Source organism: Emticicia aquatica, assembly GCF_923079645.1.
In the GTDB taxonomy this organism is placed as follows: domain Bacteria; phylum Bacteroidota; class Bacteroidia; order Cytophagales; family Spirosomataceae; genus Emticicia; species Emticicia aquatica.
Genome location: NZ_CAKLPY010000007.1, coordinates 1 through 57,671, shown reverse-complemented (window position 1 = coordinate 57,671; position 57,671 = coordinate 1). Strand labels below are relative to the sequence as shown.

Annotated in this window: 45 protein-coding genes and 1 riboswitch (1 of these 46 running past the window's edge); of the genes, 25 read left to right on the top strand and 20 right to left on the bottom strand. The window is 35.8% G+C overall.

Features of this window, described 5'->3' with window-relative positions; genetic code table 11:
- Positions 1-269 carry the final stretch of a glycoside hydrolase family 9 protein gene (locus MJQ71_RS19840; protein WP_238808685.1) on the top strand. 2,854 nt of this gene lie to the left of the window's left edge, so only the last 269 of its 3,123 coding nucleotides appear in the window; its start codon lies off the left edge, out of view; it ends in the stop codon at positions 267-269.
- A gap of 67 nt (positions 270-336) precedes the next feature.
- Here the strand turns inward: MJQ71_RS19840 and MJQ71_RS19835 are convergent, their stop codons facing one another.
- The 8 genes from MJQ71_RS19835 to MJQ71_RS19800 form a co-directional block, all read right to left on the bottom strand.
- Positions 337-1,377 carry a glycoside hydrolase family 43 protein gene (locus tag MJQ71_RS19835; protein WP_238808684.1) on the bottom strand — a complete coding sequence of 347 codons (1,041 nt, stop codon included), beginning with the start codon at positions 1,375-1,377 and terminating at the stop codon, positions 337-339.
- 118 nt (positions 1,378-1,495) lie between these two features.
- Positions 1,496-4,501, bottom strand: coding sequence for a PVC-type heme-binding CxxCH protein (locus MJQ71_RS19830; RefSeq protein WP_238808683.1), 3,006 nt, complete (start codon positions 4,499-4,501; stop codon positions 1,496-1,498).
- A gap of 123 nt (positions 4,502-4,624) precedes the next feature.
- Positions 4,625-5,800 carry a C40 family peptidase gene (locus MJQ71_RS19825; RefSeq protein WP_238808682.1) on the bottom strand — a complete coding sequence of 392 codons (1,176 nt, stop codon included), beginning with the start codon at positions 5,798-5,800 and terminating at the stop codon, positions 4,625-4,627.
- Between the two features lie 229 nt (positions 5,801-6,029).
- Positions 6,030-7,034, bottom strand: coding sequence for an NADP-dependent oxidoreductase (locus MJQ71_RS19820; protein ID WP_238808681.1), 1,005 nt, complete (start codon positions 7,032-7,034; stop codon positions 6,030-6,032).
- A gap of 54 nt (positions 7,035-7,088) precedes the next feature.
- Positions 7,089-8,597, bottom strand: a complete 1,509-nt coding sequence (locus MJQ71_RS19815) for a hypothetical protein (RefSeq protein ID WP_238808680.1) — start codon at positions 8,595-8,597, stop codon at positions 7,089-7,091.
- A gap of 40 nt (positions 8,598-8,637) precedes the next feature.
- Complete coding sequence (locus MJQ71_RS19810) at positions 8,638-8,826, bottom strand: hypothetical protein (RefSeq protein WP_238808679.1); 189 nt, start codon at positions 8,824-8,826, stop codon at positions 8,638-8,640.
- Positions 8,827-8,905: 79 nt separating this feature from the next.
- Positions 8,906-9,769 carry an alpha/beta fold hydrolase gene (locus tag MJQ71_RS19805; RefSeq protein ID WP_238808678.1) on the bottom strand — a complete coding sequence of 288 codons (864 nt, stop codon included), beginning with the start codon at positions 9,767-9,769 and terminating at the stop codon, positions 8,906-8,908.
- A gap of 43 nt (positions 9,770-9,812) precedes the next feature.
- Complete coding sequence (locus tag MJQ71_RS19800; RefSeq protein WP_238808677.1) at positions 9,813-10,613, bottom strand: SDR family NAD(P)-dependent oxidoreductase; 801 nt, start codon at positions 10,611-10,613, stop codon at positions 9,813-9,815.
- A gap of 290 nt (positions 10,614-10,903) precedes the next feature.
- On the opposite strand from MJQ71_RS19800, the gene MJQ71_RS19795 reads away from it, so the two are divergent.
- Positions 10,904-11,332: a winged helix-turn-helix transcriptional regulator gene (locus tag MJQ71_RS19795; RefSeq protein WP_238808676.1), complete on the top strand. Its 429-nt coding sequence runs from the start codon at positions 10,904-10,906 to the stop codon at positions 11,330-11,332.
- Positions 11,333-11,425: 93 nt separating this feature from the next.
- Here the strand turns inward: MJQ71_RS19795 and metK are convergent, their stop codons facing one another.
- Both metK and MJQ71_RS19785 read right to left on the bottom strand, forming a co-directional pair.
- Entirely contained in the window at positions 11,426-12,703 is a 1,278-nt protein-coding gene (gene metK / locus MJQ71_RS19790; protein WP_238808675.1) for a methionine adenosyltransferase, read from the bottom strand.
- Between the two features lie 75 nt (positions 12,704-12,778).
- Positions 12,779-12,883: riboswitch (SAM-I-IV-variant riboswitch) on the bottom strand.
- A gap of 203 nt (positions 12,884-13,086) precedes the next feature.
- Complete coding sequence (locus tag MJQ71_RS19785) at positions 13,087-14,031, bottom strand: ABC transporter ATP-binding protein (protein WP_238808674.1); 945 nt, start codon at positions 14,029-14,031, stop codon at positions 13,087-13,089.
- A 132-nt stretch (positions 14,032-14,163) separates the two neighbouring features.
- On the opposite strand from MJQ71_RS19785, the gene MJQ71_RS19780 reads away from it, so the two are divergent.
- Both MJQ71_RS19780 and MJQ71_RS19775 read left to right on the top strand, forming a co-directional pair.
- Positions 14,164-14,871, top strand: coding sequence for an NUDIX hydrolase (locus MJQ71_RS19780; RefSeq protein ID WP_238808673.1), 708 nt, complete (start codon positions 14,164-14,166; stop codon positions 14,869-14,871).
- A gap of 65 nt (positions 14,872-14,936) precedes the next feature.
- Positions 14,937-17,222: a GH92 family glycosyl hydrolase gene (locus MJQ71_RS19775; protein ID WP_238808672.1), complete on the top strand. Its 2,286-nt coding sequence runs from the start codon at positions 14,937-14,939 to the stop codon at positions 17,220-17,222.
- Positions 17,223-17,277: 55 nt separating this feature from the next.
- Here the strand turns inward: MJQ71_RS19775 and MJQ71_RS19770 are convergent, their stop codons facing one another.
- Complete coding sequence (locus tag MJQ71_RS19770) at positions 17,278-18,681, bottom strand: AAA family ATPase (protein ID WP_238808671.1); 1,404 nt, start codon at positions 18,679-18,681, stop codon at positions 17,278-17,280.
- 185 nt (positions 18,682-18,866) lie between these two features.
- Here MJQ71_RS19770 and hemN point away from each other — a divergent pair, with 185 nt between their 5' ends.
- The 4 genes from hemN to MJQ71_RS19750 all read left to right on the top strand — a co-directional run bounded on the left by hemN (position 18,867) and on the right by MJQ71_RS19750 (position 23,742).
- Positions 18,867-20,234 (top strand): oxygen-independent coproporphyrinogen III oxidase, encoded by a 1,368-nt coding sequence (hemN, locus tag MJQ71_RS19765; protein WP_238808670.1) that lies wholly within the window; start codon positions 18,867-18,869, stop codon positions 20,232-20,234.
- A 140-nt stretch (positions 20,235-20,374) separates the two neighbouring features.
- Positions 20,375-21,682: an NCS2 family permease gene (locus MJQ71_RS19760; RefSeq protein ID WP_238808669.1), complete on the top strand. Its 1,308-nt coding sequence runs from the start codon at positions 20,375-20,377 to the stop codon at positions 21,680-21,682.
- Positions 21,683-21,795: 113 nt separating this feature from the next.
- Complete coding sequence (locus MJQ71_RS19755; RefSeq protein ID WP_238808668.1) at positions 21,796-22,590, top strand: 5'-methylthioadenosine/adenosylhomocysteine nucleosidase; 795 nt, start codon at positions 21,796-21,798, stop codon at positions 22,588-22,590.
- Positions 22,591-22,602: 12 nt separating this feature from the next.
- Entirely contained in the window at positions 22,603-23,742 is a 1,140-nt protein-coding gene (locus MJQ71_RS19750) for a MalY/PatB family protein (protein ID WP_238808667.1), read from the top strand.
- Between the two features lie 52 nt (positions 23,743-23,794).
- On the opposite strand, the gene MJQ71_RS19745 is transcribed toward MJQ71_RS19750, so the two are convergent.
- From MJQ71_RS19745 to dnaG, 3 genes are read right to left on the bottom strand one after another with little or no spacing between them, the layout of a single operon-like run.
- Positions 23,795-24,697: a PE-PGRS family protein gene (locus tag MJQ71_RS19745; protein WP_238808666.1), complete on the bottom strand. Its 903-nt coding sequence runs from the start codon at positions 24,695-24,697 to the stop codon at positions 23,795-23,797.
- Positions 24,698-24,749: 52 nt separating this feature from the next.
- The gene (gene arfB, locus MJQ71_RS19740; protein ID WP_238808665.1) at positions 24,750-25,175 is read right to left on the bottom strand and encodes an alternative ribosome rescue aminoacyl-tRNA hydrolase ArfB; all 426 of its coding nucleotides are present in this window, start codon (positions 25,173-25,175) and stop codon (positions 24,750-24,752) included.
- A 28-nt stretch (positions 25,176-25,203) separates the two neighbouring features.
- Positions 25,204-27,192 carry a DNA primase gene (dnaG, locus tag MJQ71_RS19735; protein ID WP_238808664.1) on the bottom strand — a complete coding sequence of 663 codons (1,989 nt, stop codon included), beginning with the start codon at positions 27,190-27,192 and terminating at the stop codon, positions 25,204-25,206.
- Between the two features lie 28 nt (positions 27,193-27,220).
- Here dnaG and MJQ71_RS19730 point away from each other — a divergent pair, with 28 nt between their 5' ends.
- The gene (locus MJQ71_RS19730) at positions 27,221-27,868 is read left to right on the top strand and encodes a trimeric intracellular cation channel family protein (RefSeq protein ID WP_238808663.1); all 648 of its coding nucleotides are present in this window, start codon (positions 27,221-27,223) and stop codon (positions 27,866-27,868) included.
- On the opposite strand, the gene MJQ71_RS19725 is transcribed toward MJQ71_RS19730, so the two are convergent.
- Positions 27,861-28,856 (bottom strand): sulfite exporter TauE/SafE family protein, encoded by a 996-nt coding sequence (locus tag MJQ71_RS19725; RefSeq protein WP_238808662.1) that lies wholly within the window; start codon positions 28,854-28,856, stop codon positions 27,861-27,863. The two genes, MJQ71_RS19730 and MJQ71_RS19725, sit on opposite strands and share 8 nt — an antisense overlap.
- Positions 28,857-28,932: 76 nt before the next feature.
- On the opposite strand from MJQ71_RS19725, the gene MJQ71_RS19720 reads away from it, so the two are divergent.
- Complete coding sequence (locus tag MJQ71_RS19720; RefSeq protein ID WP_238808661.1) at positions 28,933-29,397, top strand: hypothetical protein; 465 nt, start codon at positions 28,933-28,935, stop codon at positions 29,395-29,397.
- Positions 29,398-29,459: 62 nt separating this feature from the next.
- Here the strand turns inward: MJQ71_RS19720 and MJQ71_RS19715 are convergent, their stop codons facing one another.
- A complete protein-coding gene (locus MJQ71_RS19715) occupies positions 29,460-29,915 on the bottom strand; it encodes a helix-turn-helix domain-containing protein (protein WP_238808660.1) in 456 nt (151 codons plus the stop codon).
- 144 nt (positions 29,916-30,059) lie between these two features.
- On the opposite strand from MJQ71_RS19715, the gene MJQ71_RS19710 reads away from it, so the two are divergent.
- The 11 genes from MJQ71_RS19710 to MJQ71_RS19660 all read left to right on the top strand — a co-directional run bounded on the left by MJQ71_RS19710 (position 30,060) and on the right by MJQ71_RS19660 (position 43,290).
- Positions 30,060-31,208: a DUF3179 domain-containing (seleno)protein gene (locus tag MJQ71_RS19710; RefSeq protein ID WP_238808659.1), complete on the top strand. Its 1,149-nt coding sequence runs from the start codon at positions 30,060-30,062 to the stop codon at positions 31,206-31,208.
- Between the two features lie 540 nt (positions 31,209-31,748).
- The gene (locus MJQ71_RS19705; protein WP_238808658.1) at positions 31,749-32,660 is read left to right on the top strand and encodes a hypothetical protein; all 912 of its coding nucleotides are present in this window, start codon (positions 31,749-31,751) and stop codon (positions 32,658-32,660) included.
- A 38-nt stretch (positions 32,661-32,698) separates the two neighbouring features.
- The gene (locus tag MJQ71_RS19700) at positions 32,699-34,246 is read left to right on the top strand and encodes a vanadium-dependent haloperoxidase (RefSeq protein ID WP_238808657.1); all 1,548 of its coding nucleotides are present in this window, start codon (positions 32,699-32,701) and stop codon (positions 34,244-34,246) included.
- A gap of 73 nt (positions 34,247-34,319) precedes the next feature.
- Positions 34,320-35,366 carry a hypothetical protein gene (locus MJQ71_RS19695; protein ID WP_238808656.1) on the top strand — a complete coding sequence of 349 codons (1,047 nt, stop codon included), beginning with the start codon at positions 34,320-34,322 and terminating at the stop codon, positions 35,364-35,366.
- A 188-nt stretch (positions 35,367-35,554) separates the two neighbouring features.
- The gene (locus tag MJQ71_RS19690) at positions 35,555-36,055 is read left to right on the top strand and encodes a hypothetical protein (RefSeq protein WP_238808655.1); all 501 of its coding nucleotides are present in this window, start codon (positions 35,555-35,557) and stop codon (positions 36,053-36,055) included.
- An 86-nt stretch (positions 36,056-36,141) separates the two neighbouring features.
- Complete coding sequence (locus MJQ71_RS19685) at positions 36,142-36,588, top strand: hypothetical protein (RefSeq protein ID WP_238808654.1); 447 nt, start codon at positions 36,142-36,144, stop codon at positions 36,586-36,588.
- Positions 36,578-38,758: a TonB-dependent receptor family protein gene (locus MJQ71_RS19680; protein WP_238808653.1), complete on the top strand. Its 2,181-nt coding sequence runs from the start codon at positions 36,578-36,580 to the stop codon at positions 38,756-38,758. The genes MJQ71_RS19685 and MJQ71_RS19680 overlap by 11 nt, the downstream gene beginning before the upstream one ends.
- Positions 38,759-38,917: 159 nt before the next feature.
- Positions 38,918-39,403 carry a gamma carbonic anhydrase family protein gene (locus MJQ71_RS19675; protein ID WP_238808652.1) on the top strand — a complete coding sequence of 162 codons (486 nt, stop codon included), beginning with the start codon at positions 38,918-38,920 and terminating at the stop codon, positions 39,401-39,403.
- Positions 39,404-39,590: 187 nt separating this feature from the next.
- Positions 39,591-40,961, top strand: a complete 1,371-nt coding sequence (locus MJQ71_RS19670) for a vanadium-dependent haloperoxidase (protein ID WP_238808651.1) — start codon at positions 39,591-39,593, stop codon at positions 40,959-40,961.
- A 199-nt stretch (positions 40,962-41,160) separates the two neighbouring features.
- On the top strand, positions 41,161-42,456 hold the full coding sequence (locus MJQ71_RS19665; protein ID WP_238808650.1) for a vanadium-dependent haloperoxidase: 1,296 nt from the start codon (positions 41,161-41,163) through the stop codon (positions 42,454-42,456).
- Positions 42,457-42,528: 72 nt separating this feature from the next.
- Complete coding sequence (locus tag MJQ71_RS19660; RefSeq protein WP_238808649.1) at positions 42,529-43,290, top strand: alpha/beta fold hydrolase; 762 nt, start codon at positions 42,529-42,531, stop codon at positions 43,288-43,290.
- Between the two features lie 54 nt (positions 43,291-43,344).
- Here MJQ71_RS19660 and crtD read toward each other — a convergent pair whose 3' ends face one another.
- On the bottom strand, positions 43,345-44,820 hold the full coding sequence (crtD, locus tag MJQ71_RS19655) for a 1-hydroxycarotenoid 3,4-desaturase CrtD (RefSeq protein ID WP_238808648.1): 1,476 nt from the start codon (positions 44,818-44,820) through the stop codon (positions 43,345-43,347).
- Positions 44,821-45,057: 237 nt separating this feature from the next.
- Between crtD and MJQ71_RS19650 the strand changes: the two genes are divergently transcribed.
- Positions 45,058-46,221 (top strand): sigma-54-dependent transcriptional regulator, encoded by a 1,164-nt coding sequence (locus MJQ71_RS19650; RefSeq protein ID WP_238808647.1) that lies wholly within the window; start codon positions 45,058-45,060, stop codon positions 46,219-46,221.
- Positions 46,222-46,309: 88 nt separating this feature from the next.
- On the opposite strand, the gene MJQ71_RS19645 is transcribed toward MJQ71_RS19650, so the two are convergent.
- Both MJQ71_RS19645 and MJQ71_RS19640 read right to left on the bottom strand, forming a co-directional pair.
- Positions 46,310-47,467 carry an AIR synthase-related protein gene (locus tag MJQ71_RS19645; RefSeq protein ID WP_238808708.1) on the bottom strand — a complete coding sequence of 386 codons (1,158 nt, stop codon included), beginning with the start codon at positions 47,465-47,467 and terminating at the stop codon, positions 46,310-46,312.
- 142 nt (positions 47,468-47,609) lie between these two features.
- Complete coding sequence (locus MJQ71_RS19640) at positions 47,610-48,395, bottom strand: cyanophycinase (RefSeq protein WP_238808646.1); 786 nt, start codon at positions 48,393-48,395, stop codon at positions 47,610-47,612.
- A gap of 103 nt (positions 48,396-48,498) precedes the next feature.
- Between MJQ71_RS19640 and MJQ71_RS19635 the strand changes: the two genes are divergently transcribed.
- Positions 48,499-49,572, top strand: a complete 1,074-nt coding sequence (locus MJQ71_RS19635) for a glycoside hydrolase family 130 protein (protein ID WP_238808645.1) — start codon at positions 48,499-48,501, stop codon at positions 49,570-49,572.
- 52 nt (positions 49,573-49,624) lie between these two features.
- Here the strand turns inward: MJQ71_RS19635 and argH are convergent, their stop codons facing one another.
- Positions 49,625-51,001 (bottom strand): argininosuccinate lyase, encoded by a 1,377-nt coding sequence (gene argH, locus MJQ71_RS19630; protein ID WP_238808644.1) that lies wholly within the window; start codon positions 50,999-51,001, stop codon positions 49,625-49,627.
- A gap of 749 nt (positions 51,002-51,750) precedes the next feature.
- Between argH and MJQ71_RS19625 the strand changes: the two genes are divergently transcribed.
- Entirely contained in the window at positions 51,751-53,103 is a 1,353-nt protein-coding gene (locus MJQ71_RS19625) for a vanadium-dependent haloperoxidase (protein WP_238808643.1), read from the top strand.
- 83 nt (positions 53,104-53,186) lie between these two features.
- On the top strand, positions 53,187-57,671 hold a 4,485-nt coding region (locus MJQ71_RS19620; RefSeq protein ID WP_238808642.1), incomplete at its 3' end, for an Ig-like domain-containing protein.

Sequence of the window (57,671 nt, the reverse complement as noted above, 5' to 3'; positions counted from 1 at the left end):
AACCTGCCATTTATACGCAAGCAATTTACATAAGACTTGTTTCAAAATTAGTTGATAATGTACCATGCCCAAATAAATTAAAACTCACAATACCGATTACAGCCAATATCAAAAACGAAGTTGGACAAACCATTAAAGGAAGTACTTTGATAAAAACAGGTACTGATGTGAAATTTGATGCAGGAAAAAGCATTTTACTAGAAAATGGCTTTGAAGCAACCGCAGGAAGTGTTTTTAAGGCGTATATCGATGGTTGTGGAAATCAGTAATTTTTGATTTTCTTAAAAACTAAACGAGGCATGCTTTTGAAGTGTGCTTCGTTTAGTTTTCCCGTAACTATTTACCTGAAGGAACTGCCAATTTTTCATTTTCCTTCACAGGTGTGCCAAAATTCGGTGTTCCATCTGCATTCCAAGTGAATTTTTGCATTCTCGGTGAACGGAATTTTCCACAACCTTGATTGGGCTCTGAATTAGCGTGATACAAAATCCAATCTTCTTTTCCATCAGGCGATTTAAAGAAAGAATTATGACCAGGTGCAAAAACTTTATTTTCGAGAGATTGCTTAAATAATGGTTCGGGAGATTTCTTCCAACTCTTCGGATTCATTAAATCAGCATTTAGGTCGGCGGTAAGCATTCCGAGAGCATAAAAGTCTGTCCAGCAGCCACTTGCTGAATAAATGATAAATATTTTCTTGCCGTGTTTCAATATTTGCGGTCCTTCATTCACGTTTACATGAGGTAAATTTGGGTCGTTGAGGTCACCATGTTTTTCCCAATCAAAATCAGACCCCGATATTTTTATCCGTCCACCCATAATCGTCCAAGGATTTTTCATTTTGGCAATATAGATGTTTTGTTGGCCATTTTTATCTCCTTCCCAACCTGACCAAATCATGTATAATTGCCCACGATTCTCAAAAATATCACCATCAATCGCCCATTTATCTGCTGATTCGTCGGCTATTTTTCCTTTAAAAACCCAATCTCCTTTCATGGGGTCGATTGAAGTATTTTCCAAAACATACATTCGGTGATGATTATTATCGCCATCATCGCCCGCAAAATACATATACCATTTACCTTGTATGTAGTGAATTTCGGGAGCCCATAATTCCTTGGAATACATTGTTCCTGTGGGAGGTATCCAAATGGTTTTCGACTCAGCAGTTTTTAAATTTGCTAAGTTTTTGGTTTTCCAAATAACTAATTTATTTTGTAGTGTATGAGTATAATAGTAGAAGCCATCTTTATAAAAACTATATGGGTCAGCTCCCGAAGGTAATAATGGATTGGTAAAAGTCTCAGAATTTTGAGCCAGCAAACTGTTGATAAATATCAGAGCGAAACATACACTCAATATGATTTTTTTCATAGAATATTTAAAAAGTGAGGTTGAACGAGTTTTTTAGCATGGATTTTATAAAAATACTTTAAAATAAAACAGGAGCATAACATAGTCAGGCTCCTGCTTGCAGATAATAAAAATTATTTTATTGTTTTTTCAAAGTCTGTAAATAAGTTACTAAGTCAACAATTTCTTGTTTTTGTAACGGGAATTTTGGCATTAAAGATTCTTCATTTTCTACCATTGAAACAATATCAGCTCGTTTGAAAGCTGTTGGGTTTGTGCTTCCAATTTGCTTAATATTTACATCGTTTTCGGTTTTACTCAAAATCATTCCTTCTACTTCTGTGCCGTCTTTGAGTTTGAGTTTATAACCTTCATAACCAAAGCTAATGCCTTGACTTGGGTTAATAATTGCTGAATAAAGAGCAGTTTTTGATAGTTTACTGCCAATTTCGGTTAAGTTTGGTCCAAAATTTATTCCTTCGCCTTTTACTTGGTGACAAGCAACACAGTATGTTTTAAACACTTTTTGACCACTTGGTGCATTACCAACGCCTTTGGCCAGTTCGTTGATATCTCCTAATTCTTTATCCATTTCAGCACCAAACATTTTCATTGCTTCCGTGCGGATATCACTGTGCCATGTACCAACTAAAATCTTTTTTGCAATTGGCATTACATCTGCCGAAACTTTATTGGCTTTTACCAAATCCCATAAAATTTCTTCACTGTTCCAACCGTACATGCCATACATAGCTTGGTTTCGAACTTCTTTGCTGAGGTTTTTATTGTTAAATAAGCTTATCAAATAATCAGTTACAGGTTTTTCATCGACACTACCAAAAACACCAATGGCTTTACGAACTATTTCTTCGTTTTTATTCTTTGTCAGTTTTTGAAACTCAGCTAAACCATTCAATTTTACCTGAATCTTAGCAGCTTCACTTCCCAAAAGAGAATCGGTCATTGCCATTGCCGTAAGACGGTCAGATTGGTCTTTCATTTCGTAGCGTTTTACCAAATCTAAGTAATCAGTTGGGTTTTTGATTCCGCTCAAAACTTTTGGTAAAAGGGTTTTAAACAAAGCATCTTGTTTCGCACTTGTAACATCTAAATGTTTGAATACCAGTGTCATTATTTCACTTGAAGCATTTCCTCCGTCGAGCATTCCTAACAATACTTTAGTTTTTTCAGGATTATTCTGAAAGTCAAAAGCTCTGAAATAACGCAAATTTTCTTTTTCTGATTTTGCCAATTCTGCCAAACGAAAGATATTGTCGGTTGAGCGGCTACGCCAAACTAAATCTTTTGCAGCGGCATTTGTTTTCCATTTTTCGCCTGCTTGAGTTATATAATTAGCAAAAAAAGCATCCCATTGATTATCTGCCGAAATTCCCAGAGCTTCTAAATACCAGCGGTCAGTTCCATCATAATTATTCGCAAGTATTGTCCAAATTGCTGCTGCTTCGGGCGAAGTTTTATGTCGAATGGCAAATGCAACTTCACGACGAATTTGTGCTGATGCGTCTGTGGCGAGTTTTTTCAAAATTGGCAAATTATCAGCAGGTAATTCTCGAGACAAACGAATGGCCGTAAGACGAATATCTTCATCTGTATCGTCGATGGCTTCTTGGATATATTTTGCTTCTTTTCCTTTGATTTTACCTAATAACCACAATGCTCTGGCACGCATTCTTGAATCATCCGATTTCCAAAGTTTTACTAATGCATCTTCTGCTTTTTCTTGAAGAGAATTCAATTTTGTCCAAGCCAAATAACGCACCGCTAAATTGGCATTTTGCAAAGCTTCAACACACCCTTCGGCAGTTTCAAAGTCAAACTTTGGTACCGAATATGCTTCGCCTTTGGGAGCAATTCTGTAAATACGTCCTCGAACTGAATCGCCCATTGCGTGTCCACCAACACCAGGGTCATACCAATCTGCTATGAAAATCGAACCATCTGGAGCGGTGGTTACATCTGAAGGACGAAACCATTGGTCACGTTTTGAGCCATCCAAAATATTATTAATTGTTGCTTTGAAACCCGCACCATTTTTTTCTACTGGATACGAACGCACTATATTTGGGCCTGCATCACAATGAATAACTTGATTTTGGTATTTTTTTGGTAAAAGTTTTCCTTCATATACAATCATACCTGTTGGCGAACCAGCCCCAGTTTGTAGTAAATTTGGTACAACGCCAGGGTCATTCAAATGCCAGTGACGCAACGGAATTTCAGATTCCCAGTTGGTGCGACGTTCTTGCCAACTTGCCCCTGTCATTTCATCTTTGAAACCATAATTGCCATAATCCATCACGTAATTAATACGCACGCCTTTATTGCCATCATCGTCATTGTCTGATTGCCACATACGGCCATAAGAATCAACGGCTACTTCATAATTGTTACGAAAATTATGGGCTAAAATCTCCACATTTGAACCATCAACGTCACAACGAAAAACTTTCCCTTGTTTATAAGTCGAAAATGGGCGTCCTAAATCATCCGTTAATTCTTTGCCATTTTTATCGCTCAATGTTTGTACTTCATTGCCACCATCGAAATAGAGTTTTCCATCAGGGCCAAACGAAAAAGCATGAATAGCGTGGTCGTGTTGTACTCCCTTTAAGTTAGTAAAAATAATTTCTTTTTTATCTGCTTTGCCGTCGTTGTTTTCATCAGTAAAAAGAAACACATTTGGGCTGCAAGAAACGATTACTTTATTGCCTAAAACCGAAATGCCAAGAGCAGCATTAATATCTTCACCTTGATAAAAAACAGTACTTTTATCAGCTTTTCCATCTTGATTGGTATCTTCCATTATCAAAATTCGATCGCCTTTTTTGTTGTACGGATTTTTCGGGTTAAGTTTATTTCTATAATTATAACCTTCACAAATCCAAACTCTCCCTTTGGCATCAATATCCATATTTGTAGGATTCATCATCATCGGTTCTGATGCGAAGAGAGTCACTTCTAAATCAGGGTCAGCAAGTTGGATTCCGTCGAGGGCGTGTTCAACTTTTCGTTTCTCATCATCAGAAAGTTTTGAATAATTCTCGTCGGAAAGCGTGTTTTGTGTTTGCTTACAGGCAAAAACGATGAGAAGGGTGAGTAGAGAAAAAATGATAGATTTTTTCATTTGTATTTTGGTTGAATATAGATAAGAAAAAGATTGGTGCAATAAACGTATATTTGACAACTAATCTAGGAAGAAATTAGTTATCGGTTTATATTTTCTGATGACAAAATTGTATATCTTATTTTATTTCTTCAAAGAAACAATTCCTTTATCTGCTCCTAACATTCTTTTTGCTCGCAAATATCGCCCAGCATTGTGGGCATCAAAACGAGGCGAAGTTTTATCAAAACTACTGATTCTAACCATTCCAGAAGAATGGATAAATTCATTGTTTCCGAGCCACATTCCTACGTGAACAACTTTTTCTGGTTTTTCGAGTGTTGCTTTTTCGCCAAAAAAAAGCAAGTCGCCTACTTGTAAACTATCGAAAGCAACTTCATTACCAACAAAAACTTGTTGTGAAGCATCACGTGGAAGCAAGATTCCGTTTGCTTGATAAACCATTCTTGTGAAACCACTACAATCGACACCTTTCCATGAAGTTCCGCCCCATAAATAAGGTAATCCTTGCATTTTATAAGCGGCATTTACCAAATTTTGTTCGCTTGGAACTACTGTTTTTTTCCACTGCTGATGAGCAATTGTTTCATTTTTTGCTACAAATGCTTTTCTTTCATCAGGATAAATAACTTCATAAAAGTTTTGTAAAGTGTCTTTTACGACTAATAAATCACCCCAAGTTAAGTCCGAAATTGTCTGTGAGTTTTCGTCAGCTTTTACATAGGAAAACCCAAAAGGTTTGTTATACATCAAGTATTTTTTTGCTTGATATTGTTCACTTTGCTCTTTGGTTACGCGAGTAATAGTTGAGCCATCAACCCAGCCAATATAATTGTCGGGTGTTTGAACAAGGTACCAATGACGGTCTTTATCGAAAACTTTTACGACAGTTCCAAGTAAAGATTGCGAAGCCAATTCGGCTGATTCTTTTGGTTGACTGCGAATATTTGCCACCGAAATATTGATAATAGCGAAAGTTTTATTATCAAGTTCTTCTAAATCAGGAAGGCTTTTTATACCATCGGTCAAATTATAACCGCTTGATTTTAAGCGATTTAATAGTTCTTTTTTAGCTAAAGGCAAATTTGTTTTACCCACAATTTGATTAGAGTCAAGGTCAGCTTGAAAAACAGCAACTCGCTTATCAGGAGCGTATTTTTTACGAACTTGCTCAATGATTGAATAGACCGTTGGCTTAGGATTTGTCGGTGCAACTACTTGTTTAGGCGTTTGGGCAAATACTGTGAAAGGTAAAAAAAATATCAAGCATATTTTAAAAAATTGCTCTTTGGTTTTCATTTTTTTGGAGTTTTTTTCTGCGAAAATACTCATTATTTTTCAATTGAAAACAAAGTGTTTTTGAAGAATGTTTTGAACAAATATATTTTTGGTTTGACGGTTTGAAAAACTATCGTGCAGAAACAAAAAAGGAAGCATTGCAGCTTCCTTTTATATTAACCTCATCGTTCCAGTACAGACAACGGCACGAAAACTTTGTCAAACCTTCTATCGTAAGAAGTCTAATGAACTACTTAACTTTAACCACCACTTTCCCTCTCGACCGACCCATTTCCACATACTCCAATGCTTCGTTGGTATGCTCAAACGGAAATACTTTATCAATAACTGGTTTTATGATTCCCGATTCAATAAGTTTGGTTATTTCCCCTAATTGCTTGCCATTTGCTCTCATAAACAAGAAAACGAATTTTACACCAAACTTTTCTGCCTTTTTCTTCGCTCCTGAACTTAAAAGTTTTGTGATAAATTTCAAATGCCAAGGCAAGCCAATTTCTTGAGCAAATTCGGGTGTGGGAGGACCTACTAATGAAATAAGTTGACCGCCTTTTTTTAAGATGCCCAGCGATTGCTCTAAAACTATTTTTTCACGGTTACTGTGTAACACCAAATCGTAGTTTTTCAAGAGTTTAGCGAAGTCTTGTGTTTTGTAATCAATTACTAAATCAGCTCCAAGGTCTTTTACTAATTCTACATTTTTTGTACTTGTAGTTGTAGCTACATAAGCTCCTAAATGTTTTGCCAACTGAATGGCGAATGTACCTACTCCACCCGAACCCGCTTGAATAAAAACTTTTTGCCCTTTTTTAAGTTTTGCAATTTCTACCAATGCTTGCCAAGCTGTTAAACCAACTAAAGGAATAGAGGCGGCTTCATCCATAGAAAGATTTTTGGGCTTTAGTGCTAAATCATTTTCATTCACGGCAATGTATTCTGCAAATGTTCCAATTTTATAATCAGACACTCTTGAAAAAACTTCATCACCCACTTTATATTTGCTAACCTTTGAACCTACTTTGGTTATTACACCTGCCATATCGTGGCCATTAGTAAGTGGTGTTTTATAGGGAAGAAATAGTTTGAATTCACCCCATTTTATCATAGAGTCTAATAGGTTTACACCTGCCGCATATATTTGCACCAATACTTCGTTTTCATTTATAACTGGCTCTGCAATTTCTGTTAGATGTAACTTTTCTTTTTTGCCGTAGCGTTTTACTATGAATGCTTTCATTGTTCTTTGAATTAATCGATTTAATATATTTAATGATTTTACTTGCTTAAAGCTTTATTTACTAAATGTCAAAAACATAATACTTTGAGCAGGTAATTGTACAATTCCTTTTTTTATATTGATGCCATTTATCTCTGGTAATTCATCATTGGCTTTCATTTGTAGCATTTTACCATTTAAGCTCACTTTTTTGGTTAATAATTCATCTGCTGTCAGCAAATATTGCTTCGCATTTGACGGAATATTTATAGTGGTTGATTTATTATTGGTGTTCAAAATCAATACAGTTTTTCCTTTCGATTTATTTTTTAAATTATGTACAAAAATATCGACACCAGCTTCCAAACTTCCTGCCTCAAAAACTTGATTTCCCATAAATTTATTCCAAAGAAAAGCTGCCCAATAATTAGGCCTTGGGTTATGGGTATCATGTTCTAATAAGCCATATTCGCTTCTTGCAAGCGTGTTGTGCATTACAACTTGTACACCCTTTTTTGCCAGTCTGCCAAGTTGTTCCAAATAGCGAAAACTATCAATATAAGTCGCTGCCAACGGATTTCCTCCACAAGCTGATTCGGCGGTTTCAGTGAGCCATATTGGTGCATTTGGCATATATTTGTCTCTTGCATTTTGGTAGAATTCCAAACCCTTTTCGGTCCTGCTTAACCATTCGAATGTTAATGCTTTTTCAGGCGTTTGCCCTCCTCCGCAACGTTTTGAAACTGTACCATAATAATGATAAGTAAATACTTCAAAATTGGGTTTTGGTGCTGGTGAAAGTAGTTTATCAATGGAGATATCTAATCCTGATGGCAAAATACTTTCGCCCGTAGAGCCTGGCCCAATAATTTTCATATAAGGTGCAGATTTTGAAACAAAACTTTTAAAAACATCAAACTCTTTTGCAAAATCATTCCCATTATATCCTTTTGGAGCATCACCATGCGAGGCATGCGATGGCTCATTGAAAAATTCAGCGGCCGAAATTTCACCACCAATTGATTGGGTATAATCTAAAATAGCCTTTACTTGTGTTGGTTGATATTTACCATTTTCATCTCTCATGCCATTGCTTATCGGGAATGAGCTAACCAATTTCCCATCCACAGCTTTACAAAAATCTACTACCCCTTTCCATTGTTGGCGAGTCAAAATATTCTTAAATCCTTTTGGTGGACTACTTAATTTTGCTTCATCATTATTTTGAAAATAGACGGCATTTGCCCAAGTGCCACTCACTCTTACGTAAGTTGGACCTAAACCAGCAGCAAGATTACGCAACTTTTTTTCATAAAGATTGATGGGCTCAATTTTCCATTTCAGTGCATCAATCCCTTTTTTATTAGAAGTTTTTCTGACAGAATCAATCAATGGGTAAGGAATCCAAAAATCGCCTCCAATCACCTCACACATTTCCACATTGAATGATTGAAATCGCTCATCTACCTTTCCGATAAACCTCATTTCCTTCAAATTAATGTTGTTTTGAGGAGTATTTTGTGCAAAAGCATTTACATTAAAAAATGCCATAATCAATAGTAATGCTATATTTGTGTATTTCATAAAACGTTCTTTATAATTGTTTGAGAGTGAGAAATATCGGTTAAAAACTTTGTACTTTATTTGATTTTTTTGCCCCTCTGTACAAAATGATGGTTTCATGAATTTCGTAAGTATCAATTGCGGTACAATAGGTGGCAATTCTACCAGAAAGATTTTTAATTGCATCACTACTAAAGTTTTTTTTCATTTCATTTTTATCATTGTCATGTTCCATTGCTTCTGTTTTCATGGGTTGTAGGTTTTGTTTCTCAATTCCCTGTATTAGCAAGTGTTGGTGTAAGTTCGTTATTGATAAATTTATTATTTTTTTATTTTGTAAGAAATAGTAACGCTTTTTTAAGAAATTCTTCGTGATATTGAAAAATACCACCATGCCCAGAATTCGGGTAAATTAGTACTGGTTCAGCATTCGGAAAACGCTTTGCTAAATCAAACGAAAGCTGTGTAGGCACCATTCTGTCGTTATCACCATTGGCTACCAAAACTGGATGTTTGAAAACACCCAAATCGGCTGGTGCATCATGTCCCCAAGTTTCAATGGCTTTGAGCTGTTTTTTCAAGACACTTAATTTTACCTTCGTATCACGGTTTTCTGTTCTTTCTTTTAAACGATTCAGAAAAGCACGGGCGGCATCTTTCCCCACTTTATTTTGCGTAAAGAATAAATAAAATTTAGCATCTCTGAATGTAAGAAGGCTTTTGAAAATATCCTTGTAAGTCGTGCCAACCACATCACTAACTCCTTGACCGCCTCTTGGACCTGTGCCAGTAAGTATAATTTTACGAGCCAAAGTTGGTTCAACTAAAAGTAATTCCTGAGTAATAAAGCCACCCATAGAAAAAGCCAGAATATCTACTTGTTTGTAATCCAAAGCATGAATAAAAGCAATAGCATCTTTTGCCATATCGGCAATGCTTGTTCCCTGCTCGCCTGTAGTAGCACCTACGCCCCGATAATCAAAGGAAATAATATGGCGTTGTGCTGCAATTGCGTCCATAATTCTTGGGTCGCAATTATCGAGATTTGCCGTTAAGTGATTAAAATAAATAACTGGTATATCGCCTTCTTTACCATAAGAACGGTAAGCGAATTTTAGTCCGTTAGCTTCTACAAATTGAGTAGGAACTGTTGCGTAAGAATAGTTATCACTTTGTGCATTTGATGTTGTCATTTTTAGAATTATCAAAATCGTTAAAAGAAATTTATTTCTCATTTTAAGCTCTATTGACTTGTTTAAGAATAGTTTTTTCTAAAAACCCATAGGCAAAATGTTGTAAATTAATTAACACTGAAGTTCCCTTACCAACAATGTTTCTGAAATTAGGTTTGTCTGCTTCGACCACTTTAAGCATTTTTGCAGCAACCATTGCTGGGTCTTCGGCTTTAACTACTAAGTCGTTAGTGAATTTTTCAATTTTATTTCTTAATGAATTATACGCTTCAATTTTAGCGATAGGCGAAGAAGAATTATCTAAAATATTTGTTTTAAAAGAAGAAGGTTCAATCATGGCTACACGGATATTGAACTCATTTAATTCGTAGCGTAATGCTTTAAAATATCCTTCCAAAGCATGTTTTGAAGCAGCATAGTAAGCGGTACTCGGAAATGCCACAAGCCCAACAATTGAACCTACTGTAATTATTTTGCCTGATTTCTGTTTTCTAAAATGAGGCAAAATTGCGTTTGTTACCTTGATTGTTCCCCAAAAATTAGTTTCCAATTGTTTTCTGCCCAGCTCAATAGGAATTTCTTCGGCAATGCCATTTACCAAAAAGCCTGCATTATTAATAAGTATATCCAACTGGTCTATTTCTTTGAAAAGTCTATCAGGTAAAGTGTTTATGGATTGCTCTGAGTCAAGGTCGAGTGCTATCATTTTGAAGGGTACTGTCGATTGTATTTTTTCAGGGTTGCGACTTGTGCCGATTACATTGTAACCCTTTCCATGAAGCTCGTTCGCTACTATTAAACCAAAACCTGAAGAAGCACCTGTTACTAAAATATTCTTACTCATTTCTATTTATTCTTTAAATATGTTATAAAAATTACTTGCATTTTGCAAGTGCAAATGTAAATTTATTTACTTTTATTTTGCAAGTTATTTTTAATTTATTTTTTAAAATTTATTTTGTGGGGTCAGATTTTGAAGTCAAACAGGATCTGAAATACCAGATAATTAGAATTCTTTATGTTTTTTTTGATTTTTAAAATTCTACACCTACATTTGCTTGCATATTGCAAGCAGTCAAAAACATTACTTATGTAAGGATAATTATTGATTATTTTTAAATTATTATTCACAAAATGTCTAAAAAAAGGTCAGAATGCCCAATTAGTAATAGTCTTGAAATATTTGGGGACAAATGGTCTTTGTTAATTATCAGAGACTTAATTTTCTATCAGAAGTCTACCTACGGAGATTTTTTAAAATCAGACGAAAAAATTGCCACGAATATATTAGCGTCCAGATTACTGGCTCTGGAGGAAAATGGTATCATTGAAAAGCGAGAACACCCAGATAGTAAAGCAAAAATATTATATAGACTGACGCACAAAGGGATAGATTTACTCCCTATAATATTCGAAATTCATCTTTGGGCTGAAAAATATTTCACGATACCCGCTGATATACAGGAAATGGTAAATGATGCCAAAAAGAATAAAGAAGTAGCCTTAAAGACGATTATGGAGCAATTGAGAAAGCAATTGGAGGAAGAAGTGATGGCAGTATAGATTAAGGCAATAATTGTGATTTTGTTGAAAACGTGTGCTAAACAAAAAACGGAAGCCGAAAGGCTTCCGTTTTCTATCATAAACTCGAAAAAATCATAGACCGAATTTTGCTTTTACTGCATCAACATAATCAAGTTTTTCCCAAGTGAAAAGTTCAACTTCTTTCGTAACTGTTGTGCCATCTGGCCCTTTGAAAGTTTTAGTTACAACTTCATTTTTACGTCCCATGTGGCCATAAGCGGCTGTTTCTGAGTAGATTGGGTTACGTAATTTCAAACGTTGCTCAATTGCGTACGGACGCATATCGAAAATCTCAGCTACTTTTTGTGCGATTTCACCGTCAGTCATATCAACTTTGGCAGTTCCGTAAGTGTCAATAAACAAACCACATGGTTTAGCAACACCGATAGCGTAAGAAACTTGTACTAAAACTTCGTCGCAAAGACCAGCAGCAACTAAGTTTTTGGCTACGTGGCGAGTGGCATAAGCCGCCGAACGGTCAACTTTTGATGGGTCTTTTCCAGAGAAAGCACCACCACCATGAGCACCTTTACCACCATATGTATCAACAATGATTTTACGACCTGTCAAACCAGTATCTCCGTGTGGGCCACCGATTACAAATTTACCAGTTGGGTTGATGTGGTACGTAATTTGGTCGTTGAACAACACTTGTAACTCAGCTTTCAATTTAGCTTGTACACGTGGAATAACGATATTGATAACATCTGCCTTGATTTTTGCTAACATTTCTTCATCATCAGCGAAATCATCGTGCTGCGTAGAAACTACGATTGTATCAATTCTTTGTGGAACGTTATCATCAGAATATTCGATAGTTACTTGAGATTTTGCATCTGGACGTAAGTAAGGAATCAAATTTGGCTCATTATTACGGATATATGACATTTCTTGGAGAATAGTGTGAGCTAAATCCAACGCCAATGGCATATAATTATCAGTTTCACGAGTAGCATATCCAAACATCATCCCTTGGTCACCTGCTCCTTGTGCGTTTGCTTTCGATTCGAAATCATCAGCAGTTTTACGGTCAACACCTTGGTTAATATCTGCCGATTGGTCGTGAATTGCCGAGATAATTCCACAAGAATTAGCTTCAAACATATATTCCGACTTTGTGTAACCAATTTTACGGATTACTTCACGAGCAATTGCTTGTACGTCAAGATACGTTTGTGTTTTTACTTCTCCTGCCAAAACTACTAAACCTGTTGTTACCAAAGTTTCGCAAGCTACTTTAGAAGAAGGGTCAAACGCCATAAAATTATCAATGAGGGCATCTGAGATTTGGTCCGATACTTTGTCTGGGTGTCCTTCCGATACAGATTCAGAAGTGAATAAATAAGGCATAAATCCTATGTTTTTGGTTAATGATATTTATTAGTTAATAGCTTTCAAGTAATTGAAGGGGATATTTTGAAGAAAAAAACAAAACATTTTTGACTTTAGAACAGCCCGCATCTTTTGACCACCGTAGCGTTTCGACTCGGTTGGTTTTCTAAATTTAATTAGAAATTCTTGATACTGATACAAAGTTGGGAATTTAGATAAACAAATGCAAAGAATAAGAATAAATTTTTATCTAAATTTTATTCAACGTTCACAGAAAATATCTGCAATCGTTTTTAAGAATGGATTTTTTATCTATTAAATACCTTATATTGAGATATTTTAACTTAATGGTTTTTGTGGTAATTCGATAGATTTATCAAGTAAACATATTTTTTTGAGCCTTATTTAAAGCTAATAATCTCAATTCCAATTTCATCACCGACATTGATTTTATCGAAACTATACATTTTATATGTTAAATCGTCCATTTTTAAAATCACCTCAAAATAGGTTCCTAAAAACTTGATTGAACTCACGATGGCTTTCATAGTAGATTTTTCGGAAATACGAATTTGTTCGGGACGAATAAATCCTTTAGAAAAATCGCTTAACGCAACTTCTCCAGTAATTTCAGCAACATACTGATTGATTGGATTTTTATAAATTTCTTCAGGCGAATCAAGTTGTAAAGCTTGGCCATTTTGCATAATGAGCAACTCATCGGCCATTCCGTAAGCGTCTGCTACGTCGTGTGTTACAAAAATACAGCTTACTTCTTCAGTTTTGATAAGATTGAGCACTTCTGCCTTTAATCGACGCTTATTTACAGCATCCAAATGACTAAATGGCTCGTCGAGAAGCAAAAGTTTAGGTTCTTCCGCAATTGCTTTTACAATAACTGCTCGTTGTTGCTCTCCGCCCGAAACTTGTCGAGGAAAATGCGACTGAACTTTCTCTAAACCACTGATTTTTAGTAATTTATCAATGCGTTCGTTGCGATAATTTTCTTCATAATAACGTAATTCATAAGCAATATTTTCACGAATCGACATATTTGGAAAAAGCCCGTAATCTTGCCTTACTAATTTAATATCTGGATGCCCCGCAATGAGTTTTTCTGAAGGTGGGGTGATACGTTCACCATCAAGCGTGAGTGATCCTGAATCAGGTTCGTAAAGTGCAGCAATAAGATGCAAAAGTGTTGTTTTTCCTGAGCCACTTTCCCCCAAAATTGCTAGAATTTTACCTTTTTCGAGTGAAATTGAAATGTCTTTTACTGCGTTTATTTCGTTGGCAGATTGGCGTCCAAAAGATTTGTGCAGATGATTGATTTTTAGCAGTGACATTGGGGCTTTTTTGTACAAAAATACGAGTTTTTTAGAGAAATTGTCTATTTTTGTTGTGCATAGATACCGACTTTCTTATCTTGCTGATTATTGACGATACTTACCTACATATAATTTACTCTAAAATATTGAATGTTAGAACTTTACAAACAACAAACCAGATGTTTGGTGGCTTTAGATTCCATTATATTTGGTTTTGATGGCGAAGAATTAAAGCTTTTATTGGTTAAACGTGGCGTTCAAACCGACCACGACACTTGGTCATTGATGGGTGGTTGGTTAAAACCAAACGAAAGCCTTGACCAAGCGGCAGAAAGAATTTTGTTTGAATTAACTGGCGTCTCGGGAATTTTCTTGGAACAACTCAACGCCTTTGGCGACCCAAATCGTGACCCAGTTGAGCGAACAGTTGCGGTGGCATATTATGCTTTGGTTAACGTAAAAGACTATGAAACTAAGATTTCGGACACGCATCATGCACAATGGTTTTCAATGCACGATTTGCCCGAATTGCTTTTTGACCACCGAGAAATGATTAAAATTGCCATAGAAAGACTGCGTTATAAAGCTGCTTTTCATCCAGTTGGTTTTGAATTAATGCCCGAAAAATTTACAATTCCACAAATTTTAAACCTTTACGAAGCCATTTATGGCAGTAATTTCGACAAACGTAATTTTAGCCGAAAAATCCTTTCGACTGGATTATTAGTCAAATTGAAGGAAAAACAAAAAGGTTTCTCGAAAAAAGGGGCATTTCTCTACGCACTTGATACCGAAAAATATAAAAAACATTCTGATTCATTCATGAATTTTATACCAAATCCAGAAGGGCTGGTATAATCCTCATATTGTTTAACAACCACTTTATCTAACAACAAACTATCAACCTTACATTTAGTTTATCCATGAAAAAAAGTCTTTTTGCCCTTTTAATCGTTAGTTTTTGTTCGTTTGGGCAAAACGAAAAACTAGAAAATTTGGTGAATTATGTCAATCCTTTGGTCGGAACTGATTCAAAATTTGAGTTTTCAAATGGCAATACTTATCCAGCTATTGCATTGCCGTGGGGCATGAATTTTTGGACACCACAAACCAACAAAATGGGTGATGGTTGGTGTTATCAATATTCAAGCAATAAAATCAGAGGTTTCAAACAAACGCACCAACCTTCTCCGTGGATAAATGATTATGGTGTTTTTTCAATTTTTGCTACAACTGAAAAATTAGTTTTTGATGAAAACAAGCGAGAATCGTGGTTTTCGCACAAAGCTGAAGTTTCCAAACCACATTATTATAAAGCGTATTTGTCGGATTATAACACAACCGTTGAAATTACACCAACCGAAAGGGCTGCAAGATTCCGAATTACCTATCCTCAAACCGATAAAGCATATTTGATTGTTGATGGTTTTTTCAAAAAGTCATCCATTAAAATTTTTCCAAAAGAAAGAAAAATCACAGGTTATGCCAGCAATGCTTCGTCGGGTGTTCCCGACAATTTTAAAAATTACTTTGTGATTTATTTTGATAAAGAATTTGAGGAGGTTTATGGCGTGAAAGACGGCGAAATCAAGTTGAATAATCTAGAAATTGAGAGTAATCATGTAGGAAGTATCATTCGTTTCAAGACCAAAACAAACGAGCAAGTAAACCTAAAAATTGGTTCGTCGTTTATTAGTCTTGAACAAGCCGAATTGAATTTAAAAACCGAAATTGGTGAGCAAAGTTTCGACCAATTAGTCGCACAAGGGGCAAAAGTCTGGAATACTCAATTAAACAGAATTAAAGTAGAAGGTGGCTCAGATGATGAACTTCGCACGTTTTATTCGGCTTTGTACCATACAATGTTGTTTCCTCGTAAATTTTACGAAATAGATAAGGATAAAAAAATCGTTCATTATAGTCCATATAATGGTAAAATTGCCGAAGGATATATGTTTACCGATAATGGTTTTTGGGATACTTTTCGAGCAGTTTTTCCGTTTTTTAACCTAATGTTTCCTGAAATGAATGCCCAAATCATGGAAGGATTGGCCAATACTTATAAAGAAAGTGGGTGGCTGCCAGAGTGGGCAAGCCCAGGGCATCGTGATTGTATGGTTGGTTCAAATTCGGCGTCGATTATTGCTGATGCTTACCTCAAAGGTGTGAAAATACAAGAAATCGAAAAACTTTATGAAGCCATTACCAAAAACGCCAATCAAGAAGGCCCGCTGAGTTCGGTTGGAAGGTTAGGCGTAAGGTATTACAATGATTTGGGTTATGTTCCTTATGATGTGGGCATCAATGAAAATACCGCTCGAACGCTCGAATATGCTTATGATGACTTTACGATTTGGAAACTAGCAAAATTACTAAAAAGACCACAAAGTGAGATTGATTTGTATGCCAAAAGAGCCCAAAATTATCGAAATGTTTTTGATAAAGACATTAATTTTGTGCGTGGAAAAAATAAAAATGGCACTTTTCAGTCACCTTTCAGACCAGATAAATGGGGCGATGCTTTCACAGAAGGTTGTTCATGGCATTGGACTTGGTGCGTTTTCCATGATATTCAAGGGCTTTCAGATTTGATGGGTGGTAAGAAAAATTTTGTTGCAAAATTAGACTCCGTTTTTACTGCTCCGCCAACGTTTGATTTTTCGTATTATGGTATTCAGATTCACGAAATTACTGAAATGTTAGTGATGAATATGGGACAATACGCCCATGGTAACCAGCCGATTCAGCACATGCCGTATTTGTATAATTATGCAGGAGAGCCGTGGAAAACGCAATTTCATGTTAGAAATATTATGAAAAAACTGTATTCACCTCAACCAGATGGTTTGTGTGGCGATGAAGATAACGGACAAACTTCGGCTTGGTATGTGTTTTCAGCATTAGGAATGTATCCTGTTGCACCTGGAACAGACCAATACGTTTTGGGGTCACCGCTATTCAAGAAAGCAACAATTCAACTACAAAATGGGAAGAAATTTTCAATTATTGCTCCCGAAAATAACAGCGAGAATATCTATGTTTCGAGTGCTAATTTGAACAATGCAAATTACACCAAAAATTACCTAAATTTTACTGATATAATGAAAGGCGGTTCGTTGAAATTAGGAATGTCGGCAAAACCTAACAGAAATAAAGGAATCAAAGAAACAGATTTTCCGTATTCGATGAGCAATGAATTAAAAAAATAATTTATCCAGTAAATTCACTCATTTGAGATGCCTTTGCAAACCAAATGAGTGAATTTTAATTTTCCATCACAGGAATATCTTCTTCTTTTATTTGGTTAATATCAGCCTTTTCAATCCCTTCTTTTACAAGTCGATTGGCTTGTTTTTCGTAAGTTTTTTCAAAAATATTTCTTGCTAAACGACCATTCCCAAAAGCAGCATCTCGGTCTTCATAGAGTTTTTTAAAAAGCTTATAAACTTTCTTTTGGGCTGGCTCATCTACTTTTAACTGTACTTTTTGGGTCTGAAGCAAATAAATTTCGAGCAGTTCTTCGGGCGTATAATCTTTAAAGCCAATGTATTTATTAAATCTAGAATTTAAACCTGGATTTGAATTAATAAACTCAGTCATTTTTTCTTCGTAACCCGCCACAATCACCACAAAATCATCTCTATTGTCTTCCATAAATTTCACAATCGTATTCACTGCTTCTGGGCCGTACGTATCATCGCTATTGAGAGCGTACGCTTCATCAATGAATAAAATTCCACCGAGCGATTTTTGACAAACCTCTCGCACTTTTAGCGAAGTTTGACCCGTATAACCTGCCACCAAACCACTGCGGTCAGTTTCGTACAATTGTCCTTTACTCAGTACGCCTAATGCCTTAAAAATTTTGGCTAAAAGTCTCGCAATTGTTGTTTTCCCTGTACCTGGATTTCCATGAAAAACCATGTGCAAAGAGCGTTCGGGCAAACTTATTCCTTGCTCTTTCCTGATTTTTTCAATTTTTAAAACATTCACCAAACTACTAACTTCATCTTTGACATTTTGTAGCCCGACCAAAGCATTCAATTCAAGTAAAAGCTCATCTAAAGTTTTTTCTTCTTCGGGCAATTGTGGCATAATATTGCTTATAAATGATGTTTTTTCTTCCTGAATATTTTGCTTATTCATGGTAGGAGTGAGCATTTTTGAAAGTCCGTCTAAGCCTCGCAAAAAAACATGAAATGGGTTGCTAGTTGGTTCATTATCGGTTTGTTCTGAATAGTTTTGCTCTTGCAAATTGTCGTAAATTTCTCTTTTTTTGTTTGATTTTGGTTTTTTTCCTGTAAGTCTATTTTGTACTGTTTCATAAAAAACAGCAATGTATTCTTCAAGAGTATTATCAATTTTTATTTTTCGTTCGGCTGTCCCAAAAACTATCGAATCAGCTGTTGGGCATCGCACCGTAACAGTATCGTCATAAGGAAATTCTATGACTTCTACATCACCATAATTATCGCTATCAATCAATAAAATGCGTTGAGTAGTGGCTAAAAGTAGCACATGACGAGTATTCCAATAACCATGAACAGAAGCGTCAATGTACTCATTTTCTTGAATAATACTCGGCAAAGCCTTTAGTTCATTGCGAAGCATTAATTCGGCGAAAGGATTAAGGTCAATTTGGCGTTTGAGTTGGTTGTAAGTTGGCATTTATTGAGAAAATGAAATGTGATTTTTTGATAAATATAAATGTTTCTGTTTGATAACGTGAACAGTTTTTTGACCAAAGGCCAATATTGAGGTCGATGCCTTGGTTTACAAATTTGAAAACATGATAATTCTCATCATTTCAGAAAGCTAAACAGCCTAATTTTGCATGAAAACTAAGCAAAAGCATGGCAGATTCTTCGCTGATAAAAAAATACGATGTTCCTGGTCCAAGATATACGAGTTATCCAACCGTTCCTCATTGGCAAAATGAAACTTTTAGTTCCGAAAAATGGACAGCAAAACTGGTCGATACATTTGTCGAGACCAACCATACCTCGGGTATAAGTTTGTATATTCATTTACCTTATTGCGAAAGTTTGTGTACATTTTGTGCTTGTCACAAGCGAATTACTAAAAATCATGCTGTTGAACAGCCTTATATTCAGGCAGTTTTGAAAGAATGGGCTTTGTATTTAGCTCTTTTTCCTGAAAAACCACGAGTAGCAGAAATTCATTTGGGTGGAGGAACGCCCAGTTTCTTTGCTCCCGAAATGCTTCAATTATTGATAGCTGGAATCTTGGAAAACGTTGAAGTTACACCCGAACATGAGTTTAGTTTTGAAGGTCATCCCAATAATACAACTGCCGAACACTTGCAAGTTTTGTATGATTTAGGTTTTCGTCGGGTTAGTTTTGGGGTGCAAGATTATGACCCACAAGTTCAAAAAGCTATTCATCGCATCCAACCTTTTGAAAATGTAAAAAAAGTAACCGAATTAGCTCGTGCGATTGGTTACACTTCGGTGAGCCATGATTTGGTTTTTGGTTTGCCATTTCAGAAAATTTCGTCGGTTGAAGATACAATTCAAAAAACGTTAACGCTCAAACCTGATAGAATAGCTTTTTATTCTTATGCACACGTACCGTGGATAAAAGGCAACGGGCAACGTGGTTTTGAGGATGAAAATCTTCCAAGTGGTGAAGAAAAACGAGCTTTGTATGAACGTGGTAGAGCCATGTTTGAGCAAAATAATTATGCCGAAATCGGGATGGACCATTTTGCTTTACCACAAGATAATTTGTATAAAGCTCAAGAAAATGGCACACTTCACCGTAATTTTATGGGTTATACAACAACTCAATCTCAAGTTTTATTAGGACTTGGAGCTTCATCAATAAGTGATTCGTGGACGGCTTTCACCCAAAACATCAAGGAAATTGATGTGTATATTGATACTGTAAATGCGGGAGAATTACCCGTATTTAAGGGACATATTTTAAGTAATGTAGATGTATTTATTCGACAACAAATCTTAAATATTATTTGCCAATTAACAACTACTTGGCAGCTTTCCGATTGGTCTGAACAAGAAAAAATGGTGCTTTTTGAAAAACTTGAAGGCTTTGAAGCCGATGGTTTAATTACTTTTAACGAATTTGGTTTGAACGTTTTACCCGCAGGAAAAGCATTCATTCGTAATATATGTATGGCTTTTGATAAACACCTTAATCAAGCAGATTCTCTACAAAAGTTGTTTTCTAAGACGATTTGAGTTTTTTTTAACAAGTACCAAGCACCTTTGCATATTTTGTAAAGGTGCTTTTTTATGTTCAGCAATGAATTAGAATAGATTTTCAGAAAATTAAGTTTTATTCTTTTATCTTGTAATCGGAATCCTTAATTTTTATCTCAATGCAGTTAAAACCTAACCTAAAAACTGAAATTCTAGCAGGCGTTTCTACCTTTTTGGCAACGATGTATATTATCATTGTCAATCCTGCTATTTTAAGCCAATCTGGAATGCCATTTAATGGTGTACTTACTGCCACCGTTTTGCTATCGTTTTTTTGTAGTTTAATGATGGGAATTTATGCCAAAAATCCAATTGTTGTTGCTCCTGGCATGGGGATGAATGCTTTTTTTACTTTTACGGCTGTAAAAGGTATGGGTATTTCGTGGCAAGTGGCATTGGGTGCGGTTTTCTGGGCGGGAATTATCTTTTTATTGTTATCAATTTTTAATGTTCGTACCCAAATTGTAAAAGCTATCCCGAAGCAATTACGTTACGCAATTTCAGCGGGAATTGGGCTTTTTATTACACTAATTGGCTTTGCAAATGCCAAATTTATTGTACCAAATCCTGCTACAATCATTGGCGTTGCTAACCTACATAATCCGATTATTATAACATTTTTGCTTGGTTTGGCCGTTACGATGTTATTGTTAGTGAAACGCATTCAAGGCGGCATCATTTTTGGTATTATAGTAACCACTATCATTGCTATTCCCATTGGAAGATGGTGGGGAGATGCTTCCGTAATCAATTTCGGACAAAAAGATTTGGTTACGTGGCAAGGTGTGTTTTCAGCACCAGATTTTAGTTTATTGTTTCAACTTGATATTGTTAATTCACTCAAAATCAGTTTGTTACCAGTTATTTTCGCTTTTGTATTTACTGATTTGTTTGATAGTCTTTCAACATTTGTGGGTGTTGCTGAGGCGGCAGATTTATATGATTTGGATGGAGAACCTCGCAATATTAAGCAGTCATTATTGACAGATGCAGTAGCCACAACGATGGGTGGTTTGTTGGGAACAAGTCCTGGAACAGCTTTTATTGAATCAGCAGTGGGTATTAGTCAAGGTGGGCGAACAGGCGTAACGGCCATAACGGCGGGTATTCTGTTTTTACCGTTCATGTTTTTGTCGCCATTGTTAAGCATTATTCCTGCCATTGCAACGGCCCCCGCTTTAATTGTAGTAGGAGTTTTGATGATGAAACCTGTCACAAAAATCAATTGGGATGAACTTGACGATGCTATTCCTGCATTTTTAGCAATGGTTTTGATACCGTTTACATATTCAATAACGCAAGGTATTATTTGGGGATTTTTGTCATGGACAATCATTAAAATTTTCAATGGAAAAACTAAAGAAGTGTCTTGGATGCTTCTCATAATTGACTTTTTTGCTATTTGGGCTTTATATTTAGGACATTGAAGGGCATTTTGGTGATGATAACCCTTTCAAAAAATTGAGAAATTTTAATACTAACTATCTTAACTTTGATGCCAGCGAAAATGCAAAAGACACTAATTTCTCATTCAAATTAAATGAAAATCAAATTAACAGTTTTATTAATCACCTTATTATCAACCAGTTCCTTTGCTCAAATAATAGCGATATTAGGAGCAATGCCCGAAGAAGTGCAATTGTTGGAATCAGCGTTGAAACATCCAAAAACCAAGAATGTTTTAGGTTTTGAATTTAAAACTGGCAAACTCAATGGTAAAAAAGTGGTAATTGGTGAAACAGGAATCGGTAAAACAAATGCGTCGATGACGACTACTTTGATTATTAAAACTTTTCACCCAAAATCAATTATTTTTACTGGAATAGCAGGAGCAGTAAACAAAGAATTGAATCAAGGAGATATATTAATTGGCCAAAAATTGACTTATCACGATTATGGAAGATTGACTAATGAAGGTTTTGTGGCTAATCCAACGAGAAACCCGCATACTAAAAAAGCCAATCCACAATATTTTATTGCTGATTCAGTTTTGGTTGTTTTAGCAAATCAAGCTGCTCAAAGTGTTGATTTAAAGCATATTACATTTAACTTACCTGCACCACGTATTTTTACAGGAACAATTGTGACTGGCGATACGTTTGTTGCTTCAAGCATTGCTGTGGATAATTTCAGAAAAAAATACCAAGCCGATGCAACCGAAATGGAAGGTGCAGCGGTGGCTCAAATTTGCTGGCAACAAAGTGTGCCTTTTTTGGTTATAAGAAGCATAAGTGACAAAGCGAACGAAACTGCACCCGCTGATTTTCAGACATTCAAGAAAATTGCATCTGATAATTCGGCAACTTTAGTAAAAGCGATTATTAAAAAATTATAAAAACCACCTTAAATGACCTACGATTTCGACGAATTAATTGACCGTACCAATACTGATAGTTTTAAATGGGACAAATACAAAGACCGTGATATTATTCCTCTTTGGGTAGCTGATATGGATTTTAAGGCTGCTCCGCCTATTTTGAAAGCTTTGGAAAATGTAACAAAACAAGGAGTGATTGGTTATTGGCATACGCCTGATGAATTGGTTGATGTAGTTGTAAAACGCCTTGAAGAACGCCACAATTGGAAGATTCAAAAAGATTGGATTGTTTGGTTGCCAGGGCTTGTACCAGGGTTAACGCTTTCATGTTTGGTTGTAGGTGATGACGGCGACGAAATAATGACAACTGTACCTGTATATGGGCCATTTATGAAAGCTCCAGATGCGGCTAAAAAGAAGCTCGTAAAAGTGCAAATGAAGCTTGAAAATAACCGTTGGACATTAGATTTTGACGCTATCAAGGCAGCAATTACGCCTCGAACAAAAATGTTTATGTTGTGTAATCCATATAATCCTGCGGGAACAGTTTTTACACAAACTGAGCTACAAACTCTAGCCGATATTTGTATCGAACATAACATTGTGATTTGTTCAGATGAAATTCATTGTGATTTAATTTTGGATGAAACTAAAAAACATATTTCAATCGCAACATTAAGTAAAGAAGCTGAAAATCAAACAATTACGTTACTTTCACCTAGTAAAACTTTCAATATTGCGGGTTTAGGTTGTTCGTTTGCTGTTATTCCGAATGATGAAATTCGGTCAAAATATGCTAATTTACGGTATATTCTTGAGCCAATGAATTCGGCTTATGCGTACCAATCGGCTTTGGCTGCCTATCGAGATTGTGGCGAATGGGAAAAGCAATTATTGACATATTTACGCAAGAATCATGCTTTCGTTTTACAAGAAATGAATGCCTTTAAAGGGTTTAGTATGCAACCACTTGAAGCCACTTATTTGGCGTGGATTGATACCCGTGAATCAGGCATTGAAAACATTGCTGAGGTACTAGAAAATGCTGGAGTTGGTGTGTCGGAAGGTGGATTTTTCTTTGATGGAAAAGGCTTTATTCGCCTTAATTTTGGTACACAAATGCGTAGGTTAGAAGCAGCAATTTGGCGAATGAGGAAAGTTTTAAGCTAAAAATAAAAATCGAATGCCGTGGTATTTTAGACTTTGCCACGGCATTTGACACTTATTTTTTTGCAAAATAATTAAGATAATTTGGTGTCGTGCTATTTCCTCCACGCTCGCTATTAGTAAAATAGCCTTTGTTATCTTTATCAAAACAAAAACCTTCGCCCTGTGTTTCCTTGAGATATGGCAAAAGTTTGTCACGATTTCTTGCAAGTGCTGAAATTATAGTTTCAGTATCTTTAAGGTACCAATAGTAAATGGCATCATAGTTTCGTAGCACAATTTCCTTGCCGTCTGTTGAAATACCGCCACTCGTAATAATTAAATATGGAATTGCCTGAATGAACTTAGCTGTTTGAACTTCTGTAACTGACTGAGGGTATGGAAGTTGATAAATTCGGACATTGAATTCTCGCTTCGTAACAATATAAATATCTTTTGTAGTAGGGTCGAGCAAGATACATTCTGCATCTCTGCTACCATCAGGATATTGAAAAGCTATTCTGTCATATTTACTCACCTGCTGACTAAGAGATTGTGGTTCAAGAAAGCGATAAACATAATATTGGTTTTCGTAGGCTGCATTATTATCACCGATATCAGCTAAATAAATGTAGTTTTTTCCCGATTCTGGCCCAGCTCCGATACTTATATCTTCCCAGTCTCTGTTCGGAAATGGCATTTTCAACTGACCTTTAAATTGTCCTGTATGCGAAAACTGGTACAACAAATTTGGATTATCGCCATCTTCGTGTACCCAAACATTTCCAGCCATACTTCGACTATCGCACAAACCAGATGCTTCATCCGCAACTCCAGTAGGCAATAAATAACTTTTAGGTGTAGTTTCAAAGTCAGGAATTGTTACTACTGGCGTAGGTGTTGGTTTTTTTGTAAACCAATCGCACGAACAGAAGAGGATAGGAAAAATAAAAATGAGAAGACGGCTGTTTTTTTGCATTATGGGTTTAAAGTTTCGTGGCAAAATTAAGGACTCGCTCGATGAAAAATGATTAAATTTCGGTTAAGTCTATTTTTTTACTTCTTGTATTCTTTTTTTCTGAATCAATTTTCTTGCTTTTTAGTCGTTTTTCAACCGCTCCTTGTGAAGGTTTTGAAGCTAAGCGTTTTTTTCTTTCATGGAAAGCTTTTTCTAAAATCTTATAGAACTTCTTGATTACCAACTCTTTATTCTGTAATTGACTGCGTTTTTCTTGGGCAGTTATGCTCAATATGTTTTCTTGAATAAGCTGATTTTGGAGTTTTTCGATAAGTTTCGCTTTTTGACTATCAGTCAGTAGATTTGAAGACTGAATATCAAATCGTAATTCAACTTTTGTTTCTACTTTATTGACATTTTGCCCTCCAGGGCCTCCACTTCGTGAAGTCTGAAAATCTAATTCAGACAAAAAATCTATGTTTTTTATATCTATTTGCATTGTATTATTTTTTTGCTACTTACGTAAACTAGCCTTGTACCACAGTTCCGAGTAGCCCAGCAATTTTTTTAATAACCTCTTTTAGTTGCATCATTTTAACTAAAATTTGGTCTTGCTCTTCATAACTTTGAGCCTCTAATAGTTGGTTCGACAATTTTGCCATATCAGATTCATAACGAGTTTTTTTCAAACGTAGTACATTTGTATAAGCCAAATCAGCGAGTTTATCAGTTTCGATTGGAATATAAATGTCCTTTTTTAACCAATTTTCACTCAATTGATGAGGCGTTGAGAGCCAATTGATAACTTGTTGTTGAATTTCGGAATCCTGATGACTTGTAAAATGACTTGTATGTGGAATTTCGTTTCGATGATAAAATTCCCGAAAAATCTCCAGAATTTTCTGATAAGTAGGTGTTTCAAAAGCTATTTCTTTGATTTCTTGAAAAACATAATCAACCAAAGTTACATCTCTATTCTCAACCGCAATATGTTCAATAACTACGCTGCCATAACAAACCAAAAGTCTAACGGTTTCTTCTTCTTGATAAGAAATTGGAGAGCGTTGAGGTTCATTTTTTTCTGGTAAAGTTGGTTGATTTACCGCAGGTCGCTCAACCAATACATCTAAATTACCGACTTGCTGAGGTTGAATACGGGTTTGGCGTTGGCGGTCTTTTTCGGCATCATTTACCTTCTTTAACGAAATTTTATTGCCTTCTGTAATGAGTATTTGTTCTTCAATTCCCATCAAACTAGCCACTTCTTGGTAGAAAACCGAGCGTTTGATTGAATCAGGAATTTTTGAAATGGTTTCAACTAATTCTTTGATTACTTCAGCACGTTTGATGGGATCATGTCCAACATCTTTGAGCGAAATTTCGGTTTTGAAGCGAATAAAATCTTTCTGAGTTCGTTGAACATATTCTCTAAATGCTTGACTACCAACTTTTTGAATAAAACTATCGGGGTCGTCACCATCAGGAAAAACTACGGCTTTTACGTTGAGGCCTTCTTCTAAAATAATATCAATTCCCCGTAAAGAAGCCTTGATTCCTGCGGCATCTCCATCGTATAAAACTGTTATATTATTCGTAAAACGCCTAATAAGTTGTATTTGCTCTTTGGTGAGCGAAGTTCCCGAAGAAGCAACGACATTTTCAACCCCCGATTGATTTAAAGAAACCACGTCGGTGTAACCTTCCACCAAATAACAATTATCTTCAACACGAATCGGATTTTTGGCTTGCAAAATGCCATAAACAATGTGGCTTTTATGATAAACGGCCGTTTCGGGTGAGTTTAAATATTTAGGTGAATTTGGGTCTTTTTTTAGGATTCTGGCCCCAAAAGCAATTGGTTTACCTCCAACATTATGAATCGGGAAAATGACTCGACCTCTAAATCTATCAATTGGAAAAGTGCGTTCTGAATCTTTACCATCTTTGATAATGGTTAAGCCAGCTTTTTCGAGAATATCTAACGAAAAACCATGTTTTATGGCATGTTTCGTGAAAGAATCCCATCCGTCGGGGCTATAACCCAAATCAAATTTTTGAATCGTAGTATGATTAAAACCTCTTTCTTTGAAATAACTCTGACCGATACTTTCTCCTTCGGGAGTTTTCCAAAGTTGATTTTGATAGTATTTACTCGCAAAATCTAAAACAATATACAGGCTTTCTTTGTCATTTTGAGCTTGTTGCTCTTCACTCGTTACTTCTCTTTCAGCTACCTCAATTCCATACTTTTTAGCCAAATGTTTTAAGGCTTCAGGATAACCAATCCCCTCAATATCCATGATAAAGCGTACTGAATCCCCCGCTTTTCCACAACCAAAACATTTATAAATGCCTTTGGCTGGTGAGACATAAAATGAAGGTGTTTTTTCGTTGTGAAAAGGGCAACACGCAATCATGTTTGCTCCCCGTTTTTTGAGAGAAACGTATTCACCAACAACTTCAGTAACGTCGGCGGCTTGAATGATTTGTTGGACTGTTTCTGGACTTATTCGCATGGTGCAATTTAATCAATGAACACTAAAAATGACATATTTTGTCTTACTTTTGTTCCTGAAAACATATTTTACGGTGGAATTTTTTACTTTTATTAATATTGGAGGCACTATTGCTTTCGCTGCTTCGGGTACTTTGGCTGGTATTCGGAAAAAACTAGATGTGTTTGGACTTGCCGTAATCGCCTTTGTTACTTCGGTAGGTGGAGGCACGATTAGAGATATTTTGATTGGTCATTTACCAGTCAGATGGATTCTTGATTCGAGCATTATTTTGCTTATTGTAACAGTGACATTGATCACCATATTGTTCAAAAACCGCATTGAAACCTTAGATAAAACCCTTACTTTTTTTGATTCTTTAGGTCTAGGTTTTTTTACACTTCGAGGAATTCAAGAAGGCATTGCGATACATTTGGATATGCCTTCTTGTTTGATTTTAGGAACGATTACAGCGTGTTTTGGAGGAGTAATTCGTGATATTTTACTGAATGAAATACCGACACTTTTTAGAAAAGAAATTTATGCGACGGCGTGTATTTTAGGTGGAATAGTTTTCTTTTTGCTACGAAAAGCGAGTATTTCGCCCGAAATAGTAGATGTTGTTACTATTCTAACAATTTTCGGTATTCGTATAATTGCCGTTAAAATGAATATTTCATTACCTAAAATTAAATAGGATTATTATTTCGCTTCAAGCGGGCCAAATAAGTAAATGTACCTAATCCAATCAAAAGCGTAACCGCACAAAGGCCTAAATGTGGAATGGATGGTTTTAATACCCAAATTGCCCCAATAAATTGTACAATTAGAATAATATAAAGAAATGTTGCAATGGTTTTTCGTGGTAATTTACTGATAACAAATGAACCCAACGGTGCAAAAAAAGCTACGAACGGAATGCAAGCCAACCACATTTCAAATGCTTCAGGTTGAAAATCTCCGATGACCGCTCCATGAATAAAAAATCCAAGTAAAGTTTCGAGCGTCATGATGATAACCGAAGATGGAACGGCAACTTTTTCGTTGATTCGATAATAAATTGTCATCAAGCAAAAAGTAAAAATATTAATTCCTGTACCAAAAAGTGAAGAAATCATGCCGCCGATTAATCCAAAAAATATCAATCTGACCATATCAGATTTGACGAAATTTTGAATTTTATCAAAAACTTCTCGTTGTGGTTGTAGATTTTCGTACCATAAAACCAATCCAAAACTTAACCAAAGCGAAACAAAAAACAACTTTGCTAAAGGCGGTGAAATCAAAGGAACGATGTAATAAGTGCCAAAAATTAATCCAAAAACACCTCCAAAAGTAACATACTTGATATATGCCCAATCGACTTTAATTTTCAATCCTAAAATCAATAAAGATGCTGAAGTCATGCCGATACTTTGTATAGCAAAAGCAAAGTTTCGAGCAATAGCGGGTTCAATTTTCAATAATAGTGTAAAAACTGGGTACGCGATTGCAGCACTGCCTTCGGGGCTTGACCCCGCAATGAATGACCCAAAAATCATGGTCAAAACTGCCGCCCAATGTTTTGCAAAAACATAAAAGCTGTTTGTAGAATTTACATAATAGCCCCAAAAGCTCAATACAATAATTAAAAAAGCTATATATAAGTAAGGGATTTTGTTTTTTTGTGTTTTATCGATGGACATAAAAAAAAATATTACTTTTGTGATGAGACGGCTACAAAGTTAGTTGCAAATATTGGTTAAAAAACAAATATAAATAATGAATAATAGTTTTGAGAAAAAAACTCATCTATTATACATAAAAAGCCCTTTAGATGATATGAAAAATATTGAAGAGATTTTGCAGAAGTTGCTTGCTGAACAAGATTTTTTGAAAGAAATGCAAGGGCGAATTGTTGATAATTACGATATAATGATTCAAAATCAGCAACAAAATGCTGATAATCATGAAGTTGTGATTCATAATCAAACGACCATTATTCGTAATCAAGAAATTATAGTTAATAATCAAATTAATATTGTCAGAAATCAGAAGCAAATTGTACAAAATCAAGTACAACTTGATGTAATTTTACAAACCCAAAGTTATTTATTGAATTTGGTAAGGAAATTGACTGGCGAAAGTGAAACACTTGAGCAAACAAATGAATTTGTTGCGAATTTGATTGAAATGAAAAAAGAAAGTATCAAGATAAAACCGCTTAATGACCCTACTTCTTTATAAAAAGTGTTGCAGATTTGAGTTTAGCGTAGTTTTTATTTCTAAAATTGCCAAATTTAGTACAATCAACCATTAATTTTTTCTTCTAAAAGTCTGACCTGAATTTGTAAAGATTTGATTTCCGAATCTTTGCTTTCTACTATTTGCTTTACTAATTGTAGTTGAATTTGAAGGCCTTCAATTTGTTGACTTAGTAATTTATTATGGAATTCTAATTGTTTTTTCTCGTTACTAAAGTCATCGCTTGTATCTTTTGACGGTTTACTTTTTGCTTTTGCGTGAACGAAATCTTCAATTTGTTCTTCAGTAAATTCCGTAAAATTGGAATTCTTTAAGTCGTCAATATTAATCCCAAAAAAGTCGCTTATTAATTCACAAACATCTAAAGGAGGAAATGTTTTTCCAGTTTCGTAATCAGAAATAGCACTTTTGCTTATTTTTAATGTTTCTCCAAGATTTTCTAAAGTTAGTTTTTTCTTCTTTCGTAAGAATCGGAGATTAGAGCCAAAATTATTTTCCATTATTTCGGAATTATATTATTTATTTTCCACAAATTTGGAATTTTTAATTCTTGTTTGTTACTTTGCTTTGCAATTTAATGAATTCATTAATGATTAAAAAATCTAATTTCTATTGTTGAATCGAAAATAAAGTAATACATGGTTATGAAAAAACTTTTTTATGTTGGAATAATCGGATTAATCTTATTTGAGTTTTTGAATGTTTATTTCATCATGCCAATGCCAGGCAGTCAACGAATCAAAAGCCTTGATTTTGCGTACTTTCTTTATACTTGGCGTTGGGCTTTTCGTGGCTTCTTTTTTTTACTAGCAATAGTTGGCTTTTTGAAAGCTTTAAAAACCTCGAAATGGTTTACTTTGACGAGTATAATAGCGGTTTTAGCGTCAATATATGTATTTAATTTTATGATGGCCGCCGATTCGATGTTCTATTTGCCGAAAGATTTACAATTAAAAAATGCAAAGTCGAATAAAGTTAAAAAAGATAGGATTGTACTTGGAATCGAGATAAATGGTGAAGCGAAAGCCTATCCAATCTCATTAATTGCCTATCATCATCAAGTATTAGACACATTAGCAGGAAAACCAATTATGGTAACCTACTGCTCTGTATGCCGTACTGGACGAATTTTTGAGCCAATCGTAAATGGAAAACCTGAGAAATTTCGCTTGGTAGGAATGGACCATTTTAATGCCATGTTTGAAGATGTAACAACCAAAAGCTGGTGGCGACAAGCCAATGGCGAGGCTATTACAGGAAAATTAAAAGGTCAATTTCTTCCTGAATTACTAGCTCAACAAACTTCGCTCGAAAAATGGTTAGCATTGTATCCAAATAGTTTAGTTATGCAACCTGATTTGAATTTTAAAGAGAAGTATGATAGTACGGCTAAGTACGAAAAAGGAAAAAGTAAAAGTGATTTAACCCGAACTGATTCTTTGTCGTGGAAAGATAAATCTTGGGTAGTTGGTATCGAAATTGGAAAAGAAAGCAAAGCTTTTGATTGGCTTCGCTTGAAAAAAGAAAGAATTATCAACGAGCAAGTAGGAATGAAACCCGTATTGATAGTTATGGCGGCCGATAATAAAAGTTTTTTTGCTTTTGAAAGACCATCTAAAGATGCTCAGTTTTCAATTAAAAATGATACGCTTAGGTTTGATGACCAATATTTTACGTTGGATGGTAATAAGGTTGGTCAATCAAAAAAAATAAACTCGCTCAAGCGAATAAATGCTTACCAAGAGTTTTGGCATAGTTGGCAGACATTTCATGCTGCAACAAAAAAATATTAAGTCACAGAAGCGAAATTCGTCATAGGTTATTTGTTCGGACTCTGTACCGCATTTGACAGTGCAGAGTTTTTATTTCTTTCGACTATAAATTTCGTAATAAAAAAATTATTAAAGATTTGATTAAGTGTTTTCAAACTCTGCACATTGATTTTATGTGCAGAGTTTTTTTTGCTTAAATAATTGACCTTTTCACTTCAACACTCTAAGGTTTATATTGGTTTATAAACAAAATTCCGTAATTATGGAATTTTATTCTGGAAAATTTAATATTTTTTTATAAAAAGTAATACTTTTAAAATACTTTATTTGGGTATAATTTGTGGAGAGATCCTTATTTTCTTCTCTAAAAAGCTTATTTTTTGTGAAACATATCTTTTATGGAATGTTTTTTCGGAAAAATATTCCATAAAATTGGAAAATAATTAAAAAAGTATTTTCTTTGTGATAGAAATTAAAGAATCCAATAAAAAATCAAAATAGTTCTATTATTTATTTCACTAAAAAGAGAAGATGTACGGATTAAAATTTTACCAAAGAAAAATGAATTCAATAATTAAATACACATTTGTAGGGCTGCTATGTGCCACCTCAAGTGTGTTTGCTCAAATGCCACATGATGTAATTTATATGCCCAAGAATACAGGGTGTTTGGCTGTTTCATACAACAATAGTAGTTGGAAACAGTATTGGGAGAATACATTGAAACGTGAAAATTTCAATATTGGAACGCTTACAACTGAAAGTGTAATACCAATGTTGGCGGTCGGAATTACTAATAAATTGAATGTAATTGTTGGCTTGCCTTATGTGCAAACAAAAGCCAGTGCGGGAAATTTGATGGGACAAAAAGGAATACAAGATTTTTCAGGTTGGTTGAAATACAAATTGGTCGAAAACGATAAAGGTATTTCGTTACATGGAGTTATCGGTGGTTCGGTTCCAGTTGGAAATTATGTACCTGATTTTTTGCCAATGTCAATCGGTTTACAAACCAAAACTGCAACTGGTAGATTAATTGGTAATTACAAGCACGCATCGGGAGCTTATGTAACTGCTCATGCAAGTTATATTTTTCGTAGTAATATCAAAGTTGACCGTGATGCATACCAAGCTGATAACCGTGTTTATAATACTAATGAAGTGCGTGTACCGAATGCTACCGATGTGGCGTTAAGAGCTGGATATGATAAAAAAGGAATTCAGGCTGAGGCTTTTGTTGAAAAGTTTTCGTGTGTTGGTGGTGATAATATTCGTCGCAATGATATGCCATTTCCAACAAATAACATGACTGCCACAAGTGTTGGTTTGTATGCTAAATATCAACCCAAAAATATTGGTTTTAATCTAAGAGCATCAAAAGTGATAAATGGGTTGAATGTTGGACAAACAGTTAGTTTTTCGATTGGAATTTTATACCAATTTAATTATTTAAAGCAAGTAACAAAGAAGTAGAAAGGTGTTTATTGTGAAATTTATATTGTAAAGAATAAATGAAAAATATATACAAAATATCAAGTTTATTATTAGTTGTTTTAGGGTTTGGTATTATCGTTAGTTCGTGCGATAAAAATGTTTCTGAACCAACAAAAGAGGCTTTTGTTCCAGCAAAATTAGATGAAAAAGCAGGTTCTTGGAAAACTTATATTTTGGGTTCTCCTACCGATATAAATGTGGCCGAACCTAAAGCTGTCAATTCAACTGAATACCAAGCAGAATTAGCAGCATTGAAAACAACAGTTTCGGGCATTTCGGCTGAAAATAAAACAGCCGTTGCGTATTGGGGTGCGGGAGCAGCATATCGATGGAACGAAATTGCTCGTGAATTAGCGGCTAGATATAATATTCCGCCAGCATCAAATGCCGAAGGAAAATACCCAGTTCCAGATGCAGCTAATCCATTAGCTGACCCTAAATTTCCTTTTGCTAATCCGCCTTATACCGCTCGTGCATTGGCGTATTTGAGTGTTGCTCAATATGATGCTTTGGTGAGTGCTTGGAATTATAAATATACTTATAATCGTAAAGCTCCATCAAAAAATGATGCTTCTATCACAACTTTATTACCTGTAACCGATTTGCCATCGTATCCGTCAGAAGATGCTGTTGTTGCAGCGGCATCGTACACTATTTTGGTTGCGATGTTTCCTGGCGAAGTGCCTTATTTAGATTCAAAGTTAGCGGAAGCTAAAAATGCTCGTCTTTGGGCTGGAATGAATGTTCCGTCGGATATTTCGGCAGGAGAAGCCCTTGGCAAAGCTGTGGGTGCAAAAGTAATGGCAAGAGCTAAAACAGACGGTATGAGTGCTTCAAATAACCAAACACTTACGGCTGGAATGATTGAAAATGCTAAAAAAATAGGTGTTAAAAATCCGTGGGTAAGCCAAGAAACTCCTGCACGACCTCCAATGTTGCCAAACTATGGAGCGGTAGCAACTTGGAATTTCGACAAGGCTACGTTAGTGAATATTCGTCCGTTGATTCCATATTTGGAAAACTCGGCAGAGTTTCAAAAAGACATTGACGAGTTGAAATCGATTGAAAAAAATCAAACACGTGAACAAGCTCGTATTGCTAATTATTGGGCAGATGGTGCAGGAAGTTATACGCCACCAGGGCATTGGAGTCGTGAAGCAGCCAATCTTTGCTTTGAAAATAAATTTAGCGAAGTAGCAACTGCCCGAACTTTAGCTTTAGTAAATACAGCTCTAATGGATGCAGGAATTGCTTGCTGGGAAACGAAATATTATTATTATACACCTCGACCGCAACAATTTGGTGTGAAAACATCAGTTGGTTTACCAAATTTCCCTTCATATACTTCTGGCCATTCAACGTTTTCTTCGGCGGCGGCAACTGTTTTAGGAGCTATTTTTCCAAACAAAGCTTCCGAAATGACTGCTAAAGCTCAAGAAGCATCTAATTCTAGGGTTTATGGACTGATTCACTACCGAGTAGATTGCACAATGGGATTAGTTCATGGCAAAAAAATCGGTGAATATGCTATTGCTAGAGGCAAAACTGATGGTTCGGGTTATTGATAATCCTAGAAAATAAAAACATTGTTAAATTAACTTTCTCTTTTTAATATACTCATTTTTAACCAAAAATATTATGAAAAAACTATTACTTACTTTTGCTTTTATGGCAGTTTTTTCGTCAGCTTTTTCACAAGGTTGTATTGCTGTACGTTCGATGGCAACGGCGAATGGAAATCCGAGCGGGTCAGCATTTATGCACGCTGGCGATTTTCAAGTTTCGTCAAATTATCGTTACTTACATTCATACAAACATTTTGTGGGAACAGTTGAGCAAAAACAAAGAGTAGAACAACACACCGAAGTTATCAACGACCAACACAGTTTCGATTTTGGACTTACTTATGCTATTACTAATCGTCTAAATGTTACGGTTAATGTGCCGCTTTCATTCAACGACCGCTCATCTCTTTATGAACATTACGGAAATGGTACACCAGCAGGGTCAAATCCACGTTTTCATACACAATCAAAAGGTGTTGGTGATATGCGTTTGTCGGCTTCTTTTTGGTTATTTAATCCAATGACACACACGAAAGGTAATATTGCTATTGGTGTAGGAATAAAAGCTCCAACAGGCAATGCTAATGTGCAAGACGGGTTTCACAAATTAGATAAAGATAAAAAAGAATATATCCAAGTAAAACAAGTTGACCAATCAATCCAATTAGGCGATAGCGGTTGGGGTGAAAGTATCGAAGTGCAAGGATATTACTCATTATTCAAGAAAGCAAATCTATATTTCAATGGTTTCTATTTATTCAGCCCGAAAGAATTAAATAGAGCAACCAATCTTTCAGTGCCTGACCAATTTGGAGCTCGTGTAGGTATGACTTATGCGTTGTTTCCTAAACGCAATATTGCAGTTAGTTTAGGCGGAAGATTAGAAGGTTTACCAGCAGTTGATGCCATTGGTGGTAGCGGTGGTTCTCGCCGCCCAGGTTATATTGTTTCGATTGAGCCAGGAATCATTTGGAGCAGTCACAAAAGTTCTCTTTTGGTTGCAGTGCCATATGCAGTTGTAAGAAATCGTATTCCAACGTGGACAGCAACAGGTTTCAAATCGGGCGATGCAGCGTTTGCTGATTATTTCCTTTCGGCTACTTATGCGTATCGTTTCTAAATAAATTTTAGTTTCTTTAGCAAAGAATGTGATATAAATCATTATTTTTGAATGGTTTAATCACTTTCTTTGCTAAATTTTTTTACAAAATCTAATTAAAAAATTAGATTTGTATGATTAAAACGATATTTATTTAACTGAAAAAAGCGGCTTCCATATTATTTCTTTGCCTGTTACTTTGTAATGTTTTGGGCTTTACATTTATTTCATTTTGGAACGAATGGCAGGAAAGCCATCGGGTAAAAGAAAGCAGCTTTGTTGTGATAAGTGGAGATAAATTGGTATTCAAAATGCAAATTTCGATGCCATATCAAACCGAATGGCGAAATGATATAATAGAAGGAAATACGGCAATTTACGAAGGTGATTTTTATCAATCTTACGAACAAGTTTATCAAAAAGATACGCTTTATACCTATTATAGTCGCCTTGATGTAAGTCGAGATAATTTGTTGGCTTTGATGAATGAAGTACACGAAAACTTGAATCTTTTCTCAAAAAAACATAAAACTTCTAGTCAAAAAGCGTTAGAACTTTTTAGTACTATCACGAAAGATTACGTTGAACTTCATTCAAAAACGATTGCGTGGTTTTTGGTTGAAGATTTACCGACAAAAAACTATCATTATACTGCTCCGAATTCAATACATATTTTATCGGTCAATGCTCCGCCACCGATGTTTTCATAAATTCCCTTATTGATTGATTAATTCGCTTGGCATTCCTTTCAAGAAGGTAATGCTACGTTTTTTTTATACATTAATTTAGAATTTTCATGAAAAAAAATACTTCGACTTTGGATAATACCCATTCAAATCAATTTTCATTTATTTGGATGAATCGTTTAGCTCTTTTTATTGTTTTCTTTTGGTTTGGTTTTCTCAAAATCATTGGACTTTCACCTGCCAAAGATATTGTAACTCATTTGCACCATCAAACCATTGAACCGTACATTTCTGCTTCTTTTTTTATTCCTTTTTTAGGTTTGACAGAATGCTTGATAGGTTTATTATGGTTGTTTCCAAAGCTTACGAAAATTGCTTTTGTACTCTTTTGTTTGCAAATGTTTACCACTTTTTTACCCCTAATTCTTTTACCAAGCGAGACTTGGCAGTCAAATTTTGCTTTGACTTTAGCTGGTCAATATATCATCAAAAACATTGTATTAATAGCTTCGGCTTACACTGTTTACCAACAAAATAGCAATAACAATGAAAAATAAAAATATACTATTCTTTCTACTGTTTTCTGTCCAATTTGTTTTTGCTCAAGAAAAAAAAGATTCAACAAAAGTGCTGAAACTCGATGAAATACAGGTGGTTGAACAACAATATAAATTGAATATCCAAAGTCTGCCCAATACAAAAGGAACATTTCTTTATGCAGGGAAAAAGACTGAAGTTATCAATGTTTTAGGCCTTGATGCAAATATTGCAGAAAAAACACCTCGACAAATTTTTGCTAAAATACCTGGGGTTTTTGTTTATGATATGGATGGTTCGGGCAATCAAATAAATATTTCTACGCGTGGACTAGACCCACATCGTGGCTGGGAATTCAATATCCGTAAAGATGGGATTATAACGAACTCTGATATTTATGGTTATCCTGCCAGCCATTATTCAATGCCAATGGAAGCGATTCAGAACATTGAAATGATTAGAGGAACTGGTTCTTTGCAATACGGAGCTCAATTTGGTGGGATGCTCAATTATATTGGAAAACAAGGTGATTCTACCAAAGTTTTTGATTTTGAAAGCACCAATAGTATTGGTTCTTTTGGCCTGTTGAGTACTTACAATGCCGTTGGTGGACAAGTCGGGAAGGTTAATTATTATGCTTATTATAGTAAACGAGTTTCAGATGGATATCGTGATAATAGCCGAAGTAATTATGAAGCACAATCTGCTCAAATTACCTATCGTCCAACCCAAAAATTATCTATAAAAGCTGATTTTTCTCGCTCAAAATATGTTTTTCAATTAGCAGGTCAACAAACCGATGCGATGTTTTATGCCGACCCAAAAGCATCGATTCGCTCGAGAAATTATTATAGTCCAGATATTTATGTGCCTTCGCTTACATTCAATTGGGCTTTGAGCAACCGTACAAAACTTTCGTGGGTTACATCGGCCGTTTTGGGTTCGAGAAATAGTGTCATGTTTGATAAAACAGCTGATATTATTGATAAAATTGACCCACAAACGCTGCAATACGCCAACCGCCAAGTTGATATTGATAATTACCACAGTTATACATCTGAGTTCAGAATTTTGCATGAATATCGTGTTGGAAAATTACCTGCGATTTTGGTTGGAGGTGTACAATTGATGAATAATGATTTACACCGTCGTCAACAAGGAAAAGGAACAACAGGCAGTGATTTTGATTTAAGTATCACTGGAAATTGGGGAAGAGATTTGCATTTTAAAACTCAAAATATTGCAGCTTTTGTAGAAAATCGCCTTAATTTAACGTCAAAATTGGCTGTTTCTCCAGGTTTTAGAATTGAATCGGGTGAGTCAAAAATGTTAGGAATAATTAGTTATTACGACCCATCAAAATTGCCGAATTTGATTCCGCATCGTTTTCCGTTGTTTGGCATCAATGCCGATTACCAACTTTCAACCAACCAAAATTTGTATGCTGGTTTTTCACAAGCTTACCGTCCAGTAATCTTTAAAGACATTATTCCTGCATCAATTTATGAGAAATCGTCAGATAATTTGAAAGATGCGAGTGGCTATAACCTCGAAGCAGGTTACAAAGGGAATTTTGAAAAGTTAAGAATTGAGTTTACTTATTTTCAGTTACTTTATAAAAATCGACTCGGAACGTTGGCTCAAACCGATGCTAACGGAAATTTTCAAATTTTAAGAACAAATATTGGCGACTCATTTACCAAAGGATTGGAAGCATTCATTGAGTATTACGCAAGAATCAACGAAAAAACGAATGTATCAATTTTCACTTCTACCTCATTGATGGAAGCTCGTTATTTGAAAGCCGAGATTCGTTCGGGTGAAAAAAACATTAATATTGAAGGTAATTTCGTGGAAAGTACACCGCAAATAATTAGTCGAAATGGAATCACTTTCAGACATAAAAAATTAAGCATAACTGGCCTTTTTAGTTATACAGCTAAAAGCTACGCCGACGCATTTAATACTGTTGAACCTTCTGCGAATGGAAGTGTTGGACTTGTGCCATCTTACGGAATTTTGGATTTTAATGCTTCGTACAGAATCTCAAAAAAACTATTATTAAAATTCAATCTAAACAATGCAACCAACAAGCAATATTTCACGAAACGTCCGCAGTTTTATCCAGGGCCAGGCATTTGGGCTTCTGATGGACGAGGCGTAAATTTGATGGTTTCTACTCGTTTTTAATTGAAATAATTGTTTGATTAAGTATTTATTTAAAATCCTCTTTTTGAAAAAGAAGAGGATTTTTTTTCAATATTTGGGAATGTAAGATTTGCTAAAAAAATCAAAACCGTAAGGAAAAGGAGTTAATATTGTGTAAAACTAAGACCAAAAAGATATAAAATGTCAAACTTTATTGCTCATAATGCCACTGTAAAAGGCAAAGTTACACTCGGAGAAGGATCTTCGGTTTGGTATTCAGCGGTGATTCGTGCCGATGTGGAAGAAATTATTATTGGAAAACGTACCAATATTCAGGATGGAGCAATTTTACATGCTGATTATGGCGAGCCAACCATTATTGGAGATGATGTAACAGTTGGACATGGGGCAATTGTGCATGGAGCAACCGTAGGCGACTGCTCACTCATCGGAATGCGAGCGACGATTCTCAATCGTGCAAAAATCGGTAAATTTTGTGTCATTGGAGCTTGTGCTTTAGTAACAGAAGGCATGGAAATACCAGATTATTCGATGGTTTTAGGGGTGCCAGCCAAAATCGTCAAACAAATTACTCCCGAATATGCACAAATGCTGCAATTGAGTGCCGCTCATTATGTAGAAATGGCTCATCGACATCAATCGGGTGAGTTTAAAGATTTTGGATAAGTCTGGTTGAAAATTTAGTGGTTTTCACTATTATTTGGATGGTTTTTGAAAAAAAACATTTAATTTATTGATAATTAGTTATTTGTAGAGCAAAATAACGTTGAGCTTTTGATTTGCTTTGGCAAGATTATTGTTCGTGAAACAGTTATTGAGGAATCTAAAAGCAGATTTAAAAGATTAAACGATTATGAGTATTTACTCTACAAGTTTCTTTTCTAGGAAAATTAATATATCATCACGCTCTTTACTTATTTTATTGGTTTTGGGTGTAATGATATCTTCTTGTAAAGATAAAAGTACCGAAGAACCTACTCCCGTTGCCGTTTCAAAAGCTACGAGTGAGTTTAGTGCGGATATTGCTACTCGTTGGACTGATTTGCAATTATATTTGATTAAATCAACGCCAGGATATGCTCCGCCAGTTGCCGCCCGAACGCTCGCTTATACGAGTTTAGCTTTGTACGAAAGTGTTGTTTATGGCATGAAAGATAACCAATCATTGGTTGGGCAATTGAAAGGGCTTTCAAGTTTGCCAAAACCAGATTTAAGCAAAGAATACAATTGGGGTTTGGCAGCGAATGCTGCACTTAGCACTTTAGTAGTAGAAATGTACGCCACAACCAATGATGCGAACAAAAGAGCAATTGACTCTTTACGTCGAAATATCGAAAGTGTAATAAGAATAGCTATTGATAACCAAGAAGTTACCGACCGTTCTAATAGTTTTGGTGTTGAAATTGGTCAAGCTATTTGGGAATATTCAAAAACAGATGGAGGAAATGAAGGATGGAGCAATAATTTTCCGATTGATTTTAAAACGCCAATAGGCATTGGTTTTTGGGAACCAACAGGAACTCAAAAGACGCCGCTTCTTCCTTATTGGGGAAAAAACAGAACTTTTTCTGCCTTAAATATGACTACGAATCCAGTTGCACCAACTTCTTTTTCGTTCAAAGAAAATTCAGAAATGTTTAAACTAGCAAAAGAAGTTTATGAAGTTGGAAAAGCCTTAACAACTGAACAAAAAGCAATTGCAAACTTTTGGGATGATAGTGGAAGTTCGCTAACTCCACCAGGGCATCATTTCAATATTGCTAACATCGTTTTAAAGAAAGAAAAGGTAAAGTTAGATAAGGTGGCGGAAGTCTATGCAAAAGTTGGAATGGCCATTAATGATGCATTTGTTGCTTGTTGGCGTAGTAAATATACATACAATTTAATGCGGCCGCAGACCTATATTCGTCAAGGAATTGACCCAAAATGGTCGCCTTTATTGGTTACTCCACCATTTCCAGAATATGCTTCAGGGCATTCGTCGGGTTCGGGTGCGGCATCCGAAATACTCACCACAATTTTTGGCGAAAATTACGCATTTACAGATAATACACATACTGGAAAATTTTCGGATAGGAGCTTTAAATCATTTTATGAATATGCAAATGAAGCGGCAATTTCTCGTCTTTATGGAGGAATTCATTATCGAGAAGGTAATGAAAACGGACTAAAAAACGGAAAAGAGATTGCTAAGAACATATTGAAATTGAAGTTTACCAAATAAGTAAACTTTCAAGTTCTCCGTTTTTATACACGATAGTTTCTTAATTCATTTTTGTTTAAGCTCGGCCAAAACCTTGACGGGCATTGAAAAATCCCGTCAGTGGTTGCGGCTAACTTATTCAAAAATTTTGAGTTAACGAATGAATGTGTAAATTTGATGTATGAAGAAGGCTAAAAACATAATTCCCAAAACACAACAGATGATACTAATTGTCTGTGTTTTGGGAATGTTTTTGCAAAAATCAGTGGCTCAACGACCAACAAAAGACTATTCAAATGAAGTTGCAACGGCTTGGTTCAATCTACAACTTCAGCTTATTCCAACTACACAAGGTTTTACGCCGCCCGTTGCTTCTCGTGCTTTGGGTTATTCTGGACTAGCTCTTTATGAGTCAGTTGTCAATGGAATGCCTGATTATCAATCGCTTACAGGAGTTTTGAACGAGTTTAAAACTATTCCAAAAATCGAATCAAGCAAAACCTATCATTGGGTATTGTGTGCCAATGCAGCCCAAGCTACTATCATTAAAAGTCTTTACGCAAAAATATCCAAGGCAAATGTTATTAGAATTGACTCGCTGCGGGAGGCTTTCGAGCGAAAATATCAAAATGATGCCGATAAAGAAACAATTTTACGGTCAATAAAACTTGGAGAAGCAATAGCTAAAACGGTTTTTGAATATTCAAAAGCCGATGGTGGACATGAAGGCTATGACAAAAATTTTCCGAAAGATTACAAAAATATAACAGGAGCGTGCGTTTGGACACCAACGAGCGACCAACAGATTCCGTTACAACCATTTTGGGGAAAAAATCGACCTTTTGTAAAAGGAAATACCGATTTTGAATTGCCCAATCCACCTCGTTGTGAAGCAGGAATTACTTCACTTATGTATTCTCAAGCTTTAGAAGTGTATAGTGTAGGCAAAAATTTATCAAACGAACAAATGGCCATTGCGAAGTATTGGTCGGATGATGCGGGGAAAACTTTTACGCCGCCGGGCCATGCAATTTCGATAACTTCACAGATTGTTGCTAAAGAAAATCTGACATTAGATAAAGCGGCTGAAATCTTCTGTAAAGTAGGTATTGCTGCAGCCGATGCTTTTATTTCGTGTTGGAAATGCAAATTTATGCACAACGTTTTACGACCAGTTTCGTATATTCGTACAACAATTGACCGCACTTGGACTCCATTGCTTGATACGCCACCTTTTCCTGAATATACTTCTGGACACGCTTCAGTTTCAGGAGCAACCGCCCAAGTTTTATCGGATTTCTTTGGTTTTAATTATCATTTTATAGATAATTCTCATGTTTCGAGAGGTTTGAAATCTCGCACTTTCGATTCATTCTACGAGTTTGCCGATGAGGCAGCAATTTCTCGCCTTTATGGTGGTATTCATTACCGAAATTCAAACGAACAAGGCCTAAAAAATGGTAAGCGTATTGGTAAAAATGTTTGTGAATTAAAATTTAAAGTCAAAGGAGCATAAGAGTTTAGTCATTTTTAATGAAATTCAAGAACAAAAAAGCTTTACCTTTGTGCTTTAAATTAGCAATAAAGCATGAAACTTTTTTTTAGAAAAACGGGCGAAGGTCAGCCAATATTGATTCTACATGGTGTTTTTGGTTCGTCAGATAATTGGTTTTCGATTAGTAAAATGATTGCCGAAAACGGTTACGCTGTTTACGCATTAGATGCACGAAATCATGGGCAATCGCCTCGTAGTGAGGAGTTTAGTTATGAATTGATGGCAGATGACTTAAATGAATTTATCGAAGATAATCATTTAGAAAAACCAGTCATAATTGGGCATTCGATGGGAGGAAAAACAGTTACGCACTTTGCTATGAAATATCCGAATAAATTTTCAAAACTAGTAATTGTTGATATTGCTCCCAAATTTTATCCTTCACATCACGGCCATATTATTCAAGGACTTAATTCGATTGATTTAGCAAATCTCAAAAATCGCAACGAAGCAGAAACACAATTAGCCAAATTTGTATCGAATGTTGGTGAAAGACAGTTTTTGTTAAAAAATATTTATCGTACTGAAGATGGAAAGTTTGATTGGCGAATAAATCTACCAGTTTTGAGCCGTGAGATTTACCAAATCGGTGGAGATTTTACTGATGTACACGAAGTTCTTCAACCCGTTCTTTTCTTACGTGGTGGTGAATCGGGCTATATTTATGATGAAGATATTCCTGCTATAAAAAAAATATTTCCAAATGCTACCATCGAAACAATTGAAGGAGCAGGGCATTGGGTACAAGCCGAAAAACCTACTGAATTTGTACAGTCAATCTTGAATTTTGTGTAATCACATTTTGGTCTTAATAATTGTTGCCATTGAGAAAGAACCTTAATATAGAAATTATTTAATCATCGACGCTACAATTTTCGCCGAGGACAATGCCAATGGAATTCCACCGCCAGGATGTACGCTTCCGCCTACAAAATAAAGATTATTTATTTTTGATGAAAAGTTGGCGTGTCGTAAAAATGCTGCAAATTTATTGTTAGAACTGTTTCCGTACAAAGCTCCTTGTGCGGAAGACGTCTTCATTTCGATACTTCGTGGGTCAAGAATAGATTCGTTTTCTATCAAATCTGCAATATTTACGCCCAAATTTCTACTTAATTTGTCAATCACATTTTGGCGTGTTTCGGCTATGATTTTTTCCCAATCTTGTCCTTGATTGGCGGGAGCGTTGATGAGTAAAAACCAATTTTCACAACCATCGGGAGCATCATTTTTTTTGTATTTTGACGTAATATTGAGGTAAATTGTCGGGTCTTGATAAATCGTTTTTTTGTGAAATTGATAGTCAAATTCGGTACGATAATCATCTGAAAAGAAAATATTGTGCAAACCTAGTTCCTTAAAATCGTGTTTTATTCCCCAATAAAAAATCAGACCAGAACCGCTTTTATCTTGATTTAGAATCTTATCAGGATGTTTTTCTTTTGGCAATAATTTTCGGTAAGTTGGCGTGACATCCATGTTGGAAACGACAATAGAAGCAAGATGTTCATATTCAACTTCATTTTTGGAATCACTAATTTTGAGTCCAATAATATGCCCATTTTTTACTATAATTTCTTTAACTTTTGATTCATAATGAAATTTTACGTCCAAATCTTCAGCTAAATTTACCAAACTTTGTGTAATTCCAAACATACCATCTTTCGGAAAAAATGCTCCGATATTGTACTCTAAATGTGGAATTATATTTAATGTAGCCGGTGTTTGGTAAGGGTCAGAACCATTGTAAGTAGCATAACGGTTGAATAACTGAACAGCTTTCGGTGTTGAAAAATAACTTTCATTCGCTCCATTCATTGTTCCAAAAATGCCTAATTTGGGCAAATTGAAATAACCCCGAAAAGCTTTTTTGGAAGTCCAAGTAGAAAATTTATGCAGCGAATCTTCCAAGAAAAGTCCGCTCAAAATATCATATTTTAAAGCACTGTTTTTTAGAAATGTACGAATTTTTTCGGCTGGTTCTCCTAGATTTTTTTCGGCATCATTGGCAAACGAATCAATGTTTGCAGAGACATCTAAACGAGTGCCATCTTCCCAAAAATATTTACAAACTTCGGGCAAGCGGATATACTCAAAATAATCGGCGGGATTTTTTCCTGAGAGAACAAAAAGCTCATCCACAAATTGAGGCATAGTAAATAGTGATGGGCCTGCATCAAATCTATATTTTCCTTGTTGAAATTGACTTAATTTCCCTCCAGGATAATCGTTCGCTTCAAAAACATCAACTTCGTAGCCCTTATTTACTAAACGAATGGCTGTCGCAATTCCCCCGATACCTGCTCCAATTATTGCTACTTTCATAAAGCCTTAATCTTTCTAATTTGTTTGAAATAGTATAACATTCATAGAATGTAATGTGTTGTGAAATTTTGAATAAAAGTCGATTTTCTTAGCTCTTATATAGATAAACAAAAAAGGTTGTCGTTTAAAATATTAAATATATCGCTAAAATTGTGATTTTTTCTTTATTTTGCGTCCTAATTAGAAAGAAACCATTAATCATAATATCAATTAATCTCACGTAGAGTAGAACCACCAATGGCAAAATTATTGATTGTTGATGACGAAAAAAGTATTCGAGATGCTCTGAGAGACATTTTAGAATATGAAGAGTACGAAGTAGATGAGGCAAAAGATGGTGAAGAAGGACTAGAAATGGTGTTAAAAACCCAATATGACGTAGCCCTTTGTGACATCAAAATGCCAAAATTAGATGGGCTTGAAATGCTGTTGAAAGCCAAAGAAGAAGGTGTAATGACCCAGTTTGTAATGATTTCTGCTTTTGGAAATGTTGAAAATGCAGTTGAAGCAACGAAACGTGGAGCTTACGATTTCATCACTAAGCCACCTGATTTGAATCGTCTATTGGTTACTGTTCGTAACGCCATCGAGAAAAACAAAGATGTTGAAGTAATAAAGGTTCTTAAAAGAAGAATCTATAAAATCAACGAAATCGTTGGCGAGTCAGACTTGATTAAAAAAGTAAAAGAAACCATTGATAGAGTTGCTCCAACGGAAGCTCGTGTATTGATTACAGGTCCAAATGGTTCGGGAAAAGAAATGGTTGCCAAGCAAATTCATGAAAAAAGTAATCGCTGTAACCAAGCTTCGGTTGAGGTAAACTGTGCAGCAATTCCTTCTGAATTAATTGAAAGTGAGCTTTTTGGTCACGAAAAAGGTGCTTTTACTTCAGCAATAAAACAAAGAATTGGTAAGTTTGAACAGGCTGATGGTGGTACGCTTTTCTTGGATGAAATTGGAGACATGAGTCTTTCTGCACAAGCAAAAGTACTTCGTGCATTGCAAGAAAGTAAGATAACTCGTGTGGGCGGCGATAAGGAAATTAAAATCAACGTAAGAGTAATAGCAGCAACGAACAAAGATTTGAGGAAAGAAATTGCCGAAGGAAACTTCCGAGAAGATTTATTCCATCGCTTAAATGTTATTCCGATTCATGTTCCTGCGTTATCTGACCGAAAAAATGATATTCCTTTATTGACAGATAAATTCTTGAATGATGTGGCCGAAGAATACGGTGATGCAACCAAAGAATTTGACGTTGATGCAATGGAATATATGAAAAATTTGCCGTGGACAGGTAATGTGCGTGAGCTACGCAACGTAGTAGAACGCCTAGTGATTATGTGTGGCCCAACTATCACGCTTGATGACGTAAAACTTTATGCTGGAATTGGTTTTTAATCAGTAAATTTACTGCAATGTTGATATAAATAAAAAGTCATGCTAAGGTTCTTAGCATGACTTTTTTATAAAATAGCAATAAGGGCGATTAATAAACAAACTCGCCAAATTCGCTTTTAATAGTTACTTTTTTGCTTTCTGCGGCTTCAACTCGACCGATGATTTGGGCTTCAATGCCAAATGATTGTGCAATTTCGATGATACGTTGGGCGTATTGTTCGTCGAGATAAACTTCCAAACGATGTCCCATATTGAAAACTTTATACATTTCTTGCCACGAAGTACCACTTTGCTCTTGAATCAATTTGAAAAGTGGCGGAATCGGGAAAAGATTGTCTTTTATAACGTGTAAATTTTCGATAAAATGTAAAACTTTTGTTTGAGCTCCACCGCTGCAATGCACCATTCCATGAATTTGCGGACGAAGTTCAGCCAAGAAAGCCTTTGCCACTGGAGCGTAAGTGCGAGTAGGAGAGAGGATAAGTTTGCCGACATTTGTGCCTGCAATTCCTTCGGTCAACACTTTTCCACCGCTATAAACTAGGTCTTTATTTATTTCATTATCATAGCTTTCGGGATATTTTTCAGCATAAATTTTTGATAAAACATCGTGTCTGGCCGAAGTCAAACCATTGCTGCCCATGCCACCGTTGTAAGTATTTTCGTAAGTTGCTTGTCCGTAGGAAGCCAAGCCAACGATTACATCTCCAGCCTTAATATTGTCATTTGAAATAACATCACTGCGTTTCATTCGAGCAACAATTGTACTATTGACAGCAATTGTTTTTACGAGGTCGCCAACGTCTGCTGTTTCGCCTCCCGTGCTATAAATTTCAACACCGTGGCTACGAAGCATTTCCAAACATTCTTCAGTTCCGTTGATGATTTCACCAATAACTTCACCTGGAATTTTATTTTTATTTCTATCAATACTCGATGAAATCAACATTGGCCCAACAGCTCCCACACAAATCAAATCGTCGGTATTCATCACGATAGAATCTTGTGCAATGCCTCGCCAAACCGAAATATCACCTGTTTCCTTCCAATATAAATACGCTAAAGATGTTTTTGTACCAGCTCCGTCGGCGTGCATAATGTTACAATAATCGGCATCTCCGCCCAAAGTATCAGGTGAAATTTTGCAGAATGCTTTCGGGAAAAGTCCTTTATCAAGCTTTTCGATTGCTTTATGCACATCTTCTTTCGCAGCCGAAACACCACGCTGCATATAACGGTCAGTCATTTTTGGAATTCTTTTTTGAACCACAAAGGTACTTCTTTAATGGATAATGTAAAATGGATAATTGAAAATTGTGCGTTTTAAAGCTCGAACGCACAATTCTTGTCATTCAATATTTGTTTTTTGTATAATTCTGAGAATGATGTTACATTATTTTTCGTTTTTTTAAATCAAATTTTTTACCTTTTTGAAGCATCAAAAATTTCATTTCGTTGGGTTGTTTCAATGCTTCAAAAATCATTACTTGACTTTCGCCCAGCACCTCGGCGTAGCGATTTTGCTCCACAACCAAAGCTGTGTTTTCGTCGATACCAACACCTAATAAAGTTGGATTTTTGAAAATTAAACCAATCAAACGATTTTGTCTTTGTCGCTTAATAAAGTGCTGGTCAACAATGATATTGTTTATCAAACCCAACCCTTTTTTTGTTTCGACTTTCGAGCCATCAATCACTTTAAAATCGCCTTCGCCAGTTATCATTATTTCCGACATAATGGCTGTTCCTGCACTTGTCCCAGCAAAAACTACGTTATTTTTATACATTTCGTGCATAATATTGAATAGTTCGTCGTCCTTCAAAACTTCCATAATTCGGTTTTGGTCGCCTCCACAAAAAAATACACCTTTGGTTGTCTTAAGCTGAGCAACGAGTTTTGCCTTGGTTTCTGTATTTAACGGAGCTAAAGGTGCATTTTCAATGGCTATTTTTGATAAAGCCCCAACTTCATTTTTTATATTTGAAAATGCAATTTCTTGCTCGCCACTTGCCCACGGAATGACTAAAATTTTGCCGTTTTCATTTCCACTAAATTCAATAAATTTTGCCAAAACATCAGGTGTTCGTTTGCCCCCGCCAATTAGAATTAATCGTTCTTGGGCAAAAGTAAAACTAGATGATAATAAGAAAATGAAGAATAGTTTTCGGGTCATGTTTGTAGAATAAAGCGTTTAAGATGATTGTCAGTCGTTGATTTTGAAGTATATTTCAGTCGAAATTATATTCAACCACTATTAATACTTATTAAACAAATTTATGAAAAAAAGTCTCATTCTATTGCTTTTTGCGTTTACTTCCTGCAAAAATACTACGCAGCAAACTTGGCAATTGACGCAATTTGTAAAACAAGATGCTGAAAATCCGATTTTGGCAGCCGTCGATACGACAACATTCAATGACCCAATTTTGCAAAAATCAATCAATTGGGAAGCCAAAGACGTCTATAATCCGTCGGCAGTGGTGCGTGATGGAAAAGTATTTTTGCTTTACCGAGCCGAAGATACTTTAAAAATTGTGCAAGGAACATCTCGTTTGGGTTTGGCAGTGAGTGAGGATGGCATCCATTTTAAGCGTCAGAGCAAGCCTGTTTTTTATCCTGATAATGATTTTATGAAAAAATACGAGTATCCAGGTGGTTGTGAAGACCCTCGTTTGGTGGAAACTGAAGACGGGCGATATATATTGACATATACAGCTTATGATGGAAAAACGGCTCGATTGTGTGTTGCATCTTCTATAAATTTGCAAAATTGGAAAAAAGAAGGTCTGGCATTTAAAGACCCTAAAAATGAAATGTTATGGTCGAAATCGGGTGCAATTATCTGTAAGAAAGTTGGTGAGCGATTTGTTGCAACAAAAATAAATGGTAAATATTGGATGTATTGGGGTGATACAAGTCTGTTTTTGGCAAGTTCAGATAATTTGACAGACTGGAAAATTTTGGAAGATGAAACTGGAAAACCCAAGCCCATCGTAAAACCACGTGACGATAATTTTGATAGTTGGTTGGTTGAATCTGGACCAGCTGCGTTTATCAACAACGAAGGGATTTTTCTGATTTATAATAGTGCCAACAAAGGTTTTGAAAACAAAAGTAAAGATACCAAAAATGCTTATCGTGCAGGACAAGTACTTTTCGATAAAAATGACCCATCAAAAGTAATTGACCGCTCAAAGACTTTTTTCTTTGAACCAGACAAACCATACGAACTTGAAGGGCAAGTAAACCACGTAGTTTTTGTGGAAGGTTTAGTTAATTTTAAGAAGAAATGGTATTTGTATTACGGCACAGCCGATTCTAAAATAGCGGTAGCAGTGAGCGAAAAGTAAGATTTTTAAGAGCATTGACAATCATTTAACGATTGTCAATGCTCATTGAAAACTATTCAACTTTCCAACTCAATAGCTTTTCTAATGCTTCATCAACGGTATTAAAGTCGAAATTATTGATGGTTTTGTTCATCATTTTTGTGATTTCATCATTACATAAATTCCCGATGCTGCCTTCAAGTGTATGATTTAACTCACGTGAAGCCTCGTAATTTCCGCCAAAAATCTCATCTTTGACTTGTAGATACGCATCTCTAAAAGGCAAACCTTGCATCACTAATTCATTTACTCTTTCAACCGAAAATATTGGGTCATATTTCTTGTCGTCCAAAAGGTTTGTTTTCACTTCAATATTTGAAAGCATAAAATGAGCAATATCCAAGCATTCTAAAATTTGGTCGAAGGCTGGCATTAAAATTTCTTTCAAAATCTGCATATCACGGTGGTAACCACTTGGCAAATTACTTGTTATGAAAGCGAGTTCGGTTGGAAGACCTTTGAGTCGATTTGTTTTTGCTCGGAGGAGTTCGGCTACGTCAGGGTTTTTCTTGTGAGGCATGATGCTACTTCCAGTGGTGAAAGCGTCGGGCAGCGTCAAGAAACTAAAGTTTTGAGAATTATAAAGGCAAATGTCCATTGCCATTCTTGATAACGTAGTAGCCAAAGAAGTTAGACCAGAAAGCACCACATATTCAGTTTTTCCACGAGTCATTTGAGCATAAACAACATTATAATTAAGGTCGTCAAAACCCAATAGTTTTGTTGTTAAGGTTCTATTTAATGGAAACGAACTACCATAGCCAGCTCCCGAACCCAATGGATTTTTATTGACAACTTTGTAAGCAGCTTGCATCACAACGGTGTCATCAACCAGACTTTCGGCATACGCACCAAACCACAAACCAAACGATGATGGCATAGCGATTTGTAAATGTGTATAACCAGGTAATAAGTCGTTTTTGTGTTTATTACTCAGTTCAATTAACTTATGAAAAAGGGTCTCTGTTTGATTGACTACTTGACGTACCTGATGACGCATGAAAAGTTTTAGATCAACCAATACTTGGTCATTGCGAGAGCGGCCACTATGAATTTTTTTACCTGCATCACCAAGAGCTTGAGTGAGTAGCCATTCTACTTGCGAGTGTACATCCTCTATATTTTTTTCGATGAAAAACTTGCCATTTATAATATCATTATATATCTTTCGGCATTCATTTAGGATGTGTCCCAGCTCATTGGTTTCGAGTAAGCCAATACTTTCTAACATGATAGCATGAGCCATTGAGCCAAGTACATCAAACTCAGCTAAATACATATCCATTTCACGGTCTCCGCCAACCGTAAATTGTTCAATCCTTAGAGCCGCCTCTCTCAAGGCAACCTCTTTTTCTGAAGTTTTATTGCTTTCTTTTTGCCAAAGTTTCACGTGATTTGTGTTTTTTTTCAGCACAAAGTAACGGTGATTTTCGCTTAGAATAAAGTTATTTTTTTGATTTTTAGATATACGTGACCGCTTAGTAATTTTTTAGCATGGTTTTTGCACATTTTTCGTGGGAAGATGTAGTATTAGGAATTGAAAAACAGGGAATTTCCATCAAAAAAGCCTTTTTTTAACAAATTTTAGGTGAAAATAAAAAGAAGTGCTTCGGAGAAAGTTTTGGCATGGATTTGGATTAGACCTATTAAAAGCAACCTATTTAGCGGTATCAAATATCATGCCGAAGGTCTTTTTAATTGAATATTATACCTTTTTGAATATAAATTTGAAATTTTGTGGTTGAGAAAAAAATAAATTTTGCCAGTTACATAATTCAAAAAAGTAAGTCATAAGTTTTAACCTCTTGAATGGGGTTTGATTTTGGGTTTTAATTATTTGCTATTGAGTGAACTTTTACTAATATACTAAAAGATGATTGACTTCTACAACCTTCTTTACAGGGGAGTGGTATCTGTTACCATTACGCCCTTTTGTACCCGTTTTTTCATGATAGAAAGCGATGCACTTTGTGTTTGTGTATCAAAATATTCGAGATAATTTATTTATCTGGATGGCTTTTGCTATGATTAAAAAACGAGTTATTAGTAAACTTCACTGAAATATATTAAGCATTTAGTGTTTTTATTTTGTCAAGAATTCAGTTAACGGAAATGCAGTTTAGACTTTTGCAACATAAAATGACATACTTTATAGCCATTGTTTTGATGGCTGTTAGTAGTTTATTGTGCTATGGTTTTGAAGGCAAATCTGATGCTAAAGTGGTTGCTGAAAATCATATATCTGCGGAGGTTGCTGTGAAATGGGGGCAAATGACCGTAAGAATTATGAAGGCTACACCTAATGGCTCACCAACATACGGCTCTCGTGCAGTAGGGTATATGGGTTTAGTGATGTACGAAAGTGTGGTTGAGGGAGCATTGAAATGCAAATCTATGGAAGGTCAACTAGCAGGATTAATGAATTTGCCAAAAACTGATAAAACTAAAAAATACAACTGGATACTTTCATTGAATGCTGGTCAAGCTTATATGTTGAAACGTTTGTACGAACAAACTGATAAAGTAAACATAGCAAGCATTGATTCACTTGAAAATGCCATTAATCAATCACAAGTTGCTACAACGAGTTTAGAAGTTAAAGAGCATTCGGTACAATATGGTCGGGCAATTGCCGAAGCGATTTTTGAATGGTCAAAAACCGATGGTGGATTTGAAGGATACAAAAAGAATTTTGATAGTACATATACTTTACCCGTTGGAAATGGTTACTGGAAAGCTCCTCCGAAAGGACAATCGCCAGTAGCATTGCCGCTGCATCCGTATTGGGGAAAAAACAGAACCTTCGCTCCTGCCAATGGAGCTTTGCCTGTTCCAAAGATGATAGCATTTGATTATCGAAAAGATTCTCAATACTATGCTCAGATGTATGAAGTTTATACAAAAAGAAAGACACTAACGCAGGAAGAAAAAGAAATTGCTAATTGGTGGGGCGATGACCCTTCACAAACTTTCTCGCCTCCTGGGCATTCATATAATTTGGCAACGATTGCAATTAAGACCGCAAAACCAGATTTATTTAAAGCTGCCGAAACTTACGCAAAAATTGGCATGGCTGTTGCTGATGCATTTATAAACTGTTGGAAATGCAAATATACGTATCATGCCGAAAGACCATTCTTCTTTATTTATTATAACATGAGTACAATGTGGGATTTGTTTTGGCCAGAGCCACCTTTTCCTGCTTTTTACTCTGGTCATGCAGGGCAAGCAGCAGCAGCAGCAATGGTTTTGACAGATTTATATGGAAGTTCATTCAAATTTACGGATGACTCACACGTAGGTCGACCAAAAGATGAAGAGCGTTTAGTCGAATTTAAAGCTAGACATTTTAATTCTTTTTGGGAATCAGCATTAGAATCGGCTAATTCTCGATTATATGGCGGAATTCATACTTGCCAAGATAACGAAGTTGGATTGGCTGAAGGCAAAAAAATTGGGCAGAACATTAATACTTTAGCTTGGAGAAGATAGGGCATCGACTTCAAGAGTGAACAAAATATTTTTTGAATTTACTAGAAAAAAAATACTGGGTGAATAATTACAATTACAATAAGATGAGCGATTCTACATCATGGTTGGCAACAGTCAACAAAATTGCTAAAAAAGGAAAAGTGTTTTATCTTTTCGCTGCTTTAGTCAACTTTATTCTATCTAAGAAAGTATGGCAACTATTCTTTCAAATGCCTGTATTGGTAACAATTGAAAGGAGAACTATGCCCACAAAAGCAAGAATAAAAGCATTCCGTCAATTAGGGGGAAGCTATGTTCTGGCTTTTTTGGCTTTGCTATTTTCTTTAGTCTCATCATCAACAGCAGAAGCACAAAATGCTCCACTCGGTTGCGACAAGTATTATATGCTTGTGGGCGAACTTACAAGCAGTGGCAGCCGTACGGACGTATATCAATACGCTACCAGTACTGGTATGACAAGTTGTAGCTTACCCAATGGTGGTGGTGAAGGAATGGTTGTAGACCCGACTAAGAATATTGCCTATATTGCCACTGCTAATAGTTTGGGGCAAATTCGTGTGTATGATATTGTAACTGGTGCTTTTTTAACGCCAATTCAATTCCCTTCAGGAGAAGACTTATTGGATGTTTCGCCATCGACAGACTTTAAGTTTTTGTTTGTTTCTACCTATACAGGTTTATATAAAGTTGATGTAAGCCTTAGCCCAACTCAACCAGCCACAATTACAACTTTTTATCCAAAGGGAAGTTTAAAAAATAATACAACTGCAGACTTATGGGGAGTTGCAGTTAGACCAGCCAATGGTAATGTTTATGTAAGTACTAACTGGCAAAAAAACTCTGGTACAAGTACGATTGAATATTTACCTGCAAGCTTATCGGGAGCAAGTGTGAAAATTGCAACTGCTCCGTCTGGCTTTCAATACAGAGGTATTATTTTTGATAACAATGATAACCTTTGGGCAGTAGTTTCTAGTAATAGTAATAGTGTTGCTGATAAGATTATAAAATATAGCCCAGCTGGAGCTGAGCTTGCTTCTTATACTTTCACAAAACCGACGGTCAATGGGGGAATCTCAGTTGGTAGTGTAAATGCTTTTGACTTAGCTTTCGGACCAGACAAAAATCTTTACATTACAACATTTGCTGGAGATTGTGTAACAAAGCTAAATTTGTTTGATGTCAATGGAAATGCCATTGGCTCGCCAACTTTTTCGACGTATATCCAATACCAATCGGGTATTTCTGGAAAATCAATCACATTCGTTTGCGGAAATTTCAAATGTATTTGTACAGCACCAGTTATTAATGATGTTGACTTAGCAATTTCTGGTGGCGATTGTAATGGTGGAACAGCAAATAATAATGGTTCGGTAACAATTACAAATCTTAACAGTAGCATCGGTACTGTTAAGGCTGATATTAATGAAGGTGCGAGTTATGGCACAACCCCGATTTATGGTGCAGGGTCGAACTTATCTTTAGCGTCAGGCCAAACATCATTAACTTTTAAAAACTTAAAACCAAATACACAATATACCGTTAGAGTATGGAATGGCTTGGATGCGTGTTATACCGACAAAACTTTTACAACGCCATCGGCTAATTGTTGTACAACTTGTCTTTCTAATAACTTTGTATCAAACGGCGATTTTGCTTCTAACAATACAACAGGCTGGACAGCAACTCCAAGTGGGGTTGAATTTGCTGCATATAGTGATGCTTCTTATTATGCAATTTTAAATAATAGTAACGCCACGGGTGATAAATACTTTTATCAAGATATAACAACGGGTGTAGTTGCTGGTAAATCATATACTTTGAGAATGGACGCTGCGACTCATAACCCGCCAGTGGCAGGAGTTGCTAAAGTATATATGGAGTTCTATAATGGTACAACTCTTTTGGCTACTTCTGCCAAATATACCGTTGAGAATGATTATTCTACTTATGGTAGATTACCAATTAGTGCAATTGTTTATACAGCACCTGCCAACACTACTAAAATCAGAATTGTGGGCTATGCCAATGGCACTGCTTTAAAATTTGATAACGTTAAGCTAACTACTTGCTATGCAAATTTGGTTTTAGCTATTAGTAGTACGACTCAACCAAATTGTAATAAATCTGATGGAAGTGTAACTGTTACAGCAACAGGCGGTAGCGGAAATTATTCTTACAGCAAAGACAATGTTAATTTTGGCTCGTCGAATATATTTTCTGGATTAACAGGTTCAACTACTGGAACAACTTATACTTTTTACGTAAAAGATAATTTGACAGGAACTTGTACTGCAAGCAATGCTACAATATTGACTTGTACTTGTCCAGTTTGGTCGAATGGTAATAATGTTACTATTTGTTCGGGCGATAAAATACCAACATTATCATTTACGTCATCAACTGGTTATACTGGTTATGTAGAATGGTGTGTATTTTCTCAACCATTAATATCTGGTCAAAATCCTTACGACAATACAACTTACAAAGTTACTTGTTTAACTGACGAGGCCAATGTAACAAATGCAACAAGCATTTCATTGAGTAATATCAATGGGATGCCAGCAAATGCTACAGGCTCTCCAATAACTTATTATGTCTATGCTTGTGTGAAGCCAATTGACCCCAATTGTAAAACCACATTTTCGACACACATAGTTACGGTAAATCCAAGACCAACAGTAACGGTGAATAGCCCGACGGTTTGTAATGGAGCAAATGCCTCATTAACCGCAACTAATTGTAGTGGAACTGTGAAATGGTATGGTTCATTAACAGGGACTACTGTTTTATATACAGGTACACCTTATGTGATTAATAATGTAACAGCCAATGCTACCTATTATGCTACTTGTACAACAAATAGCTGTGAAGGTGCAAGAGCAATTTCAAATATTACATTAGCTCAATCGCCAAGTATCAATGTAACAAATGCAACAATTTGTACGGGAGGAAGTGCTACTTTAACCGCAACTAATTGTACTGGTACATTAAGCTGGTCAACAGGAGCAACTTCATCGGTAATTACGGTTTCTCCAACTACAACAACCACTTACACGGCTACTTGTACATTGAATGGTTGTTCGCAAGCAGTGCAATCTGTTGTTACCGTAACTTCTGGTGCAGAATGTAATAATAATGTTTGTTTAACTTGTAATCCAACAACAGTTGTAAAATATGATTTGAATAATTGCCAAGCCTTGAGCGGGGGATATACTTATGCTGAATTTACACCAGCGTATCCAAATACAGCAAACTTCACGTCAATAACTGCATCGAATGTTTTCAGAGACAATCCTACTACTAATTTCCATAGTTGTACAATTGGTTATAGTGGTGTTTCAGGAACTGATAACGCTATGTGTGTCTCATCTGGAACAACAGCAGATTGGACAAAAGCAATCAAGTTTACAGCTACATTATCTCCATCACAAATAGGCTCGATAACAGGCCTGAAATTTAATCAGAAAGCAACCAGTACATTATACTATTCTCCTTCTCCTGCATCATCTGGCGGAACGGCTTCGAATAATTATCCAACTAAATATGCATTACGTGTATATAAAGGAGGAGTATTGATTTATGAAAAATTAGATGCAACGACCAGTCCACAAAACTGGACTACTGAAAATATAGACTTCACGGCTGATGCTGATTTTACATTTACATCGGCTAGTACTTATGAATTCCAATTAACTTCTTATTCTCCTATCGGAAATGGAGCTAGTATCTCTGTTTGGGATGTCGATAATTTTGAAATCATTGCTTGTAATAAATCAAATTCAATTACAGCAACGGCATCTAATAATGGGCCGAAATGTCAAAATACGCCAATAACTTTATCCGCAACAGGTGGTGCAACTTATCAATGGACTGGTCCATCAGGTTTTGTAACTACATCTGGATCAACAGCAACAACTACTATTGCAGGGACTTATACCGTAACTGCAACGAATGCAGTTGGCTGTACTGCAACTGCAACAACGTTAGTAACAGTAAATCCATTACCGACCGTAATTACAGATTCAAAGACGATCTGTTTAGGTGGCAGTGCTACCTTGACAGCGAGCGGTTGTGTGGGGACAGTAGTATGGTCAGGTTCAGGAGCAGCAACAGGAACCACAATAACTGTTAGTCCATTATCGACAGGTTCATATAGTTATGTAGCGACATGTACAAATAGTAATAATTGTACGGCGACCTCGACAGGAGTAGTAACTGTAACCGCGAAACCGACAGTGACTGCAAGTGCAGATGTTTCTATTTGTTTAGGTGGAAATACGACATTAACAGCGAGCGGTTGTGCAGGAGGCGTAACATGGAATCAAGGGATAACGTCAACGAGTACATCTGTAACAGTAAGTCCAACGGTAACGACGACATATACAGTAACATGTAAAACATCGAACAATGATGGTTGTACGGCAAGTGATTTAGTGACAGTAACAGTAAATCCATTACCGACCGTAATTACAGATTCAAAGACGATCTGTTTAGGTGGCAGTGCTACCTTGACAGCGAGCGGTTGTGTGGGGACAGTAGTATGGTCAGGTTCAGGAGCAGCAACA

Coding starts and splice junctions, on each gene's coding strand:
- hemN (WP_238808670.1), top strand. CDS start 18,867: ATGGCAGATTCTTCGCTGATAAAAAAATACGATGTTCCTGGTCCAAGA.
- MJQ71_RS19640 (WP_238808646.1), bottom strand. CDS start 48,395: ATGACCCGAAAACTATTCTTCATTTTCTTATTATCATCTAGTTTTACT.
- MJQ71_RS19800 (WP_238808677.1), bottom strand. CDS start 10,613: ATGAGTAAGAATATTTTAGTAACAGGTGCTTCTTCAGGTTTTGGTTTA.
- MJQ71_RS19815 (WP_238808680.1), bottom strand. CDS start 8,597: ATGAAATACACAAATATAGCATTACTATTGATTATGGCATTTTTTAAT.
- MJQ71_RS19820 (WP_238808681.1), bottom strand. CDS start 7,034: ATGAAAGCATTCATAGTAAAACGCTACGGCAAAAAAGAAAAGTTACAT.
- MJQ71_RS19665 (WP_238808650.1), top strand. CDS start 41,161: ATGATACTAATTGTCTGTGTTTTGGGAATGTTTTTGCAAAAATCAGTG.
- MJQ71_RS19705 (WP_238808658.1), top strand. CDS start 31,749: ATGAATTCAATAATTAAATACACATTTGTAGGGCTGCTATGTGCCACC.
- MJQ71_RS19810 (WP_238808679.1), bottom strand. CDS start 8,826: ATGAAAACAGAAGCAATGGAACATGACAATGATAAAAATGAAATGAAA.
- MJQ71_RS19715 (WP_238808660.1), bottom strand. CDS start 29,915: ATGGAAAATAATTTTGGCTCTAATCTCCGATTCTTACGAAAGAAGAAA.
- MJQ71_RS19780 (WP_238808673.1), top strand. CDS start 14,164: ATGTTAGAACTTTACAAACAACAAACCAGATGTTTGGTGGCTTTAGAT.
- MJQ71_RS19795 (WP_238808676.1), top strand. CDS start 10,904: ATGTCTAAAAAAAGGTCAGAATGCCCAATTAGTAATAGTCTTGAAATA.
- MJQ71_RS19695 (WP_238808656.1), top strand. CDS start 34,320: ATGAAAAAACTATTACTTACTTTTGCTTTTATGGCAGTTTTTTCGTCA.
- MJQ71_RS19745 (WP_238808666.1), bottom strand. CDS start 24,697: ATGCAAAAAAACAGCCGTCTTCTCATTTTTATTTTTCCTATCCTCTTC.
- MJQ71_RS19825 (WP_238808682.1), bottom strand. CDS start 5,800: ATGAAAACCAAAGAGCAATTTTTTAAAATATGCTTGATATTTTTTTTA.
- metK (WP_238808675.1), bottom strand. CDS start 12,703: ATGCCTTATTTATTCACTTCTGAATCTGTATCGGAAGGACACCCAGAC.
- MJQ71_RS19830 (WP_238808683.1), bottom strand. CDS start 4,501: ATGAAAAAATCTATCATTTTTTCTCTACTCACCCTTCTCATCGTTTTT.
- MJQ71_RS19700 (WP_238808657.1), top strand. CDS start 32,699: ATGAAAAATATATACAAAATATCAAGTTTATTATTAGTTGTTTTAGGG.
- MJQ71_RS19750 (WP_238808667.1), top strand. CDS start 22,603: ATGACCTACGATTTCGACGAATTAATTGACCGTACCAATACTGATAGT.
- MJQ71_RS19725 (WP_238808662.1), bottom strand. CDS start 28,856: ATGTCCATCGATAAAACACAAAAAAACAAAATCCCTTACTTATATATA.
- crtD (WP_238808648.1), bottom strand. CDS start 44,820: ATGAAAGTAGCAATAATTGGAGCAGGTATCGGGGGAATTGCGACAGCC.
- MJQ71_RS19805 (WP_238808678.1), bottom strand. CDS start 9,769: ATGACAACATCAAATGCACAAAGTGATAACTATTCTTACGCAACAGTT.
- arfB (WP_238808665.1), bottom strand. CDS start 25,175: ATGCAAATAGATATAAAAAACATAGATTTTTTGTCTGAATTAGATTTT.
- MJQ71_RS19730 (WP_238808663.1), top strand. CDS start 27,221: ATGACATATTTTGTCTTACTTTTGTTCCTGAAAACATATTTTACGGTG.
- MJQ71_RS19760 (WP_238808669.1), top strand. CDS start 20,375: ATGCAGTTAAAACCTAACCTAAAAACTGAAATTCTAGCAGGCGTTTCT.
- MJQ71_RS19785 (WP_238808674.1), bottom strand. CDS start 14,031: ATGTCACTGCTAAAAATCAATCATCTGCACAAATCTTTTGGACGCCAA.
- MJQ71_RS19770 (WP_238808671.1), bottom strand. CDS start 18,681: ATGCCAACTTACAACCAACTCAAACGCCAAATTGACCTTAATCCTTTC.
- MJQ71_RS19720 (WP_238808661.1), top strand. CDS start 28,933: ATGAATAATAGTTTTGAGAAAAAAACTCATCTATTATACATAAAAAGC.
- MJQ71_RS19835 (WP_238808684.1), bottom strand. CDS start 1,377: ATGAAAAAAATCATATTGAGTGTATGTTTCGCTCTGATATTTATCAAC.
- MJQ71_RS19650 (WP_238808647.1), top strand. CDS start 45,058: ATGGCAAAATTATTGATTGTTGATGACGAAAAAAGTATTCGAGATGCT.
- MJQ71_RS19675 (WP_238808652.1), top strand. CDS start 38,918: ATGTCAAACTTTATTGCTCATAATGCCACTGTAAAAGGCAAAGTTACA.
- MJQ71_RS19645 (WP_238808708.1), bottom strand. CDS start 47,467: ATGACTGACCGTTATATGCAGCGTGGTGTTTCGGCTGCGAAAGAAGAT.
- MJQ71_RS19635 (WP_238808645.1), top strand. CDS start 48,499: ATGAAAAAAAGTCTCATTCTATTGCTTTTTGCGTTTACTTCCTGCAAA.
- MJQ71_RS19710 (WP_238808659.1), top strand. CDS start 30,060: ATGAAAAAACTTTTTTATGTTGGAATAATCGGATTAATCTTATTTGAG.
- MJQ71_RS19670 (WP_238808651.1), top strand. CDS start 39,591: ATGAGTATTTACTCTACAAGTTTCTTTTCTAGGAAAATTAATATATCA.
- MJQ71_RS19755 (WP_238808668.1), top strand. CDS start 21,796: ATGAAAATCAAATTAACAGTTTTATTAATCACCTTATTATCAACCAGT.
- MJQ71_RS19625 (WP_238808643.1), top strand. CDS start 51,751: ATGACATACTTTATAGCCATTGTTTTGATGGCTGTTAGTAGTTTATTG.
- MJQ71_RS19680 (WP_238808653.1), top strand. CDS start 36,578: ATGAAAAATAAAAATATACTATTCTTTCTACTGTTTTCTGTCCAATTT.
- MJQ71_RS19660 (WP_238808649.1), top strand. CDS start 42,529: ATGAAACTTTTTTTTAGAAAAACGGGCGAAGGTCAGCCAATATTGATT.
- MJQ71_RS19685 (WP_238808654.1), top strand. CDS start 36,142: ATGAAAAAAAATACTTCGACTTTGGATAATACCCATTCAAATCAATTT.
- dnaG (WP_238808664.1), bottom strand. CDS start 27,192: ATGCGAATAAGTCCAGAAACAGTCCAACAAATCATTCAAGCCGCCGAC.
- MJQ71_RS19775 (WP_238808672.1), top strand. CDS start 14,937: ATGAAAAAAAGTCTTTTTGCCCTTTTAATCGTTAGTTTTTGTTCGTTT.